Genomic DNA, 56,375 nt, shown 5'->3' on the forward strand with positions numbered 1-56,375 from the left:
AGGACACTAACACCTGAAGCTAGCGCGTCTACCAATTCCGCCACCCTCGCATGCTCAAATTGTTCGGCTGTTTTAAATGAGGCCGTCATTTTCTCAGTGGTGCGAAGGGGGGGACTTGAACCCCCACGTCCGAAGGACACTAACACCTGAAGCTAGCGCGTCTACCAATTCCGCCACCCTCGCCCGTGCTGAGGACTGCGAATTCTATAGATTTTTTACCGGTCGTCAATACGCTTTTTTTAGAAAAAACATAAAAAAACGGCCTTGCCGGCCGTTTGTATAAAAAAGTGTCAGTTTTGCCATGTTCAGGCTGTTGCCCGATAGATTTTGAAGCGGCCGTTGGCGGCCAGGGTTTCGCAGTGGCCAAAGCCCTGTTCAATCAGATCCGGGTAGGGCAAAAAGGCGTTGGCCACCAGCAGCAGGCTGCCACCGGGTTTGAGGTAACGTTTGGCGTCACGCAGCAGGGTTTCGGTGGTGTCGTAAAAGGTCTTTAAGCCGGCATGAAAGGGCGGATTGCTGATAATGCAGTCAAAGTGGCCCTGCACTTCACCAAGGCCATCGGAAGGGTATACCTTTGCCTGCAGGCCGTTTTCGGCCAGGGTCAGTCGGCTGGCTGCCAGCGCCAGGGCATTGATGTCGATCTGCTCCAGCTCTATGCCGGGATTGCGCTTGAGCAGGCTGGCGCCAATCACCCCGGCGCCGCAGCCAAAGTCCAGCACTCGACCGTGAAGGGCGCCTGCATTGTTCAGCAGCAGCCGAGTGCCCGCATCCAGGTGGTCTGCACTGAACACCCCGGGCAGGGTGCACACGGTCAGGTGTTCTTCCTCCAGTGGGTAGCGGCCGACCCAGTCGTCGGCGGCAAAGGCCGGGGCAGGGCGGCTCAGCACCGCCTGGTAGAGGCTGGCGCGACGAGCGCTGTCGACCTTGTTAACCTGTTCACACCAGGGTGCCAGCAGCTTGGGGGCCGCCTTGACGCCGCCCTTGTTGTCACCGGCAATAAATACCGGGGCGCCGGGGGGCAGCAGGGGGAGGCAGGCGGCCAGCAGATAGTGCGCCTCGGCCTTGGCCTTGGGCATCAGCAGCAGCAGGCCGGCGGCGGGGGTGGCCGTGGGCGCGGCGCCAAATTCCGGCTGTATGTCATTATGGCTGCTTAGCCACTGAAAATAGCGAAAGTCGGTGGTAAACACACGGGGGGCCGGACCGTGCGCTGCCAGCAGCCCCGGCAGATCGTCTTCCAGCAGGCCGCACACCAGCAGCGGCTGGTGGCAAAGCATGTCCAGATTGCGGCTCAGCATTTCGCTGACCGGGGTCAGGGCCTCATACATGTGGTGTTCCTGCTTTAATTGGCAAAATCCGCATTATACATGGGGAGTCCCCCCTTGACATTTGCCGGTGGTTGGCAAAAGATGCAGTTCAAGGTTCATACAGGTGTTATTCATGGTGTCCATCGTCAAACGCATACCGGCAAAACCGCTTAAACGTAAAGCGGCCCTTTTCCCTGCGTGACCGACGCCTGACTTGCCCAGACCCGTCTTTGTCAAAACCCCGGTTACGCACATGCGCCCGGGGTTTTTTAATTCAAAATTCAATCCTCTGCTCAGGAGAAGGAGTTTCCATGTTTCGCGGTTCTTTAGTTGCCCTGCTTACCCCCTTTGACGGTGACCGTCTCGACGAGGCAGCCCTGCGCCGCCTGGTTGACTGGCACATCGAGGAGGGTACTCACGGCCTTGTGCCGGTGGGCACCACCGGGGAAAGTCCTACCCTGACTCACGATGAGCACTGCCGTGTGATCGAAATCGTGGCCGAGCAGGCCGCCGGTCGAGTACCGGTCATTGCCGGCGCCGGTTCCAACAACCCGGTTGAAGCCATTGAGTACAGCATTTGTGCCCAGGAGGCCGGTGCCAATGCTACCCTGCATGTGGCCGGTTACTACAACCGCCCCAATCAGGACGGTCTGTATGCCCACTTCAAAATGCTGCACGACGCCACCGAACTGCCGATTATCGTGTACAACATTCCGCCCCGTGCCGTGGTCGACATTCAGCCCGCTACCCTGGCGCGCATGGCCGAACTGCCGCGTATTGTGGGTGTGAAGGACGCCACCGGCGATCTGAGCCGTCCCTGGGCCGAACGGCAGTTGATTAAAAAGCCCTTTGCCTGGCTGTCGGGTGAAGACGGCACCGCCGTATCCTATAACGTGGGTGGGGGGCAGGGCTGTATTTCGGTCACCGCCAATGTGGCTCCCCGACAGTGTGCCCAGTTGCAGGAGCTGACCCTGGCCGGCAAGTGGGAAGAGGCCCGCGCCCTGCAGGACCGGCTGCTGCCGCTGCACCAGGTGCTGTTTGCCGAGCCCAACCCGGCCTGTCCCAAATATGCCCTGTCCTTGCTGGGGCTGGCCAGTGAGCACTGCCGCATTCCGGTGGTCCCGCTGCAGCAAGACACCAAGGCGCGTATTCGCCGAGTGATGGAAGAGCTGGAACTGATATAAAAAATGGCCGCGCAAGCGGCCATTTTTTTTGGTCTGAACAACCCCGCTGACGTATTACTGATCGTCGCTGCCGTTGTCGTGGCCGGCGTGATCGTCCCGCTGGCCATGGTGATCATGGTGGTTGTCGTAGCGCGGGCGACGGGGCTTGTTGATGATAACGCCGGTGCGCGGCGGACGGCGGCTGGCCGGAGAAATGGTGGAAATCTTGGCCTTGTAGATCAGCTGTTGCTGGCCACGGGGATCGGACAGCAGAATGCTGTACTGGTCAAAGGCACTGATCATCCCTTCAAGTTTGATACCATTGGTAAGGAAAATGGCGCAGTGGGTCTGGTTCTTGCGCAACCAGTTCAGTGCCGCATCCTGCCCGTTACCCAATGAAAAGGCTTGTTGCAGCGATTGGGGGTTCGATGATGGGGCGGTCATGTCGGTCAGTCCTTTTTGTTATTTTTCAACCTTGATTGTGCTTAATGAACGGCCGCCTTGTCAAAGCAAAGCGCAAATTAAATGCCCGCTGTCGGCGGCATTTGCAACGATTTTCTCAAAAGGAGTCAAAGTGCCCTCTTCTGTTTCCGGCACCACCATCATGGTGCTGGCCTGCCTGATTGTCAGCATTGGCCAGTTCAGCCTCGGGCTGGTGTTTCCCATTCTGCCCGGTATCAGCCAGGCCCTGGCCGAGGATCCGGAGCGGGTGCAGTGGCTGATCTCCGCCTATCTGCTGGCCTTTGGCCCGGTGCAATTGCTCTATGGGCCGCTCAGCGATGCGCGAGGCCGGCGTCCGGTGCTGCTGGGAGGCTTGGCCTTGTCTCTGGGCGGGGTGGGATTGTGTCTGTTGCCCGGCGTCAACTTTGAATGGCTGCTGGCGGGGCGGCTGCTGCAGGGGCTGGGGGCGGGGTGTGGGGCCGTGGTGTCCCGGGCCATGTTGCGTGACAGTTTTGAAGGGCCGGCACTGCGTAATGCATTGTCGTACATGGCCATGGCGGCGGCCATTACCCCGGTAGTGGCGCCGGCGCTGGGAGGCATGCTGGGTGATCTGAGTGGTTGGCAAAGTGTGTTTGCCGCCATGCTGCTTTATATCGGCCTGCTGTGGCTGGTGCTGCTGGCGCGCTTTCGGGAGACCCATCAAGGGCCACGTCTTGAACTGCACCCTGGGCGCATTCTGGCCGGTTATGGCCGGTTGCTGACAGAGCGTCACTTTCTCGGACACGGCGGCATGCTCTGGGGCCAGTTCGCCCTGATGATGACCTCGATTTCCGTGCTGCCCTATGTGATGCAGCATCAAATCGGCATGAGTGCGGCGGAATATGGCCGCTGGGCACTGCTGCCGGCATTGGGGCTGCTGCTTGGCGGCATTATCAACAACCGTATTCAGTTCTGGGTTCGGGCTGAACAGGTGCTGCGCATCAGCCCCTTTATTCAGTTGGGGGCGGGGCTGTGGATCATGCTGATGCCTCTTGAGCCCTGGCTGATGGTGGCCGGGGTCTTTATTCAGGCGCTGGGTAACGGCATGGCCTTTCCCAATGCCATGAGCCGGCTGCTTGAGCCCTACCGTGATCTGGCCGGATCGGCGGCGGCGTTGTCGGGGGCGCTGCAGATGTTGTCGGCCAGCCTGCTGACGGCGGCACTGACCTATGCCGGAGTGGATTCCGCCTTTGCCCTGGGGGTGTGCGTGATGCTGGGAGCCTTGGTACTGAAAGGGCTGTCGGTGTTTGCGGTGGGCCGGTTCTGAGGAAAAATGCGCACATAAAAAAGCCGCGCCCTTGGGCGCGGCTTTGGAATTTTTTTGACGCAGACTCTTACAGAGGAACTACGTTCTCAGCCTGAGGACCTTTCTGGCCTTGGGCTACGGTGAACTCAACGGACTGACCTTCAGCCAGGGTCTTGAAGCCCGGAGTCTGGATGGCGCTGAAGTGTACGAATACGTCAGGGCCTTGCTCTTGCTCGATGAAACCGAAACCTTTGGCTTCATTGAAGAACTTTACTTTACCTTTAACAGTGTTAGACATACCTAAATCCTGTAAACAATCTTGCTTGAGAAATCGACTTCAAAAATACAGCCTTGACTTATGAAATACAGGACGAGGTACTACTAGGAACTTCGTAATGAACATAAATTCAGCGGTATTTTCAGAGCCGAAATCACTCTAACCGGTTACCTGATGGGGGTCAACAGGTATTTTTGTGACCGGGAGTGGGTTCATCAAAGTTTCATCCTGACGCCGAAGCGGAAAGGGGAAGGCTTGCTGTGGTGCGGCTGAAACGTCAGCGGGCCCAGGACAAATCCCCCCGGAACAGCAGCTCCAGGCGCAGGGTGATGCCGAACTCGGCATCGTAATTCTGCTCTCGGGGAAAGTGCACTTCGGGGATTACATCCACGAACAGTATTTCCCGGTGCAGGTTGCGGCGGTACTGGCTGAGCAGGTAGTAATCGTGCAGATGCGGATCGGACGCGCTGCGGCCGACGGCGACGGCGGCGTAACGGATGATGCTGCGGCTGCCGAGCAGCTGATCGAGTTCAATGCCTTCGGAGTATTCCAGGGTGTCGACCTCTTCCTGCCACTGCACATTGGTGATGAAGCGCAGGTGGTAAGTGTCGCTGAGGGGGCGGCCCAGATCCCAGCGGCTGCGTACCGAGTAACCTTCTTCATTGAACCATGAGGCCCGGTTCCAGGACTCGAGTTGCCAGGGGCTGTCGCCCAGTTGCCACAGCCGCTCACCGGTAAAACGCACATAAGGATCCAGGGGCAGCTTTACCTTGATACCGGCGCCCGCATCCAGGCGCCAGTCTGTCCGCTTGTCCCGATCGCCCAGGCGGCGCAGGCCGATCAGAAAGTCCTCGGTTCTGAAGCGATCGTCCCGGGCGGTGTTGGCGCCCTGTTCGGCCAGGGTACCCTGGCTCTCTTCCGGATCGCTTTCTATCAGTATGCGCAACCGCTCTTCGGTGGTGGGCAGATCAAGCTTCAGGCGCAGGGTGGTGTCCGAGCTGAACCTGTCCCGTTCATGCCAGAACAGCTCCTGGCTGAAACGCAGGTAAGAGCCGTTCTCTATGGTGAGGCTGTCGTCGGTGCCGAAGAAGTTGTCGATATTGCGTGCGCTGTTGTCGAGCCAGCGGGTAACGTTGTCGTGCATGGGGGTGATTTTGTCCACCGCCCAGTGGGGCAGGTCGGAGTCGTCATGTTCGTGGTTGGCGTGGGCGGGTCCCAGTGCCAGCAACAGCAGCGGCAGAATTATATGTTTCATGGCAGCATCCCTTGCCTGTTTCCCTTAATCCTAGGAAATCGAGCGGGGGAATACTATGTGTTGCCGGCTTTTCGTGAACAGGGCAGGGTGGGGCGAATACAAAAAAGCCCCGCTTATGCGAGGCTTTAAAGATGGTGCCCAGAGGCGGAATCGAACCACCGACACGGGGATTTTCAATCCCCTGCTCTACCGACTGAGCTATCTGGGCGTTGGGCTTTTGCTTTGAAAAGGCACCGAAAAATGGTGCCCAGAGGCGGAATCGAACCACCGACACGGGGATTTTCAATCCCCTGCTCTACCGACTGAGCTATCTGGGCGTTGGGCTTTTGCTTTGAAAAGGCACCGAAAATGGTGCCCAGAGGCGGAATCGAACCACCGACACGGGGATTTTCAATCCCCTGCTCTACCGACTGAGCTATCTGGGCAACGGGGCGTCATTTAAATCGATCGCCCCAGGCAAGTCAACCGCTTTTTCCCGGCCTTCAGCGTGTTCGCTCAAGGCTTGAGCAAAGCGGTGAATTAGTTGCCGGAAGGGGGGGTGTAGCCTTCAATATCGACGTTGGCGCCTTCAAACAGGTAGGCGATCATTTCCTGCTCGAGCAGCTTACGATGATCGGCGTTCATCATGTTCAGCTTTTTCTCATTGATCAGCATGGTCTGCTTCTTCTGCCACTCGGACCAGGCTTCCTTGGATATATTGTCGTAAATGCGCTTGCCGAGTTCGCCCGGATACATCTGAAAGTCCAGGCCTTCGGCTTCCTTGTTTAAACGCTGGCAAAAAATGGTTCGGCTCATCATGTCCTCTTGTGCAGTTGCGGGTAGGCGAGCAGCTTTTTGGTGGCGGCTGCCAGGCCTACCGGTGCCGGTTGACGCAAGTTATACCAAAGACGCTCATCCCCCGCCATGACCTCGGCGGGAATCTGTGGCAATTGTACCCGCCAGGGAGCAATGTCCAGGTGAAAGTGGCTGAAGGTGTGGCGAAAGCCGGGCAGGGGTTCGGGCTCGCCGGCTTCGGGAAAGCGTTTGAGCCAGCGGCGCATCTCGTCTTCGTCGGCAAACTCCGGAAAACAGTAGAGGCCGCCCCACAGGCCCTGGGGGGGACGTTGCACCAGCAGCAGTTGCTCTCCGTTTTGCAGCAGCACAAAACAGGCCCGTTTTTCCGGCTGCACGGTTTTTTTCGGTTTGGATTCGGGAAAGGCGGTGGGGGTGCCAAGCTGGTTCGCCTGGCAGTCGTCGCTGACCGGGCAGCGCTCGCAGGCGGGCTTGCTGCGAGTGCAGATGGTGGCGCCCATGTCCATCATGGCCTGGTTGTACTGGCTGACGCCCTCGCCGGGGGTCAGCTCGCTCACCTTGTCCCAGAGTGCATTCTCCACCTCTTTTTTGCCCGGCCAGCCCCGTTGGCCCAGCCAGCGGGTAAGCACCCGCTTGACGTTGCCATCGAGAATGCCGTGATGCTGCCCCAAAGACAGCGACAACACGGCGCCGGCGGTGGAACGGCCGATACCGGGCAGCCCCAGCACTTCCTCAAAGCGCTCGGGAAAACACCCGTCATAGTGATCGCGAATGACCTGGGCGGCCTTGTGCAGGTTGCGGGCCCGGGCGTAGTAACCCAGGCCGGTCCAGAGATGCAGCACCTCGTCCTGTTCGGCATCGGCCAGGCTGACCACATCGGGAAAGCGTTCCATAAAACGCTGGTAGTAAGGGATGACGGTGGTGACCTGGGTTTGCTGCAGCATGATTTCCGACACCCACACACGGTAGGGGGTCTTGTGTTGCTGCCAGGGCAGGGTCTTGCGGCCGTGGCGGTCGTACCAGGCCAGAATGCGCCGGGAAAAGGAATGGCTGTTCACTGAAGTGATAAGGTCGTTTGGCATGGGCGCATTCGACCACAAGGCCGGCCCCGGCGCAAACCATGTGTTGTTTATGGTTTGTTATTGTGATGTTTTCTGATACAAAAGAAAGGTTTTGTTGGCGCCCGCCACGCGTAGTAATTCAGAGAGACCCCTATGCAGCCGTTTTTTGCCAAGCGCTTTGCCAAGGTAGAGCCTTCCTTTATTCGAGAAATACTCAAAGTCGCCGTCAACCCGGAAGTGATCTCCTTTGCCGGCGGCCTGCCCAACCCGGCTTTTTTCCCTAACGAAGAGCTGGAAGCCGCCACCGCCAGCGTGTTGCGCGACAAGGGCAACGGCGCGCTGCAATACGCCGCCACCGAGGGCTTCGGGCCGCTGCGCGACTATATTGCCGCCCGTTACCGCGCCCAGCACGGCATGGAGGTGGATCCCAACAACATTCTGATCACCAACGGCTCCCAGCAGGCGCTGGATCTTATCGGCAAGGTGCTGGTAGACGAGGGCTCCAAACTTATCATCGAGGAGCCGGGCTACCTGGGCGCCATTCAGGCACTGTCGGTGTACCAACCCGATTTTCAGGGCGTGTCGCTGAATGATGACGGTCCCGATCTGAATGAACTCGACGCCCTGCTGGCCGAGCCCAATCACGCCCGGCTGATGTATGGGGTTACCAACTTTCAGAATCCGTCGGGTCTGAGCTACAGCCTGGAAAAGCGCAAGGCCGTGGCCGAGCGACTGGTGCGTCACAATGTACTGATGGTGGAAGACAACCCCTATGGCGAGTTGCGCTTTGAAGGCGAGCACCTGCCGCCCATCGCCAAGCTGGCGCCGGAAAATGTGGTGCTGCTGGGCTCTTTCTCCAAGGTGGTAGTGCCGTCCTTCCGTCTGGGCTGGATGGTGGTGCCCGGCTGGCTGCGCCAGAAGATCACCATCGCCAAGCAGGCGTCGGATCTGCATACTAACGGTTTCGTGCAGCAGGTGCTGCACCGCTATCTGCAGGACAACTGCCTGGACGCCCATATCGATCGCATTCGCAGTGTCTACGGCGAGCAGAAAAATGCCATGGAGCAGGCGCTGCTGCGTCACTGCCCGGGACTGGACTTTACCCGTCCGGAAGGCGGTATGTTTCTGTGGCTGCGCCTGCCCGAGCACATCAGCGCCATGGATTTGTTCAACCTGTCCATTAAGGAAAACGTGGCCTTTGTGCCCGGTCAGCCCTTCTACGTGCGCCCGGATATTCTCAATACCGCCCGCTTCAGTTACTCCGGCTCCGATGCCGCCACCATTGAAGAAGGCATTGGCCGCTTTGGCCGGGTGATCCGCCAGATCCTGTAATTCGAATACAGTCACCAAAAGGGGCCGTCAGGCCCCTTTTTTCATTTCTGCCCCGCCGGCATCAGCGGCTGCTGCTTGATGGTTTTGGTTACTATGTAGGTGTAGTAGCGCTCAATGCCGAGATCCTGCTCAAGCCAGCGGTCGATCAGGCGCTGGTACTGATCGATGTCGTCACACATGATTTTCAGCACATAATCCACGCCGCCGCCGGTGGCGTAGCAGTCGGTAACGCGGTCGCAGTCCTGCATGGCCTGCTCAAAGCGGCGCATGGCGTCGGCGCTGTGCCGGTGCAGGCTGATCTCCACCAGCACCGAGGTGCGTCCGTGCAGCAGGCCGGCGTCGATCACGGCGCCATAGCCGCGAATGATACCGGCCTGCTCCAGCCGTTTTACTCGCTCCCAGCAGGGACTGACCGAGAGGTTGATGGCCTCGGCCAGGGCCGACTTGGTAATGCGCCCCCTGCGCTGCAGGATTTGCAGTATGTGAAGGTCATAACGATCCAGCTGCATGTCCGCTTTCCGCTTTCCGCTTTCCGGTTTCAGGGCGTTCAATGTTTCACAAACAGGCGACGAGGGTAGTTGCACAGGGGCTCGGCGCCATTCTCGGTGATCACTATGCTTTCGGTGGTTTCCATACCCCAGTCTTCCAGCCACAGGCCGGGCATAAAATGAAAGGTCATGCCCGGCTTCAGCAGGGTGTTGTCGGTATTGCGCAGGCTCATGCTCTGCTCGCCCCAGTCGGGAGGGTAGCCAAGGCCGATGGGATAGCCGCAGCGGGCACCTTCCCGATCAAAGCCGTGGCGGGCCAGGGCGGCGTTGAGGGCATTGGCAACGTCGGCGCAGCGGTTGCCTGGTTGTGCCGCCGCCAGACCGGCTTCCAGGCCGGCATTGAGCGCCTCTTCGGCCCGTAGAAAGTTGTCGGTGGGCCGGCCCAGGTAAATGGTGCGTGACAAAATGCAGTGATAGCGGCGATGGCACCCGGCCAGCTCGAAAAAGGTGCCCTGATCCCGGCAAAAGGGGCGTTCGTCCCAGGTCAGGTGGGGCGCCGAGGCGTCCGGACCCGAGGGCAGCATGGGTACCATGGAAGGGTAGTCGCCAAAGTGGCCATCGTGACCCTCCATGGCTACCCGGTAGATCTCCGCCACCAGCAGATGCTTGGGCAGGCCCGGCTCTATCATTTCCAGGGCGGCGGCGTGCATTCGCTCCACAATACGGGCGGCGATGCGCATGTAGCGCAGCTCGGTATCCGACTTGACCGCCCGGCACCAGTTTACCAGGGCACTGGCGTCCACCAGCTCGGCGTCGGGCAGGTTGTCGCACAAGGCCAGCCAGGAGGAGGGGGGAAAGTAGCAGCTGTCCATTTCCAGGCCGATGCGGCCATAGGCCCAGTCCCGGGGCTTGAGCAGCTGGTTGGCCAGGTACTCCATGGCGTTCATCGGCGGGTTCATCACGTAGTAATCCGGATACCAGTGTATGTTTTCTTCCTGCAGCCAGACGGTGCGGCGGGCACCGTTGGCATCCATCTGGCGCCCGAACCATAACGGCTCACCGGCCATGGTCACCACCGCTACCTGAGGGGTGTAAAAGGACCAGCCGTCATAACCGGTCAGCCAGGCGATATTGGCCGGGTCGTGCACGATCAGGGTTTGTATGTCCTGAGTCAGCATGGCGGCCCTGACCCTTGCCAGGCGTTGCTGGTATTCCTCCAGTGAAAAGCCGGGGATCTGTGTATGCATGGCGTTCTCCCCTGTGATGGCCGAAAGGCGGCGCCCTTGGCGGTGATGGTGGGACTCACCCCAGTACAGTCCAGCCTTGCAGAGGGTGTCAACCCGGGGCCACAAGGTGGCTACAAACGGCACCTTATGCTCGATTCGAGTCCTTTCTTATCATGGCTGTTTGTGATCCTGATCACACGCGGTGCCATGCAGTTGATCATTATGGTTGCTGCCCTGTTTTTTGAATGTAAAATCCGCTCGCTTACAGAGTGACTGGTTAACATATCTACAAAAATAACAAACAACAGATACATTATTTGCTTTTTCTGAGGATGTTAAAATGAAAGGCTCTCTTTCCGCCCGCATTTTTACCGGGTTGTTTATCGGTTTGCTGATCGGCAGTGCCATTCAGTACCTGTTCAAGGATGTGTCCCTGCTTAACGACGGCGTCGTCGGCCTGGCCGAGGGCCTGGGCGGCATGTTCGTATCGCTGATTAAGCTGATGGTAGTGCCCCTGGTATACATCTCCATCGTTACCGGTATCTGCGAGCTGCGCGACATCGCCAGCTTCGGCCGCCTGGGTGGAAGAACCTTTGGTCTTTACATCATCAACACCATGCTGTCGATTGCCGCGGCCATTCTGGTGGGTGTGATCCTGCAGCCGGGCATGGGTGCAACCCTGCCCCACGGCGCCACCGGTGCGGTGGAGCTGAGCACCACCGAAACCCCGGATCTGGGTGCCATGCTGGTGAACATTGTGCCCAGCAACCCGGTACAGGCCTTTGCCTCCGGCGACATGCTGCAGATCATCTTTATGGCGATTCTGACCGGCCTGGCCATTCAGGGCCTGGGCGCCACCGCCGCCCCGGCGGCCCGTGCCTTCCGCATGGCCAACGAGGTGATGATGAAGCTGGTTGGCCTGGTAATGACCCTGGCCCCCTATGGTGTGTTTGCGCTGATGATAAGCCTGGGCGCCACCCTGGAAGCGGCTACCCTGATGTCGGTGGCCGGTTATGTGGCCATGGTGGTGATGGTGCTGGCGTTCTGGATCCTGGTGGTGTATCCGCTGGCCGTGTGGATGACCACCGGCATCAAGCCGGGCGTATTCCGCAAGGCCACCCGTGAGCAGCTGTTGTTCTCCCTGTCTACCGCCAGCTCCAACGCCACCATTCCGGTGACCATGCGTACCCTGACCGAGAAGCTGGGTGTGTCCCGGGCCATTGCCGGCTTTGGTGTGCCCCTGGGCGCCACCATCAACATGTCCGGTTCGGCCATCTACATCACCCTGGCCGCCTTCTTTGCCGCCAATATCTCCGGTACTCCCATTCCCACCGGCGATCTGCTGACCGTGGGCATTACCGTGCTGCTGATGTCGGTGGGTGTGGGCGGCGTGCCCGGCGGTGCCGTGGTCATGGCCGGTGTACTGCTGCACCAGATGGGCCTGCCGGTTGAAGCCATGGCCATTATCATGGCGGTGGATCGCATCAACGACATGTTCTGTACCTCCTCCAACGTGGTGGGCGACACCGCCGTCAACACCATAGTGGCGAAGATGGAAGGCAACCGCGACGCCCTGGACGAGGCCGAGCCGGCTCAAGGCAAGTAACAAACACCGACAGTGGTTTCGACCGTAGAAGATAAAAAACCGCCCTCGGGCGGTTTTTTTGTCAGCAGCCCTGGGCGGCGGGGTGGGGCACGGGAAACAGTCGATCGTAGGCCAGGTTGTAGAGAAAGGCGTAGCAGAGATAAAACGCCGACATGGCGATGTCCATCATAAAGGCCTCCCACAGGCTGATACCCAGGTGCCAGGCGATCATCGGCAAAAACAGGATCAGCAGGCCACCTTCAAACAGCAGGGCATGCAACACGCGAACCGGCGTGGTCTTGCGTACATCGCCTCGCAGTCTCAGCATGGCGTGATCAAACAGCAGGTTGTACACATAGTTCCAGATGGTGGCAATCAGTGAGCCCACCAGGGCCATCAGGCCCATTTCCATGAGATCGTGATTGAATACCAGGCTGGCCAATGGCGCGAAGATCACCAGGCCGATGATTTCAAAGCCCAGGGTGTGGCGAATGCGATCTTTGGTGGTGCGCATGGAAACTCCTTTCAGCAAGTGCGTGTTCGAAGCGCCATTCTATCTGCTATTGTTTACTACCAAAGTTGGTAAGTATCGGTTTTTAAGATAGATGAGTTTCTCTCTGGAGCAGTTGCAGGCCTTTGTGACCACGGTGGATACCGGCTCGTTCTCGGCCGCGGCCCGGCGCCTGGGCAAGGCCCAGTCGGTGGTGAGCACCGCCGTGGCCAACCTGGAAATCGATCTCGACAATCCGCTGTTCGCACGCAGCGGCCGCTACCCGCGGCTGACTCCGGCCGGGGAGCGGCTGCTGGCGGAGGCTCGAGTGATCCTGGAGCGCTGCGAGCACTTTCGCGGGGTAGCCAAAAGCCTGGGGGAAGGAGTGGAAAGCCGGCTGGTGCTGGCGGTGGATGAACTCTATCCGTCCGAGCAGCTGGGGGCCCTGATGGATGAATTTGCCCGCCGCTTTCCGACCGTGGAGCTGGAGCTGCTGTTTCCCTTGATGGAAGACGTCAGCCGCATGGTGTTGGAGGAGCGGGTCGATCTGGGCATTATGTGGCGCCAGGAAATTTTGCCTTCGGCGCTGAACTTTCATGCCCTGGGGCGGGTGCCGCTGAAACTGGTGTGCGCCCCCGACCATGCCCTGGCCGGCCAGCGGGTGGGCTGGGAAGAGCTCAAGCGTTACCGTCAGCTGATGGTGGCCACCCGTAATGACAGTGAAGAAAAGGTGCGGCTGCGGGTAGCGGCGGATGTCTGGTGGGTGGAAAGCCAGTGGGTTATCGTGGAGCTGGTGCAGCGCAACCTGGGCTGGGCCTTTGTGCCCGAACATGTGGTGGCGGAGGCCCTGTCCCGCGGCCTGCTGGTGTCACCGGAGCTGGAATTTGACGATCAGGACTGGCCGGTGGCGCTGGAGCTGGTGTGGCACAAGCAGCGCCCCCTGGGCAAGGCCGCCGCCTGGCTGAAGGCGGCGGCCATAGGTGCGGCTCAGTCGGTCAGTTCATAGGGCAGGGGGCGCAGTCGCAGCCGGCTGTCGGGCTGCTCCTTGATGCGGAACAGGGTATCGGCATCCAGATCCTTGTTCAGCACGGTGAGCAGCATGCACTCATTGCCCTGCCGGCATGCGCTCAGCACGGTGCCCGCCCGGCGCCAGTTGTCACCCAGCTGCATTTCCAGATCCTGGTTGACGGCCACCTCGCCCTCAACCTCGCCTTCCAGAATAAACATGGCCTTTTTGTTGGCACCTCGGTATTTGGCCCTGGCCACGGTCTCCTGACCCATATAGCAGCCCTTGTTGAAGCTGATGCCGCCAATGGCCTGCAGGTTGAGCATCTGGGGAATGTAGTCGCCCTGGTGCTCGGCACTCATGTCGGGCAGCCCGGCATGGATCATCAGCCCGCGCCATTCCTGCTCGTCGCCTCGAGGCAGGTCCGGCAATTCGGTGTCTTTGGGCAACACCAGCAGCGCATGCTCGGCGGCCACCGGAATAATGACGCCGCCCTGCCACAGGTTGCCGTCGCCGACCTGATGGTTCAGCCAGTGGGACAGGCCCTCGCCGGCCAGGCCGCAGACCTGCCAATGGTCGCTGACATCGTCGATCTCGGTTTTGGCAAAAACCGCGAATTTCTTCAGCTCGGGCAGCTGGCGCGCCACCAGCGACTGGTTCATCACCAGCAGCAGTTGCTCGCCCAGATTGGCCAGCCAGAATGAGGCCCACAGTTTGCCCTTGCTGTCGCAATGACCGCCGGCACAGGCGTCGCCGGGGCCGAGCCGGTCGACGTCGGCGGTCACCTGGCCCTGTAGGTATTTGACCCGCTCTGCTCCGGTCAGGGCGACAACGGCCCTGTCGGTCAGCGGATAGAGTTGGGGGGTAGAGGCGATGGTAAACACGAAAGCACCCTCAGTTTCAGTCCGAAATGTGACCCTCATGGTAAAGACGGCCAAGTAATTTGTCAGTATTCATTCCACCTTATACCATGAGCTTTGTTTTGTTACATGGAAGCCGACATGCTCACTAGCACCGACAAACCCCGCCTGATCTGGGCATGCCGCCGGGGCATGCTGGAGTTGGATGTGATTCTAGCCCCCTTTGTGGAGCACGAATACGACGCCCTTGATGAGCCGCAACAGGCCACCTTCCGGCGCCTGCTGGAATGCGACGACCCGGATTTGTTTGCCTGGTTTATGGGCCATGAGCGTTCAAAGGACGCCGCCCTGCAGGCCATGGTGGGCTACATTCTTGAACGCAACCAGGTTCGCAATCAACGCTGAGCCTTCGCGGCTGCAGCGGCTCTACCTGCTCGGGCTGGCCCTGCTGTTGTGGTTACCGGCGGCGTTGTTGCTCGACGCCGACCGCCTGCCCTGGTTTGCACCGGGCTGGTTGCTGGCCACGGGGCTGGCCTGGCGCCGGGCCGGTAGTTACCGCCTGGTCGGCGAATTCAATGCCGGCGTGCTTAGCCTTAATGGCCGCAGCGGTACACTTTCCCATCACAGCCGGGCCGGGCCCGGCTTTTTGCTGCTGGTGCTGGAGGGAAATCCCTGGCCGCCGCTGTGGTTGTTTCAGGATGCGGTGCCCGACGCCGTATACCGGCGCCTGGCACGGCAGCTGCTTTACGCGGGTTGACGAGGGTTGTAGTTGGCGGGGGTGAGCACCGTGGGCTGCGGATTGTCGAGCTGATTTGGATAATCCAGGGTGTAGTGCAGGCCACGGGATTCCTTGCGGTCCATGGCCGACAACACAATCAGCTCTGCCACCTGCACCAGGTTGCGCAGCTCCAGCAAATTGTTGCTGACCCTGAAGTTGGCGTAATACTCCTGAATTTCCTGCTGCAGCAGTTCAATACGGCGCTTGGCCCGCTCCAGTCGCTTGTTCGAGCGCACTATGCCGACGTAGTCCCACATAAACAGCCGCAGCTCGTGCCAGTTGTGGTGGATCACCACTTCCTCGTCGGAGTCGGTCACCTTGCTTTCATCCCACAGCGGTAGCATGGGCGGCTCCGGGGTGGTAGCCAGGCCGGCCAGCATGTCTTCCCCGGCGGCTCGGGCGAACACGATGCACTCCAGCAGCGAGTTTGACGCCATGCGGTTGGCGCCGTGCAGGCCGGTGTAGGACACCTCGCCAATGGCGTAGAGACCGTCGATGTCGGTACGGCCCTTGTGATCCACCATGACTCCGCCGCAGGTGTAGTGGGCGGCGGGCACCACCGGCATGGCCTGCCTGGTAATGTCGATGCCCACCTTGAGGCAACGTTCGTAAATGGTGGGAAAGTGCTTGATGATGAAGTCCGCCGGCTTGTGGCTGATGTCGAGATACATGCAGTCGGCGCCCAGGCGCTTCATTTCGTGGTCGATGGCGCGGGCCACTATGTCCCGGGGGGCCAGCTCGCCGCGCTGGTCAAAGTCGGGCATAAAGCGGCTGCCGTCCGGGCGCAGCAGGTGGGCGCCTTCACCGCGCAGGGCCTCGGTGAGCAGAAAGTTGTTGTCGTCCGGGTGATACAAACTGGTGGGGTGGAACTGGTTGAATTCCATATTGGCCACTCGGCAGCCGGCGCGCCAGGCCATGGCGATGCCGTCGCCGGAGCTGACGTCCGGGTTGGAAGTGTACTGGTAAACCTTGGACGCACCGCCGGTGGCCATGGCCACGAAACGGGCACGCACGGTTTCCACCCGCTCCTTGTTGCGGTTCCACACATAGGCGCCCAGCACCCGGTTGCCGGGCAGGCCGAGCTTGGCCGTGGTAATCAAATCCAGGGCGTTGACCCGTTCCAGCACATGAATGTTGGGGTGGCGTTGCACCTGCTCGATAAGAGTGGTCTGTACCGCCCGGCCGGTGGCGTCGGCGGCGTGAAAAATGCGCCTGTGGCTGTGGCCGCCCTCCCGGGTCAGGTGATAGCTGGGTTCGCCCTGTCCGGTTTCTTCGGTGTCAAAGGGCACGCCCTGGCCGATCAGCCACTGAATGGCGTCGGGCGCGTTGCGGGCGGTGAACTCGACCACGGCTTCGTCGCACAGGCCGGCACCGGCCACCAGGGTGTCGGCCACGTGGGATTCGATGCTGTCGGTTTCATCAAAGACGGCGGCAATGCCCCCCTGGGCATACAGGGTGGCACCTTCGGCGAGCGGTCCCTTGCACAGCACATGCACGCGGGCATGGCTGGCCAGTTTCAGCGCCAGGGACAGGCCGGCGGCACCGCTGCCAATGATGAGCACGTCGCAGAGGTATTCAACGGGATCTTTCATAAAGTATCATTGGCCCGAAAAAAAGAGGGGCTTCATGTTAGCGCATGCGTCCACCGTGCGCAGCCGGAATCGGCTTTTCCAAATGAGTTCAGAACTTTTTGCCGCCGTTGAAGTCCATTAAGGTACGCTTGTGACGGGCTGGTTGTCAGGCACCGGAAGAATCGGAGGGTATGCGGCTCGTATGAGCGAGAATTTGACGGATCAGCAAGTGATCGAGCGGGTTCAGCGGGGAGACAAGAATGCATACAACCTGCTGGTGAAAAAATATCAGTACAAAGTGGCGAACCTGGTGTCTCGTTACGTGTCCAACCCTGGAGACGTACCCGATGTGACCCAGGAGGCCTTTATCAAGGCCTACCGGGCATTGTCCGGCTTTCGTGGCGAGAGTGCATTTTTCACCTGGCTGTATCGCATCGCGGTCAATACCGCCAAGAATCATCTGGTATCGCAGCGACGACGCCCGCCGGGTTCGGATGTGGAGATCGACGACGCCGAGTATTACGGTGGTGGTGAGGCCCTGAAGGAGCTGGCCTCACCGGAAAGCCTGATACTGACGGAGGAAATCCGCCAGGCCGTGTTTGAAACCATAGACGGCTTGCCGGACGATCTGAAAACGGCGATCACCCTGCGGGAATTGGAAGGAATGAGCTACGAAGACATCGCGAGTGTCATGGATTGCCCGGTGGGAACCGTGCGTTCACGCATTTTTCGGGCTCGGGAAGCAATAGACAAGCGGGTCACCCCCTTGCTTCGGAGTTGAACGGGGAAGTGTTATGGCTAACAAAGAGCGAATTTCGGCACTGGTCGACGGAGAAATCCAGGATAGGGTGCTGCTGGAGCATGTCTTCAGCGACAGGGAACTGGCCGATACCTTTGGCCGCTATCACCTTTACGGCGACGTGATGCGCAATGAATTGCCCGAACGCCTGCCGCTTGATCTGAGCGACAGTATAGCGGCGGCGCTGGAGCAGGAAGCCCCGCTGACCGCCGCCAATGACAGCCATGCCGAGTCCGGTGCGGCCAGGGTGGTGCGGCCGACGTTCGGGCGTGCCCTGAGTCGCATCAAGCCGGCCCTGCGCCATGCAGGTCAGTTCGCCATTGCCGCCTCGGTATCGGCGGCGGTGATCTTCGGGGTGCAACAATACAGTCAGCCTGCAGCCACCCAGTCGCCGGTGCTGAATACCGTGCCCCTGAGCGGTGGTGCCGCGCCGGTCAGCCTGAACTATCAGGTGGATCAGCAGCAGCGGGTCAGCGAACAGCAGCTGCTGGAGCAGGAACGGCGCATTCATGCCCTGCTGATGGATCACGAGCTGCAGCAACGGCTGCGCCAGAACTGAGGTTGCTGTTTGTTGAGTACCAACGTATTGCGGGCCACCCTGGCCCTGCTGCTGGTGGCGGTCTGGCCGGCACCGGCCGCCAGTGCTGACGAAACCGGCGATACCCGGGCCCTGTTGCAGAAAATGCAGCAGGCCTATCACCAGCTCAACTTCGAGCTGACCCTGGTGGAGGCCGGGCAGGGGGAACCCGAGCCCAAGCGGCTGACCCGGGGTCAACTGGATGGGCAGCCCCTTACTCACCTTGTTCACCTCAATGGTCGCCCCCGGGAATTTGTTCAGCGCAATGATCAGACCAGTTATTTCGATCTGGGGCCGGGGGGCTATACCCTGCGTCAGTCCCGGTTGCCTGGCCTGTTCAGCCGATTGCAGCATGCCTCCCTCGATCAGTTGTTGGCCCGCTACGATGCCGTTGTGGCCGGCCGCAGCCGCGTGCTTGGGCGCGTTGCCGAGGTGGTGCGACTGGTGCCCAAAGACGAGCATTGCTATGGCTACGTATTGTGGCTGGATCAGGATACCGGTCTGTTGCTGCGTCTGGACACCCTGGATCAGCAGTCCGGCCTGATGGAGCAGGTGATGGGCGTGGCGCTGCAGGTGAGCGAAGAGCCTTCGGCGTTGCTGCGCGAACTCAGTGGCGCCCGGCTGCCACCGGCCATGTCGGTGGGCGAGCGCCAGCCCGAAGCCGAGTCCGACTCGGCCTGGCGAGTGACCTGGTTGCCGCCGGGCTTTGACATTCGCTCCCGCAATCAGCACCGTTTGCCGCTGACCGAGCAGGCGGTGGACTACCTGATGGCGTCAAACGGCGTGGTTGATGTCTCCGTCTATGTGACCGAAGCGGCAGGCGGCGAGCCCCGCCAGCAACTGGTGCGCCAGGGCGCCACTCACCTGGTCAGCCTGACCAGCCCCGCCAGAATGGAAGTGACCGTGGTGGGGGATGTGCCCGCCGATACCGCCCGCCGCATTGCCGAGTCGGTGGCCGCGGGCGAGCAGGGAGCCGCCGCGCCATGATTGAGGAAATCGCCACCGTGACCGCGGTGCATGCCGGCCGGGTCGAGGTCAGCTGTTTCAGCAAGTCGGCCTGTGGCCAGTGCCGGCAAAGCAGCAGCTGTGGCACCGGCCTGGTGTCAAAGGCATTGCCGGCCCGCAGCCATGATTTTGCGATCGCCACCGAACTGGCGTTGCGGCCCGGTCAGCAGGTACGCATTGGCATTCCCGAGCACAGCCTGATTGGCGGCGCCCTGCTGGTGTATTTGCTGCCGTTGTTGTGCCTGCTGGCGGGGGGCTCGCTGGCGGCCTGGGCCGGCCTGCCGGAAGTCGGCAGCATTCTGGGGGCACTGGCCGGTGGCGGCCTGGGCTTTGGTCTGGCCGCCAGGTGGGCCCGGCGGCGTGGCCGGTTCGATCAGCCGGTGATCCTGGGACCCCTGATCGACGTGGTTCGCGCAGAAGATTAGTGCAGGCCGGCACAGACTAAGGATTGGTCACTGTGCCGTGAATCCGGTAGAATCTCGCCTTTATTGTCGCCATTGACTACGGACGCCTTATCGCATCATGAAGCATATTCGTAATTTCTCCGTCATCGCTCACATCGACCACGGCAAATCGACCCTGTCCGATCGCCTGATCCAGGTATGCGGTGGCCTGACCGACAGGGAAATGCAGCAGCAGGTACTCGACTCCATGGATCTGGAGCGCGAGCGCGGCATTACCATCAAGGCTCAGAGTGTGACCCTGAACTACCAGGCGCAGGACGGCAACCAGTACCAGCTCAACTTCATCGACACGCCCGGGCACGTGGATTTCTCCTACGAGGTATCCCGCTCGCTGGCCGCCTGCGAAGGGGCGCTGCTGGTGGTGGATGCCGGTCAGGGGGTTGAGGCACAGACTCTGGCCAACTGTTACACCGCCCTCGACATGAACCTGGAAGTGGTGCCGGTGCTGAACAAGATCGATCTGCCCCAGGCCGAGCCGGAGCGGGTGGCGGAAGAGATCGAAGACATCGTCGGCATCGACGCCATCGATGCGGTGCGTTGCTCCGCCAAGACCGGCCTGGGCGTGGATCAGGTGCTGGAAACCATAGTGCAGAAGATTCCGTCGCCCGTGGGTGAGCCGGAAGGGCCGCTGCAGGCACTGATCATCGACTCCTGGTTTGACTCCTACCTGGGCGTGGTGTCGCTGGTACGCATCAAGCACGGCAGCCTGAAGAAGAACGACAAGATCAAGGTGATGAGCACCGGTCAGGTCTGGGGTGTGGATCGCATCGGCATCTTTACCCCCAAGCAGAAGGACACCGACGGCCTTAACTGCGGCGAAGTGGGCTGGGTGGTGTGCGGCATCAAGGACATTCACGGCGCGCCCGTGGGGGATACCCTGACCCATGCCAAACATGGTGCCGAGAAGGCGCTGCCCGGCTTCCAGAAGGTCAAGCCCCAGGTGTATGCGGGCCTGTTCCCCATCTCCAGCGACGACTACGAGGCCTTTCGTGACGCCCTCGACAAGCTGGCGCTGAACGATGCCTCGCTGTTTTACGAGCCGGAAACTTCCAACGCCCTTGGCTTTGGTTTCCGCTGTGGCTTCCTCGGCATGCTGCACATGGAGATCATTCAGGAGCGTCTGGAACGGGAATACGATCTGGATCTGATCACCACGGCACCCACTGTGGTGTACGAAGTGATCAAGACCGACGGCAGTGTCATCTATATTGACAGCCCGTCCCAGCTGCCGGCGGTGAACAACATCGAGGAAATTCACGAGCCCATCGCCGAGTGCCACATTCTGGTGCCCCAGGAATACCTGGGCAACGTCATCACCCTATGCATCGAAAAGCGTGGCGTGCAGACCAATATGGTTTACCACGGCAACCAGGTGGCGCTGACCTACGACATTCCCATGGCGGAAGTGGTGCTCGACTTCTTTGACCGGCTCAAGTCCACCAGCCGGGGCTATGCCTCGCTGGACTACGGCTTCAAGCGCTTTGAGGCCGCCGACATGGTCCGCCTCGACATCATGATCAATGGCGATCGGGTGGATGCCCTGGCGATCATTACCCACAAGGAAAATGCCCAGTTCCGGGGCCGCCAGCTGGTGGAAAAAATGCGTGAGCTGATCCCGCGGCAGATGTTCGACATCGCCATTCAGGCGGCCATCGGCAACCAGATCATCGCCCGCAGCACGGTCAAGGCCCTGCGCAAGGACGTGACCGCCAAGTGTTATGGCGGCGATGTGAGCCGTAAGAAAAAGCTGCTGGCCAAGCAGAAGGAAGGCAAGAAACGCATGAAGTCCCTGGGTCGGGTCGACATTCCTCAGGATGCCTTCCTCGCCATCCTCCATGTAGGTAAGGACAAGTAACCATGGCAAGTACCTTCGCGCTGATCCTGGTGCTGGTGACACTGGTCACCGGTATTATCTGGGCCTGTGACAAGTGGATCTGGGCGCCCCAACGGGGGCGCCGCCTGGCAGAGGCGCAAGCCAGCCACGGCAACAAGGTGGACGCGGCAGCGCTGGCAAAGGCCGCCGCCGTCCCGGGCTGGATTGAGCAGGCCAGGTCCATTTTTCCGGTGATCGCGGCGGTACTGGTGCTGCGTTCCTTTATCTATGAGCCGTTTCAGATCCCTTCCGGTTCCATGATGCCAACCCTGCTGGTGGGCGATTTTATTCTGGTGGAGAAGTTCTCCTACGGGCTGAAGGAGCCGGTGACCAACACCACCCTGATCCCCACCGGCCAGCCGGAGCGGGGTGATATCGCGGTGTTCAAATACCCGGAAAACCCGCGCATCGACTATATCAAGCGGGTGGTGGGCCTGCCTGGCGATCATATCGTCTACCGGGACAAGCAGCTCTACATTCGCCCCGCCTGCGAGGCCGGCGACTGTGGCGACTACGAGCCGGTGCCGCTCAAGTTCGAGCAAAGCGGTGAGTTCACCCAGATGGGCATTCCCCTGGCTCGCTTCAGCGAGGCCCTGACCGAGCGCGGTCATGACATTCTGCAAAATCCGCTGCTGCCGGATCGGATCTCCATGTACCACCGTCAGCCCGACACCGCCCTCAACGAGTGGGTGGTGCCCGAAGGGCACTACTTCGTGCTGGGAGACAACCGGGACAACAGCACCGACAGCCGCTTCTGGGGCTTTGTGCCCGAGGGCAACCTGGTGGGCAAGGCCGTTGCCATCTGGGTAAGTTTTGAGTTTGAACGCAACGCCGACAGTTGGCTGCCTTCCTGGGTGCCCAGCAATGTGCGTTTCAGCCGAATAGGCGCAATTCACTAATGAAAAAACTGAATAACCTGCAAAAAAAACTGGGTCATACCTTTAACGATGAGGCACTGCTGGTGCGGGCGCTGACCCACCGCAGCGCCGGCTCCCGCCACAACGAGCGGCTGGAGTTTCTTGGTGATTCCATTCTCAGCATGGTGATCGCCGACGCCCTGTTTCACCGTTTTCCCAAGGTCAACGAAGGCGACATGTCACGCATGCGCGCCACTCTGGTGCGGGAAAAAACCCTGGCCGAGCTGGCCCGGGACTTCGAGTTGGGCGAATACCTGATCCTGGGCCCCGGTGAGTTGAAAAGCGGCGGCTACCGTCGAGAGTCGATCCTGGCCGACGCGGTAGAGGCCCTGATCGGTGCCATTTATCTCGACAGCGGCATCGAGCGTATTACCCAGCTGCTGCTGAGCTGGTACGACGGCCGGCTCAACGATATTCAGCCCGGCGTGGAGCAGAAGGATCCCAAGACCCGGCTGCAGGAACTGCTGCAGGGCAAGCGCAAGCCGCTGCCCAGCTATGAAGTGGTCGACGTTATCGGCGAAGCCCACAATCAGAAATTTACCGTGCACTGCATCGTGGACGGCCTGGTCGAGCCGGTGGTGGGTGTGGGTACCAGCCGTCGCAAGGCGGAGCAGGCGGCGGCGGAGCAGGCACTGGATACCTTGTTATGACAGAACAACAGCAAACCTATTGCGGCTTTGTGGCCATTGTCGGCCGTCCCAACGTGGGCAAGTCCACCTTGCTTAACCGGCTGCTGGGGCAGAAGGTCAGCATTACCTCGAAAAAACCGCAGACCACCCGGCACCGCATCATGGGCATCGACACCGACGGCGACCATCAGGTGGTCTATGTCGACACGCCCGGCCTGCACATCGAGGAAAAGCGGGCCATCAACCGGCTGATGAACCGGGCCGCATCCAGCTCCCTGGGGGATGTGGAAATGGTGGTGTTCGTGGTCGACGGCACCCAGTGGACCAAGGACGACGACATGGTGCTGAACAAGCTGCGCCGCATGAACTGTCCCGTGGTGCTGGCGATCAACAAGATCGATAACGTGGAAAGCAAGGAAGCCCTGCTGCCGCACATGCAGTGGCTGGCGCAGCAAATGGACTTTGCCGATATCGTGCCGATCTCGGCGGAAAAGGGCACCAATGTAGACACCATCGCCAAGCTGGCGAAGTCGCGGCTCAAGCCCTCGCTGCACTATTTTCCGGAAGACTACATCACCGATCGCTCTTCCCGCTTTATGGCGGCGGAGATCATTCGCGAGAAACTGATGCGCTTTACCGGTGACGAGCTGCCCTATTCGATCACCGTGGAGATCGAGCGCTACCAGGTGGATGAAAAGGGTGTGGTGCACATCAACGGCCTGATCCTGGTGGAGCGCAGTGGCCAGAAGCGCATGGTGATCGGCAACAAGGGCGACAAACTGCGTACCATCGGCACCGAAGCTCGGCTGGATCTGGAACGGTTGCTGGAGCAAAAGGTCTATCTGGAGCTCTGGGTCAAGGTCAAGTCCGGCTGGGCCGATGACGAGCGCGCCCTGCGCAGCCTGGGCTACGGCGACGACTGAGCATGGCGCATGCCGCCTTTGTCATTCACAGCCGCCCCTATCGGGAAACCAGCCAGCTGGTGGAGGTATTCACTCGAGAGCAGGGGCGGCAGAGTCTGGTGGCCCGGGGCAGTCGCCAGCCCCGCTCACCCCTCAAGGGGCTGTTGCAGCCCTTTGTGCCCCTGCGACTGACCTTTGGTGGCAAGGGCGAACTGAAAACCCTGTATGGCGCCGAAGCCACCGCTCCGGCCCTGACCCTGACCGGTACCGCCCTCTACAGCGGCCTCTATCTCAACGAACTGATCTATTACCTGCTGGAAGCACAGACGCCCTTTGACGAGGTATTTGACGTTTACTTCGATACCCTGCGACAGCTGGGATCAGGCAGCGGGATTGAGCCAGTACTGCGGCGTTTCGAGTTTTACATGCTGAATGTACTCGGTTACGGAGTGGATTTTACTCAAGATGCCGATACCGGGGCAGCGGTGGTTCTTCAAGGCTGGTATGCTTACCTGCCCGAAGCCGGCTTTATGGCGCTGGATGGCCCCGAGCCCGGCGCCTTTCGCGGCGACTGGCTGCATGCCCTGGCCGAGCTCGAACTGAGCAGCCCCGAGGTTCTGGCGGCGGCCAAGCGCTTCAGCCGCCTGGCGCTGGCGCCCTATCTGGAAGGGCGGGTACTGAAAAGCCGGGCCCTGTTTATCAAAGGAAAGAGAGGAAGTCCCAGTGAGTGAACTGTATTTGGGTGTGAACATCGACCATATCGCCACCTTGCGCAACGCCCGCGGCACCAGCTATCCGGATCCGGTGCAGGCGGCGGCGGTGGCCGAGCAGGCGGGTGCCGACGGCATTACCGTGCATCTGCGCGAGGATCGCCGCCACATCACCGACAGGGACGTGGAGATCCTGGCGCACACCATTCAGACCAGAATGAATCTGGAGATGGCGGTCACCGACGAGATGATCGACATCGCCTGCCGCATCAAGCCGGCCTTTGTCTGCCTGGTGCCGGAAAAGCGGGAAGAAGTGACCACGGAAGGGGGCCTGGATGTGGCCGGCCAGCTCGACAAAGTGACCGATGCCGTCACCCGGCTGCGTGAGGCGGGCATCAAGGTGTCGCTGTTTATCGACGCCGACAAGGCCCAGATCGACGCGGCGGTGGCCACGGGCGCACCCTATATCGAAATTCACACCGGCCACTACGCCGATGCCCCCGACGAGGCCGAGCGCCTGGCCGAGCTCAAGCGTATTGCCGCATCGGCTTCCCATGCCCATGATCAGGGGCTCAAGGTCAACGGCGGTCACGGCCTGCACTACCACAACGTCAAGCCCATTGCCGCCATTCCCGAGATGCTGGAGCTGAACATCGGCCATGCCATCATCGCCCGGGCCGCCTTTGACGGCCTGGAAAAGGCGGTGCGCGATATGAAACGGCTGCTGCGTGAAGCCCGTCAGGGCGTCTGACCGTTCGTGAGGAGTGAGGGGACAGGAGTGTGTCTCCTCACCCCGCACCCCTCACAAAAAAGCTTTCGCTTCTTCCCTTACCTGTTCCATTCGCTCTTCCAGCTCCAGCAGCTCCGGCTCCAGGGCGTCCAGCGGCTGCTTGTCGAGCAGGGCCTGTTCCAGGCCGGCCAGCAATGACTGCAGCTGGGGCACGCCGCAGTAGACGGCGCCGCCGTGCAGTTTGTGCAACGAGGGATACAGCCCCTCGCCATTCAGCTTGCCGGTGAGGGCCGACTGCAGCATGGGGGTGAACTCGTCGAGGCTCTGCACCAGCAGGCCGAGCATTTCCCGGGCCAGTTCTTCCTTGCCCCCGGCCCGCTGCAACGCCTGCGGCCAGTCGATCTGGCCGGGGGCCGGGGGACGGCTGGCAAAGCGCTGAATAATGCGTGCCAGCACCGCCTCGTCGATGGGCTTGGCCAGGTAATCGTCCATGCCCTGGCCCAGCAACCGATCCCGCTCGCCGTCGATGGCATGGGCGGTGACGGCCACTATGGGGGTGGTGGCGTTGGGCCCCCCCTGGGCGCGAATGCCGCGGGTGGCCTGAATGCCGTCCATCACCGGCATCTGAATGTCCATAAAGATGATGTCGTAGGGCTGGGAGGTCGCGGTATCGAGCGCCTCCTGGCCATTGCGACAGGTATCCACCCGGTTGACCAGCTCGCCCAGCATGGCGCTGATCAGCTTGAGGTTGGCCGGATTGTCATCCACCGCCAGTACCCTGAGCGGCTGACGGCGGGCGGGAGGGGGCAGGGCAATGGGCACCTGTGGCTGTTCGTCGCGTCCCTGTGGATCGCTCAGCGCCAGGGCCAGTTTCTGATAGTGGGCCGGCTTGCTCAGGCAATAGGCGGCACCGGCGGCCAGCAGGGAGTCGCTCAGGGTGGGATCGGTGGAGCTCAGCAGGATCACCGTCTTGTTGTCAAAGGCCAGCTGGCGTTTGAGTTCCTGCTCCATCTGACTGGGCAGGGCGTCGGGGCCAAAACCGAGCAGGGCGATGTCTACCTGGCTGTGGGGAGAGGGCTCGTAAAGCACCTGTACGCCCCATTCCCGCAGCAGGGCGCTGGTGGCCCGGCGGCTGAAGCTGTCTTCCTCCAAATAGAGCACCGTCTTGTCGGCCAGCTCCGCCAGGGGCAGGGGCTCGGCCAGGGGCAGGGCGGCCTTGTCCAGCTCCAGGGTAAAGCTGAACACCGATCCCGAGCCCGGCTCGGAATAAAGTTCGATATCGCCCGCCATTTGATGCACCAGCTTCTGGGTGATCACCAGGCCCAGGCCGGTGCCGCCGTAGCGCCGGGAAATGCTGGAGTCGGCCTGATTAAAGGCCTGGAACAGCTGACGGCGCTGGCTTTCGGAAATACCGATGCCGGTGTCCTGCACATGAACGCACAGCCCGGAGCGCTCCGGCTGGCCGGCGGGGCGGGCATCCACCCGCACATCCACGTTGCCCTGCTCGGTAAACTTGATGGCATTGCCCACCAGGTTGTTGAGCACCTGCTGCAGTCGCAGCGGATCCCCCACCAGGCTGTCATGCACGGCGGCGTCCACCCGCAGCGACAGCTCCAGGCCCTTGTCGTGGGCACTGGGGGCGAGCAGGGTCATCACCTCCTGCAGGGTGTCGCGCAGGGAGAAGGGGATCTGCTCCATCTTCAGTTTGCCTGCCTCCAGCTTGGAGAAGTCGAGAATGTCGTTGATGATGCCGAGCAGGTTGCGCGCCGACTTTTCAATGGTTTTAAGGTAGTCGAGCTGGCTGCTGGTGAGTTTGGTTTTCTGCAGCTGGCGGGCAAAGCCGATAACGCCGTTGAGCGGCGTGCGCAGCTCATGGGACATGTTGGCCAAAAACTCGGTTTTGACCCGAGCCGCCTCCTGGGCACGTTTCTTGGCCATGTCCAGCTCGATGTTCTGAATCTCGATCTGCTCCAGGGTTTCCCGCAGATCCGAGGTGGCCTGGTCGATGTTCTGCTGCATCTCGTCGTGGTATTCCGACAGCGACTTGGCCATGGCATTGATGCCGTTCTTGAGCATTTCCAGCTCGCCGGTGAACTCGCCGCTGACGCGAGTATCGAGCCGGCCTTCCCGAATCTTGTAGACGGCGCTCACCATGTCGGTGATGGGCTGGGACACCCCCTTGATCAGGCGTACCCCGAACAGGGCGCTGAGGCAGACGCCGAGCAACACGATAAGGCCGGCAAAGAAGGTATCGCGATAGTGCAGCAGCATGGCCGAGTCGTCGGTAAGCTGCATGGCGACATAGCCGATGGGGCGGGCCGAGGATTCTTCCCACGGGGCATCGGCCTGGGGCGCATCGGTGATCACCGGGGTGCGTAGCACGATGCCGTCGTCCCCGGTCTCGACCCGAGTGAGCAGGGGAATGGGGCTGTCTTTGGCCAGCCGCAGCCGGTCGAGGTTGCGGTGATAGTTGGAGGTCACCAGCAGCCGGCCTTCGTCGTCAAACAGGGCGATGGCGCTGACCAGGGGGCTGTTGTTACGGTGAATGCTGCTGAGCAGGCGGTTAAGGGCTTCCCGGTTGCGGCTGGAAAGGGCCAGCTCGCTGGCCAGGGCCAGGGGTTCGATGACGTTGACCCCTTCCTGAATCAGGGCGTCTTCCAGCTGCTGGTAGCGATTTACGGAAAAATAGCTCGCCAGCAGAATGCCGATAACCAGGGTCGGAATGATGGTAAAGGCCAGTACCCGGGCTCGCAGGCCGTATTTGGTCATAGTAGGCTTATGTGGGACAATGCGCATTCGGTAAACAGTAGACTTATGATGACATAGCCGGTTCGAGGGCTCCACGTTTTATGGTTCAGTTCTTCAAGGTTAAAAAGCCCGCGACGCCGGCGAAAGTGCCGCTGGATGTGCAGATTCTGGAACTCAACGGCCACGGCATGGGCGTGGCCCGCCACGGCGGCAAGCCATTGTTTGTGGCCGGTGTCCTGGCCGGCGAACAGGTGCGGGTCAGGCTCACCGCCCAGAACAGCCGCTACGCCACCGCCACCCTGCTCAAGGTCCTCAAGGCCTCACCCGATCGGGTCAAGCCCTTTTGCTCCCATGTTTTCGACTGCGGCGGCTGCAACCTGCAGCATGCGCCCCTTGCCCTGCAGCGGGAACTGAAACAACGGGCGGTGCAGCAGCTGTTTGGCCGCCACGGTGTGGTCGACCTGCCCGAGCCGGAGTGGCTGCAGGGCGCCGGTGAAGGCTACCGCCGGGTGGCGCGGCTGGCCATTCGCCGCGACGGCAAGGGCGTGGCCCTGGGCTTTCGTCGCTCCCAGTCTCACGAATTGGTAGAGGTGTCCCGCTGCGGCGTGCTCAAACCGGCGCTGTCGGCCCTGGTGGAGCCGCTGCGGCAGCTGCTGAACCGGCTGCAGGGCCAGCGTCTGCTCGGGCACTTGGAGTTGTACGATGCCGAAGAAGGAGTGGCCCTGCTGCTGCGCCACAAGGACAGCCTGTCGGCAACGGATCTGGATGCGCTGCTGGCCTTTGCCCAGCAGCAAAACCTGGCGCTGTTTTTGCAGGATGATACCAAGCGACGCCCTTTACATGTTCCATTTTCGCTTTATTATCAGGTAGATAATGTAAGGGTGTCGTTTACGCCTGGGGACTTTATTCAGGTCAACGGTGCCCTTAATGAGGGCATGGTGCACCAGGCCATTGACTGGCTGGCCCCGAATCCTGGCCAGCCGGTGCTGGATCTGTTCTGTGGCGTGGGCAATTTCAGCCTGCCCCTGGCCGCCGTCGGCCATCCTGTGGTGGGCGTGGAAGGGGTCATGGAAATGGTGGAGCAGGCCAGGGGTAATGCCGAAGACAACCGGCTGACAGCGGCCCGCTTCTACCGGGCCGATCTGGCCGCCGACTTTACCGGCGAGCCCTGGGCGGCGGAAGGCTTTGACCGCGTGTTGATCGATCCGGGCCGGGCTGGTGCCGAACGGGTCATGCCCTACCTGGCAAAACTCGCACCACAGCGGCTGTTGTATGTCTCGTGCAATCCGGCCACCCTGGCCCGGGACAGTGAAGTGCTGCTGGCCGCCGGCTATCGCATCACGCGGCTGGGGTTGATCGACATGTTCCCCCACACCGCACACTGTGAGGCGATGGCCTTGTTTGAACTCAGTTAAGGGACATTTATGGTTGCCGTGCGCGATACCCATCTCAAGTCGACCTTTTGCCTGCAGGAGTGGGCCGAGGGACTGCCGCTGGACGCCAATGAGCGGACGCGGCTGAAAGCGGTTTATGAATACTGCCAGCGACTGGAGCTGTGTGAGCAGGCCTGTACCCGGTTGCTGGCCCAGGGAGTAGAAATGGTCGGCATTCTGCTGACCCTGAGCATGGACACCGACACCCTAAAATCCGCACTGCTCTATCCCTTTCATGAATACGGCGCGCTCGGCGGCGAACGGGTGCGGGAAGACTTTGGCGATGACATTGCGCGGCTGCTGCAGGGGGTGGCCGACATGGAAGCCATTCGCTCCCTGCAGCACCTGCACGGCGACAAGGACAACGAAGCCCAAGTCGACAAGGTACGGCGCATGCTGCTGGCCATGGTGGAAGACGTGCGTGCCGTGGTGATCAAGCTGGCCGAGCGCATCACCTGCCTGCGTGAGGTCAAGGGCGCCGACGAGGAAACCCGCGTGCTGGTAGCCAAGGAAATCGCCAACATCTACGCGCCCCTGGCCAACCGGCTGGGCATCGGCCAGCTCAAATGGGAGCTGGAAGACCTGTCGTTCCGTTATCTGCACCCGGACACCTACAAGCGCATTGCCCGGCTGCTGGACGAAAAACGGCTGGCGCGGGAAGCCTATATCAGCGACTTTGTTGCCAGCCTGCGCCATGCCCTGCATGAGGCCGGGGTCGAGGCCGAGGTCTATGGCCGGCCCAAGCACATCTACAGCATCTGGCGCAAAATGCAGAAGAAGAACCTCGACTTCGACGAGCTGTTCGACGTGCGCGCGGTGCGGGTGGTGACCCACCGGCTGCAGGACTGCTATGCGGCCTTGGGCATAGTGCACACCCAGTGGCGCCACATTCCGCGGGAGTTCGACGACTATGTCGCCAATCCCAAACCCAACGGCTACCAGTCCATTCATACCGTGGTGCTGGGGCCGGAAGGCAAAACCGTGGAAATTCAGATCCGCACCGAGCAGATGCACCAGGATGCCGAGCTGGGCGTGGCGGCCCACTGGAAATACAAGGAAGGCGCCGCCGGCGGCAAGCAGGGCGGCTACGAGGAAAAGATCGCCTGGCTCAGAAAACTGCTGGCCTGGCAGGAAGACATGGCCGAAAGCGGCTCCCTGGTGGACGAACTGCGCAGCCAGGTGTTTGAAGACAGGGTCTATGTGTTCACTCCCAGGGGGGACGTGGTCGACATGCCCGCCGGTGCCACCCCCCTCGACTTTGCCTACTATGTGCACAGCCAGGTCGGGCATCGTTGCATCGGTGCCAAGGTCGACGGCCGCATCGTGCCTTTTACCTACCAGCTGCAGACCGGCGATCAGGTCGAAATCATTACCCAGAAGCAACCCAACCCCAGCCGTGACTGGATGAACCCCAGCCAGGGTTTTCTGCGCACCAGCCGGGCCCGCTCCAAGGTGGCGACCTGGTTCAAGAAGCAGGACAGGGACAAGAACATTCATGCCGGTCGCGAGCTGCTCGACAAGGAGCTGGAACGGCTGGGGCTGACCTTCTCCCAGGTCGACAAAAAGGCGCTGGAGCGCTTCAACGTCACCAGCCTGGACGATCTGCTGGCGGGCCTGGGGGGCGGCGACCTGCGCATCAACCAGTTGCTCAACCACCTGCAAAGCCAGCACAACAAGCCCACCAGCGCCGAGCAGGACGAGCAGGTGCTGCGGGAGCTGGAACAAAAGGCGGCGAAAAAGCCCCAGGACAACAAGCCTCGGGGCCACATTGTGGTGCAGGGGGTGGGCAACCTGCTCACCAATACCGCCCGTTGTTGCCAGCCCATTCCCGGGGACGAGATCATCGGCTTTATTACCCAGGGGCGGGGCATTTCGATACACAGGGCCGACTGCGACCAGCTCAAGGAGCTGGCCGCCCAGCACCCGGAGCGCATGGTGGAAGCGGTGTGGGGCGAAGACAACGGCGGTGGTTACCAGCTGACCATGCGGGTGGTGGCCAATGATCGTTCCGGCCTGCTGCGCGACATCACCACCATACTGGCCAATGAAAAAATCAATGTGATGGGAGTCAACAGTCGCTCCAACCGCCGGCAGCAGACCGCCACCATCGACATGGAGCTGGAAGTCTACAATATCGATACCCTGAGCCGTACCCTGGCCCGAATCAGCCAGTTGCCGGATATTCTGGAAGCCCGGCGACTGTAGGGGCCGGCTTCACCCAGCCGGCACCGGCGCACATTTTTAAGGGAAACGCATGGAACAACATCAATATTCGCTGGCCGATCTGCTGACCATAATGGCGGCGCTCAGGGATCCGGAAAGTGGCTGCCCCTGGGATCTGAAGCAAGACTTCGCCAGCATAGTGCCGCACACCCTGGAAGAAGCCTATGAGGTGGCCGACACCATTGCCCGCCAGGCCTGGGAGGAGCTGCCCGGCGAGCTCGGTGACCTGCTGTTTCAGGTGGTGTTTTACGCCCGTCTGGGGGAAGAGCAGGCCCGCTTCAATTTTGCCGATGTGGTGCAGGCGGTCAGCGAGAAGCTGGTCAGCCGCCATCCCCATGTGTTTGGTCAGGCCCGTTTTGACGACGAGGCCGCCATCAAGGCCAACTGGGAGGCCACCAAGGCCGCAGAGCGCAAGGAGCGAGATGCCTCGGCCACCAGTGCCCTCGACGATATTCCCCTGGCGCTGCCGGCGCTAACCCGGGCCCACAAAATGCAAAAGCGCTGCGCCGCTGTGGGCTTTGACTGGCGCGAGCTGCCACCGGTGGTAGACAAGATTCGGGAAGAGCTGGACGAGGTGATGGAGGAAGTGAACCGGCCCGAGCACGATGCGGATCGCATCGCCGACGAGCTGGGGGATCTGCTGTTTGCCACCGTCAACCTGGTACGCCACCTCAAGCAGGAGCCTGAAAGTGTGTTGCGCCGTGCCAACGACAAGTTCGAGCGCCGCTTTCGTGGCGTGGAGCAGCTGCTTGCCGCCGATGGCAGGAGCAGCCGAGATTGCTCCCTGGAGGAGCTGGACGGCTACTGGAACCGGGTTAAGCGCGGCGAGGCCTGATTCCGCTCAATCTTTGGCACTGCCGGCCGATAACCGCCAGAGAGAGGAGGTGCCATGAAATATTTGCCCCTGTTGCTGTTGTGTGGCTGCCTGTCGGTCACCGCCGAGGAAGCCGTACCCGCGGCCGCTGCCACCGAGCTGCACGCGCTTCAGGCCGTGCCCCTGTACGAGGAAAGCGAGCTGATCACCCTGATCAACCACAATCGCCATCTGCAACGGGTGCGGGATCAGGACGACTGCCAGCTGGTACAGGACATTGAGGCCAGGGCCGAGGTGTTACGGCTGCCGTCCTACCAGTTTCTGTGGGGCGACATGCTGGCCTGGGGTGTGTGTGTGCCCTCGGAGCCGCGCCGGGGCATCGACATGATGTGGGCGGCGGCTCGTCAGGGCCTGCCGGCGGCGTTGGAGCAACTGGGCCGTTACTATTATGAAGGCACCCTGGTACAACAAAACCGGGGACGGGCAGCGCCCCTGATGCAGGAAGCCGCCAGCCTGGGCTTTGAAAAGGCCCAGTTCATCTGGGCTGCCTGGCTGCTGGAGGGGGCCGGCAGCCCGCTAGATTATCCTCAGGCCTACCTCTGGCTGAAACAAATCGTGACCGACGATCAGGGCAAATACCGTCGGGCCGAGCAACTGAGTGCGGGGCTCGCCAAACGCATGCCGCCGGCCCGAGTGCGGGAGCTGGAGGCCCAGTTGCTGTACTGAGCCGGGCGTCATGACATTTAATGTCAGCCGGTCCATGAATGTGTATCATGTATATATATTCGCCCCCTGAATTCGGACTCGACCATGAAGCTGACCACCTATACCGACTTTGGCCTGCGGGCCCTGATGTACCTGGCTACCCTGCCAAGGGGAGAACTTACCAGCGTGGCCAGGGTATCGGCGCTCTATGATGTGTCCCGCAACCATATGGTCAAGGTGATCAATCAGCTGGCCCGGGAAGGGTATGTGGAGGCGTTGCGGGGCAAAAACGGCGGCATTCGGCTGGCGCGCGCGCCCAGGGACATCAATGCGGGCAAGGTCATTCGGCTGCTGGAGCACAATCTCAGGGGCATTGACTGTGGCAGTCCGGCCTGCCCGCTGGTGCCGGCCTGCCGGCTGCGCGATGCCCTGGCCGAGGCCATGGAAGCCTTTTTGCAGGTGATGGAAGGCTATACCCTGGCGGATCTGGTCGATAACCGCAAGGAGCTGATGGTGATCTTCAGTACACTGGAAGCGGACCGCCGGCCCGGTGAGCCGGCCGCCTGAGCCGCAGGCTCAGGGCTGGTAGTAACTCGGTTGTACCCGTACCTGCTTGATCACGTTATTTTCTACTTCCAGAATTTCAATCGGATAGCCCGCCACCCGCAGGCCGATATTGGCCTCGGGAATGTCTTCCAGGTATTCCAGTATCAGGCCGTTAAGGGAACGGGGGCCGTCGGTGGGGAGATTCCAGTTCAGCTCCTTGTTCAGATCCCGAATGCTGGCCGAGCCTTCAATCAGGTAGGAGCCATCGTCCTGGGGCTTGATCTCGTCGCTCAGGGTAGGGCTGATGGTGGTGGTGAAGTCACCCACAATCTCTTCCAGAATGTCATCCAGGGTGATTAGGCCCTGAATATCGCCGTATTCGTCGACGATAAGACCGATGCGTTCCTTGTTGCGCTGAAACTTGAGCAGCTGTACGTTCAGGGGGGTGGCCTCGGGAATGAAATACACCTCCCGCGCCGCCCGCATCAGGCTGGGCTTACTCAGCTCTTCCCGGCCCAGCAGGCGCAGGGCGTCCCGGGCGTGAATAAAGCCCAGGGCGTCGTCGATGTTGTCCCGGTACAGCAGCACCTTGGTATGCGGGCTCTGCAACAGGCGGCGGTTGATGCTCTTCCAGTCCTGGGTGATGTCGATGCCGTAGATTTCGTTGCGCGGCACCATGATGTCGTCCACCGTCACCTTTTCCAGGTCCAGGATCGACACCAGCATGTCCTGGTGGCGCCTGGGGATCAGGGCGCCGGCCTCGTTGACGATGGTGCGCAATTCTTCCGAGCTGATGGCGGTGTCTTCCCCGCCCTGAGGATTGATACGGAACAACGCCAGCAGGCCGTTGGAAATGGCGTTGATGGCCCACACCGCCGGATAGAGCAGCACCATCAGCGGCCGCAGAATAATGGAGGCGGGAAAGGCAACCTTTTCCGGATAGAGCGCAGCCAGGGTCTTGGGGGTGACTTCCGAAAAGATCAGCACCGCCAGGGTCAGGCCTATGGTGGCCACGGCCACGCCATAGTCACCAAACAGCCGAATGGCCAGCAGGGTGGCGATGGCCGAGGCCAGAATGTTGACCAGGTTGTTGCCGATAAGGATAAGGCCAATCAGGCGATCCGGGCGCGACAGCAGCCGCTCCACCCGGGTGGCGGCCTTGTGACGGCTTTGTACCAGGTGCCGCAACCGGTAACGGTTGAGCGACATCATGCCGGTTTCGGAGCTGGAGAAAAAGGCGGAAACAAACAGCAATGCAATCAGGATGCCGGTAAGCGCACCCGTCGATATGTCGTCCAAACAGACCGTCCTGTGTAAAAAACCTGATCAATTTCTACGAGTTTGCCGAAAGCCTGTCAAGAACCGAGCAGGACTTCCCGCACGAAGCGACTGCCGAAATAGGCCAGGGTCAGCAGCAGGCTGCCGGCCACACTGGTCCAGATCACCTTGCGGCCACGCCAGCCCAGACGGTGGTGGCCCCACAGCAGCCCCACGTACACACACCAGGCAATAATGGTGAGTACCGCCTTGTGTACCTTACCCGGACCAAACATTTCCTGCAGAAAGAACAGGCCGCTGGAGATGGACAGGGTCAGCAATACCACGCCGGCAAAGATCAGCCGGAACAGGTGGCGTTCCAGGGTCATCAGCGGCGGCATGGCGGGCAGGTTGGTGAGCTTGTGTTTTTTCAGTCGGTGATCGAGAAAGCCGAGCAAAATGGCCAGCAGGCAGGCGATCACCAGCAGCGAGTAGGACATCAACCCCAGGCCGATATGCACCACCACTTCCGGACGGGTTTCCAGATACATGCTGTAATGACCCGGCAGCAGGGTATCGGCCACCAGCAACAGAAAGGCAAAGCCGTAGACCACCGGCATCAGCAGCCAGACGTTGAAGCGGGTCACCAGTAGCGACATCAGGCCGGCAATGATCAGGCTGACCAGTGAGGCCACATTCAGCATGCTCAGGTTCTGGCCCGGCACCAGAATGACGGTATCGACCAGCCAGGTGCCGTGCAACAACAGGGCGAACACCGCGGCCAGCAGGCCATAACGGCGGCCATGATTGTGCGGGTTAAACAGGTTGTGCACACAGGCAAAGGCCGCCAACAGGTAAAATGCCATCGCCAGAACAGCAAGCAATTCCATAATGAATGTCAGCCATTTATCGGAAATATAAAAGGAAAGGGCAGTATACCCTCAAGGACTCGCCCATCGCTAGCGGGGTTCGCTTAAGTTCGGCGCGCAACTTGGTTATACTGGTCGCAATTTTCGCCATTTGCGGACGCAGTTCATGTTTGAGAATCTCACCGAAAGACTGTCGCGCACGCTGAAGAACATCAGTGGTCGCGGACGCCTGACCGAAGACAACATCAAGGAAACCCTGCGCGAAGTGCGCATGGCCCTGCTCGAGGCCGACGTGGCCCTGCCGGTGGTGCGCGAGTTCGTCAACCGGGTCAAGGAGCGGGCGGTGGGCCAGGAGGTCTCCAAGTCCCTGAGCCCGGGCCAGGCCTTTATCAAGATCGTCAACGCCGAGCTGGTGGCGGTGATGGGCGAGGCCAACGAGGCCCTCGATCTGGCGGTGAGTCCGCCGGCGGTGGTGCTGATGGCGGGCCTGCAGGGTGCCGGTAAAACCACCTCGGTGGGCAAGCTGGCCAAATACCTGAAGGAGCGCCACAAGAAAAAGGTGCTGGTGGTCAGTGCCGACGTCTACCGCCCGGCGGCGATCAAGCAGCTCGAGACCCTGGCGGCGGATCTGGAGGTGGAATGCTTCCCCAGTGATGTCAGCCAGAAGCCGGTGGATATTGGCCGCAACGCGGTGGAGCACGCCCGCAAGAAATTCTTTGACGTGGTGCTGGTGGATACCGCCGGCCGCCTGCATGTCGACGAAGACATGATGGCCGAGATCCAGCAGCTGCACGCCGCCGTCGATCCGGTGGAAACCCTGTTCGTGGTCGACGCCATGACCGGTCAGGACGCCGCCAACACCGCCAAGGCCTTCAGCGAGGCGCTGCCACTTACCGGCGTCATTCTTACCAAGGCCGACGGTGACGCCCGGGGCGGTGCCGCCCTGTCGGTGCGTCATATTACCGGCAAGCCAATCAAGTTCATCGGTATGGGCGAAAAGGTCGATGCCCTCGAGCCTTTCCACCCGGACCGGGTGGCCTCACGCATTCTGGGTATGGGCGACGTGTTGTCGCTGATCGATCAGATGGAACGCTCGGTGGACAAGGACAAGGCCGCCGAGATGGCCCAGAAGCTCAAGAAGGGCAAGGGCTTTGATCTGGAAGACTTCCGTGACCAGCTGGTGCAGATGCGCAGCATGGGCGGTATGATGAGCCTGATGGACAAGCTGCCGGGCATGAATCAGCTGCCCGACAACGTCAAGGATCAGGTCAACGACAAGCTCACCGTGCGCATGGAAGCCATCATCAATTCTATGACGCCCAAGGAGCGTCGCCATCCCGAGTTGATCAAGGGCAGTCGCAAGCGCCGTATCGCCCTGGGCTCCGGCACCGAGGTGCAGGAAGTGAACAAGCTGCTCAAGCAGTTCACCCAGATGCAGAAAATGATGAAGAAAATGTCCGGCAAGGGCGGCATGCGCAAGATGATGAGCCAGATGCAGGGCATGATGGGGCCGGGCGGCATGGGCGGCGGCGGCCGTCGCGGCCCGTTCTGAGCCACCACGAATTTGTCGCCGGCCTGGCCGGTGGCAAACACGGGTCGCGCACCCCTTTTGGTTGCATTCTCACCTGATCGGAGTACAATTGCGCGGCTTATTTTAAGCCGGGGTTCGCATTGTTCGCGAACCTTGTTTGTTTCAAGTGAATAGAGGACGGTATGGTAACCATTCGTTTACAACGTGGTGGCGCGAAAAAGCGTCCGTTCTACCAAGTAGTAGTTGCTGACAGCCGCTACGCTCGCGATGGTCGTTTCATCGAGAAAGTAGGCTTCTTCAACCCGATCGCCGCTGGTCAGGCAGAAAAACTGCGTCTGGACCTGGAGCGCATCAACCACTGGGTAGCCCAGGGTGCAAGCCTTTCCGAGCGCGTGGCCAAACTGGTCAAAGACGCTTCCAAAGCCGCTGCCTGAGCCGGCCGGGCGAGGAGTGTAAGGTGAGTGAACCTGTCATAGTAGGCCGCCTGGGCGCCGTTTACGGCATCAAGGGCTGGTTGAAAGTCAACTCCTTTACCGAACAGCCCGATGGCATTTTCGATTATCAGCCCTGGCTGGTAAGAGATGGCAAAGGCTGGCGTGAAATTCAGGTTTCTGGATGGAAGCGCCACAACAAGAGCCTGATTTGCAAACTGGCCGATATCGACCAGCGCGAACAGGCCCAGGCACTGACCGGTGCCGACATCGCAGTCAGCGCCGAGGCTCTGCCCTCGCTGCCGGCGGATGAATTTTACTGGCGCGATCTGGTCGGTTGTCGTGTGAGCAACACTCGGGGTTACGACTTCGGTGTGGTGTCTCAGCTGATGGAAACCGGCTCCAACGACGTGCTGGTGGTCAAAGCCAATGCCAACGATGCATTTGGTCAACGGGAACGGTTGATTCCGTTTCTGGAGCAACAGGTGATCAAGTCCGTGAACATTCAGGACAGGATCATTGAAGTAGAGTGGGATCCGGATTTTTAATCCCGGTAGCCCTGCACGGAGAGAATCATGTGGATAGGGGTCGTCAGCCTCTTCCCGGAGATGTTCCGGGCAGTCAGTGACTACGGGGTCACCGGTAGGGCCGTGAAAGAAGGCCTGCTGACATTTGAAAGCTGGAATCCACGGGATTTCACCCGGGACAAACACCGCACTGTCGACGACAGACCCTACGGGGGCGGACCGGGCATGCTGATGATGGTGCAACCATTGCGCGACGCCATAGCGGCGGCGCGGGCAGCGGCGGGCGAGGGCGCCAAGGTGATTTACCTTTCCCCCCAGGGCCGCAAGCTGGATCAGCAGGGTGTATGCGAACTGGCACAACAGGAAAAATTGATCCTGGTGGCCGGACGTTATGAAGGTGTGGACGAGCGCGTCATTGAAGCCGATATCGACGAAGAATGGTCGGTGGGCGACTACGTGCTCAGTGGCGGCGAATTGCCGGCCATGGTGCTGATTGATGCGGTGGCCCGTCTGGTGCCCGGCGTATTGGGTGACATGGCCAGTGCGGAGCAGGATTCCTTCAGTGAAGGTTTGCTGGATCATCCTCACTACACGCGTCCCGAGCAACTGGAGGGAATGGCCGTTCCCAACGTGTTGCTCAGTGGCAACCACGCAGACATAGCGCGCTGGAGAATGCAGCAGTCATTGGGCCGTACCTGGTCGAGAAGGCCGGAACTGCTTCACAACCTAGCTCTGACTGACGAGCAAGAACAGCTTCTTGCCCAATTTGTCCGCGAACAGCAGGACAAGCAGTAGAGTTTTCAGTTTACCCTAGGTAAGGAAATATCATGAGCAACATCATCAAGCAGCTTGAAGAAGAACAACTGCGTAGCGACATTCCCGACTTTGGTCCGGGTGACACCGTGCGCGTACAGGTACGTGTAGTTGAAGGCGGCAAAGAGCGTCTTCAGGCTTACGAAGGCGTAGTAATCGCCAAGCGTAACCGCGGTCTGCACTCTTCTTTCACCGTACGTAAAATCTCCAGCGGTGAAGGCGTTGAGCGTACCTTCCAGACTCACAGCCCGCTGATCGGCAGCGTGGAAGTGAAGCGTCGTGGCGCCGTGCGTCGCGCCAAGCTTTACTACCTGCGCGACCGCTCCGGCAAGTCTGCTCGTATCAAAGAGCGTCTCGCCACCAAATAAGCCGAACCGGCTGTCGACAAAGGCCCGCATTTGCGGGCCTTTTTGTTTTTTTAACCAGTCCTCGTTTCCTGCATTTGATGCTGCCTCTGGTTTCCTTTCCGCCAACCTTTGCCTTTTGCTTTAGGGCGGAGTGGAGTAAGGTATTTCAATTATTGCTAATGTAAAAAAGGATTTATTATGCCGATCACCGTGTGGGGGCTGGCCATTTCCCAGGCGTTGCTGGCGTCGGGCAATATTCTGCTGGTGTCGGTGTCGGCGCTGATCGGTCAGCAGCTGGCCGAACAGGCCTGGCAGATCACCCTGCCGGTGGCCTGCCAGTTTGCCGGCCTGATTGCCGCCACCCTGCCGGCGGCGCATTTGATGCAGCGGCTGGGGCGCAAGGCGGGCTTTGTGCTGGGCAACCTGTTTGGCCTGCTCGGCGCCTGGGTGGCGCTGCAGGGACTGCTGGCGACCAGCCTGGGGCTGTTTGCCGCCGGCACCTTTCTTACCGGGATCGCCATCGGGGTAGGTCAGCAATACCGTTTTGCGGCGCTGGAAGCCTGCGACAGCGGCCAGCATGCCCGGGCCATCAGCCTGGTGATGGCCGGCGGTATACTGGCGGCGGTAATCGGTCCCAACCTGGCGGTATGGTCTCAAGGCTGGCACGACGCCAGTGCCTATGCCGGCGCCTTTTATGGCCTGCTCGGCCTCTATGTGGTGGCGCTGCTGCTGATCCTGCTGCTGCCGCTGCCGGCGGCGACCCCGTTACAACCCGGCGCACGGGTGCGCTCCTATGGTGAATTGTTTCGTCAGCCGCTGCTGCTGGCGGCGGTGGCCTCGGGCATGATTGGCTATGGCATTATGGTGTTGCTGATGACCGCCACGCCCCTGGCGATGGACGGACACCATCATGACTTTCCCGCCACCGCCATGGTCATCCAGTGGCATGTGCTGGGCATGTTTGTGCCGTCCTTTTTTACCGGCCGGCTGATTCGCCGCTTCGGCACCCGCAACGTGATCCTCTGGGGCTGCGGGGCGCTGCTGCTGAGTGTGGCGGTAAACCTGTCCGGCACCGGCTTCTGGCACTACTGGTGGGGACTGCTGTGGCTGGGCGTGGGCTGGAACTTCACCTTTATCGGCGCCACCCACCTGCTGACCTTTAGTTATCGGCCGGCAGAAAAGGCCCGGGTGCAGGGTATCAACGAATTTCTGGTATTCAGCGCCGCCGCCCTTGGCAGCCTGTTTGCCGGCCAGGGGGTAGTGCTGCTGGGCTGGAGTGGCCTGAACCTGTTCGCCGTGCCCTGGATCTTGCTGGTCCTCATGCTGATCTGGCGACTCAATACCCGGGAGCCGGTGGCTGCGTAGGTTGTCAATGAGCGCAGCGAATTGCAACATTTCATCGCTCCCTTTATGTTGCGATTCGCTTTGCTCATCAGCAAGCTACCCCTCACCTATCACGGGCTCAAAGCATAAAATGCCGGGCCAGCAGGGCAGAGGTAAAGCCGGTTTTCAGGTAAAAGCCGCGAGGGCGGGTTTGAATGCGGCTGCCATCGGGGCCGATGGCGTCGGTCAGGGCGCGGCCGTTGGCGGCCTTGGGGCGCAGCTGCAGCGTCTGGCCGTGACGGGCGGTGATCTCCTGCACTCGGCCGAGGCTTATCAGCTCCATGATCTCTTCCCAGTCCTGACGCAGCAGCCATTCTTCTTCTTCACTTGGTGTCCACAGCAGCGGCTGGCCTATCAGGCGATCGCCGGGGGGGGTGTTCCGATCGCCGATTACCGGTACCCACAGCACGCGGGACAACTTGTTGCGCACATTGCTGGTTGCCCAGGTCAGGCCGGCAATATCGAGCAGGGGGGCCACACACACAAAGGTGGTTTCCAGTGGACGGGCGCTGGCGTCCAGCGGAATGGTCTTGAGCTCTACGCCCAGCTCGGGAAAATCCTGCTCGGGCTTGGAGCCGGCATGGGCCCCCAGGCTCAGTTCCAGCAACTGACCTATCCAGCCCTTGTCCCGGCGCAGGTTGCCCGGCACCGACAGGCCAAGCTCGGTTGCCAGGGCGGCCAGGGGCTGGCCGGCCAGTTGCCGGGCGCGGTTCAGCAGGGTAGCGACGCTGTCGGGGCGGGAAATGGGGGTGTTCAAAATTTCATCACCTTTTTCGTGGCGGGCCGGCGCCCGAGGGAATGGGGCGGTCGACGATCATATACCCGTTTTACTCAACTATGAACATGCCGTTGCACAAGCTTATCCACAGAAAAACTGGATAACTGCCCGTCCCTCGTCAAAAACTGCCCTTCCTTGCGTGGGAAAGAAAAAGGCGAGGATTTTTAGTGGAGTCTGCCATGCAAATCTTTCTTCGCTTTGTGGATAACCTTGCGATGATGGATTCTTGAGCTCGCGAACTTATCAACATCAAAACAGGGGCGTTTCGACCTGATCAAAGATCCAGTTCGATCCTGTGTTATGTTTTTAATGTACTGTTTATTAATGTTTTTTTGTTTTTATTTTGATGCTGATCACAGAAGGTATGGCATTGGATGAAAAGTGAGATCGACAGCTATACCGACTTTATCACAGTATTATCCACATGATCTGGGGGAAACAGTGAGGCGTCCGGGCTTTTTTTGTTTATAACTATTGACAAAAACTTGAGTTATTCAGTGAGAAACCCCTGCGCCGCCGCAGGCTTGATTTGCCGGAAATGGGGTAATATGGAACAATCGTGAACATGTGAGATTTTTTGTCTGGTGATTGCGTGATAGATGGTGACGGTTTTCGTCCCAATGTAGGCATAGTGATCTGCAATCGCAAAGGCCAGGTGTTATGGGCCAGGCGCTACGGGCAGCACTCCTGGCAATTTCCCCAGGGGGGGCTGGACGAGGGGGAGACTCCCGAGCAGGCTATGTACCGGGAGTTGTACGAGGAAATCGGGCTGCGTCCCGAAAACGTCACCCTGCTGGCGGTTACCCGGCACTGGCTCAAGTACAAGCTGCCCAAGCGGCTGGTACGCTGGGACAGCAACCCGGTGTGCATTGGTCAGAAGCAGAAATGGTTTCTGCTGCGATTGGACTCGGATCATGAATCACACATCGAATTCGGCTGCCACGGGCACCCGGAGTTTGATGACTGGCGCTGGGTCAGCTATTGGTATCCGGTGCGCCAGGTGGTGTCTTTTAAACGGGAAGTATATCGACGGGTGTTGCGGGAGTTTGCTCCCATCGTCATGGCGGAACAGGGGCGGCATCGTGCCGAACAGGGCCGTCAGCGAACGGAGCAGGGGCGTCGCAGACGTTACCGGTAGTTTCAGGGAGTGCGGCAGTGTTAAGGGAACTGAGAGAAATCGTCCAGCGGGTTACCGCCAGCTCCGATCTGAATGAGGCCATGTCGGAGCTGGCGCAACAGACCCGGCAAGTCATGCGTGTGGACTGCTGCTCCATTTATTTGCGCCGTGGCGACGATCCCGGTTATCTGCTGGCCGCCACCGACGGCCTGGCCCCCGAAGCGGTAGGCCGGGCACGTATTCCTCTGGGCGAGGGTATCGTCGGCCTGATTGGTGAAAAGGAAGAGCTGATCAACCTTGCCGACGCCCAGCATCACCCCAGCTTTAAATATCTGCCCGAAGCTCACGAAGACGCCTTTCGCTCCTTTCTGGGCGCCCCCATCATTCACCAGCGCAAGACCCTGGGGGTGCTGGTGGTTCAGCAAAAACAGGTGCGCCTGTTTGAAGAAGGGGAAGAATCCTTTCTGGTGACCCTGGCGGCCCAGCTGGCAACGGTGATCGCCCATGCCGAAGCCAGGGGTAACCTCAGCTCCCGCAACTGGCACGGCATGCTCAGGGGCCTGGCCGGCTCGCCCGGGGTGGCCATTGGCAAGGCCTGGGTTTGGCGTCCTCGAGTGGAACTGGAGCGGGTACGGGTGCGTCGCACCGAGGACACGCCAGTGCAGCATCAGCGCCTCGACAAGGTGCTGCAGCAGGTTGAAGCCGAGCTGGACGGCATGGCCCTGCGTTTCAAGGAGTCGCCGGCGGGCGAGTCGATGGCGGTGTTTGAGGTGTACCAGTACATTCTCAAGGATCCGGTGTTTATCGGCCTGATTCGGGAAGAGATCGAACACGGCTGGACCGCCGGCAGTGCGGTCAAACGGGTCTGTGAAAAACAGATCGCCCAGTTTGCCAACATGGCCGATCCTTACCTGCGCGAACGCGCCGCCGACATACGGGATCTGGGCCAGCGCCTGCTGACCCGGTTGATCCATGAAGACGACGGGGCCTTGTCCCTGTCCGAGCCCATTATTCTGGTGGCCGACGAAATCAGCGCCACCCTGATCGCCGAGATCCCCCGCAGCAAGCTCAAGGCCATTGTCTCGGCCAGGGGCTCCATCAACTCACACGCCGCCATTCTGGCCAAGGCCATGGGCATTCCGGCGGTGATGGGCATCGATCATTCCTTTGAGCTGCTGGAAAACCGCCAGCTGGTGGTGGACGGCTACACCGGCGAGCTGCTGGTGGAGCCGGCGCCGTCGGTGCTGAAGGAATATCGCCGGGTCATCGCCGAAGAGGCTCAGATGGATGAGCTGTTCGCCACCGTGCGCAAGGAGCAGTCTCGAACCCTGGATGGCGTCCAGGTGTCCTTGCTGCTCAATGCCGGTCTCAGCGCCGACGCCGACGTGGCCATGAACGATGCCGCCGACGGCGTCGGCCTGTTCCGTACCGAAATTCCTTTCATGATGCGGGATCGCTTTCCGTCCGAGCAGGAGCAGGTGCACAGCTACCGCCGCGTGCTGACCAGCTACGTGGGCAAGCCGGTGTGTATGCGCACCCTGGACGTCGGCGGCGACAAGCAGTTGCCTTATTTTCCCATCGTCGAGGAAAACCCCTTTCTCGGCTGGCGCGGCATTCGCCTGACCCTGGATCACCCGGAGATCTTTCTGGTACAGCTCAAGGCCATGCTTCGGGCCAGCATTGGCCTCGACAACCTGTCGATCATGCTGCCCATGGTCGGCAGCCTGGAGGAGGTGAGGGTGGCGCGGCGGCTGCTGGATCGTGCCTGGCGTGAGGTGTCGGCAGAAACCGCCGACGAGCAGGGTATTATTCGCTACCCCAGCCTGGGGGTGATGATAGAAGTGCCTTCGCTGCTGTATCAGCTGACCGAGCTGGCACCCCTGGTGGACTTCTGGTCGGTGGGTACCAATGATCTTACTCAGTATCTGCTGGCGGTGGATCGCAACAATGGCCGGGTGGCCGATATCTATGATTCCCTGCACCCGGCGGTGCTGCGGGCCCTGCAGCAGATCATCGATGCGGCACGCCAGCACGCCCGCCCGGTATCCATCTGTGGCGAGCTGGCGGGGGATCCCATCGGCGTACTGGTGCTGATGGCCATGGGCTATCGCCGCTTCAGCATGAACAACAGCAATATCATGCGCATCAAGTACATCGTGCGGCAGTCCCGGGCCGACGAGTTGCAGAAATTGCTGCAGGAAGCCCTCAGTCACCGCCATGTCGGTGCTTTTAAAGGCATCTTCGGCCGTTACCTGGAAGAGCGCGGCCTCGGCGGCCTGCTGCGGGCGGGGCTGTAGTAAAATTCCTGCTTGGTCAGCACCTGCCGACGCCATGCCGGCGGGCCACCTGCGCTCCATCTGAGCTGTGTTTTCTTTAAAGCGCGGACGGCTCGCCCCGCAAAGCAGCAATGTTCGTTCATTAACCCCGTGCGGGGATCTTCATTCGAGCAGGAAAGCCACCGTCATTTGCCTTACAATACCCGCTTTCCATTTTTCGGGGTAAGCGCATGTCTGATTCTCACTGGGTGTTTCCCGGCTTTGATCCCATTGCCGTGCAGCTGGGGCCGCTGGCGGTGCACTGGTACGGGCTGATGTATCTGCTGGGTTTTGTGTTTGCCTGGTGGCTGGGCAATCGCCGGGCGGCACAACCGGGCTCCGGCTGGACCAATGATCAGGTCTCCGATGTGCTGTTCTACGGTTTCCTCGGGGTTATTGTCGGTGGTCGGCTCGGCTATGTACTGTTCTACCAGTTCGACACCTTTCTTGCCGATCCGCTTTACCTCATCAAGATTTGGTCCGGCGGCATGTCGTTTCACGGCGGCCTGCTGGGTGTGCTCACCGCCTTCTGGTTGTTTGGCCGCAAGCACAACAAGACCTTCTTTGCGGTCGCCGACTTTATTGCGCCGCTTATTCCCTTTGGCTTGGGCGCCGGGCGTCTTGGCAACTTCATTAACGGCGAGCTCTGGGGCCGAGTGACCGATGTACCCTGGGGCGTGATTTTTCCCGCCGCCGGCGCCTTGCCCCGGCATCCGTCCCAGCTGTATCAATTCGCCCTGGAAGGGGTGCTGCTGCTGCTGATTCTCAACTGGGCCTGGCGCGTCCGGCCGCCCCGGGGCGTGATCTCCGGGTTGTTTCTGCTGTGCTACGGCCTGTTCCGCTTTGTGGTGGAATTTGTACGCCAGCCGGATGCCCAGCTGGGTCTTTACCTGGACCTGTTCAGCATGGGCCAGCTGTTGTCGTTGCCGATGATGATCGGCGGCGCCTTGATGTTATGGGCGGCCTGTCGTCGTCCCCATTGGTTTGGTAACGGAGCAAAGACCGCATGAAAGCCTATCTCGAGCTGATGCAACACATTCTTGATCACGGTGAGCACAAGGAAGACAGGACCGGCACCGGTACCCTGTCGGTGTTCGGCTACCAGATGCGCTTTAACCTGGCGGACGGCTTTCCGCTGGTCACCACCAAGAAATGCCACCTCAGATCCATCATTCACGAGCTGCTGTGGTTTCTGAACGGCGACACCAATATCGCCTACCTCAAGGATAACGGTGTCAGCATCTGGGACGAGTGGGCCAGTGACGATGGCGATCTGGGGCCAGTTTACGGCAAGCAGTGGCGCAGCTGGGAAGCGGCCGATGGTCGGGTGATCGATCAGATCAGCCAGGCCCTGGAGACCATTAAAACCAACCCGGACAGCCGACGCATTATCGTGTCGGCCTGGAACGTGGGTGAAATCGACCAAATGGCACTGGCGCCCTGCCATGCCCTGTTTCAGTTCTACGTGGCCAATGGCCGGTTGTCCTGCCAGCTCTATCAGCGCAGCTGTGATGTTTTCCTTGGCCTGCCCTTCAATATTGCCAGTTACGCCCTGCTCACCATGATGATGGCTCAGCAGGCGGGCTTGGCGCCTGGGGACTTCGTCTGGACCGGCGGCGATGTGCACCTGTACAGCAATCACCTGGAGCAGGCCCGGCTGCAACTGGGGCGTGAACCGAAAGCCTTGCCCACCATGCGGCTGGCACGCCGCCCGAACTCCCTGTTTGAGTATGTATATGAGGATTTTATTCTGGAAGACTACCATCCTCACCCCCATATCAAGGCACCGGTGGCCATTTGACAGCTGTTTGTTTGTAAATCAAGCTCTACTTTAGACTAACATTTTATTTTCATCGGTATTAGTGAGTCATTCTGCGCTTTAATTCGATTTTCCCGAGGTGTTGATCAGAAACAACCGATTATTACCTCTGTAACAAGCTGATTACACTCGGGCTGTTCTTTGAGAAGGAGCTCGATTATGTCGCATGTGCTTAAACGCTTTCTGGCCATGGAATCGGCCGGCGGAATACTGCTGATTATCGCCGCCCTGATCGCCATGCTGATGGCCAATACCGGTTTGTCCGGTATGTATCAGGAATTCCTTAATATGCGCATTCAGTTGCGCATCAGTGATCTCAACCTCGACAAGCCGCTGCTGCTGTGGGTCAACGACGGCATGATGGCGGTGTTCTTTTTGCTGGTGGGTCTGGAGGTCAAGCGCGAGATGGTGGAAGGCGCGCTCTCCACCCGCGAAAAGGCTATGTTTCCGGCCCTGGCCGCCATCGGTGGTATGGTGTTTCCGGCGCTGTGGTTTATGCTGCTAAACCTGGGGGAGCCCGCCAACCAGAGCGGCTGGGCCATTCCCGCCGCGACCGATATCGCCTTTGCCCTGGGGGTGATGGCGCTGTTGGGCAAGCGGGTGCCTCTTACCCTGAAGGTCTTTCTGCTGGCGCTGGCGATCATTGACGATCTGGGGGCCATCATCATTATCGCCCTGTTCTACAACCACGGTGTTGATGTGACCGCCATGGCGGTGGGCGCACTGGGCATCGCCGGTCTGGTCTGGCTGAACCGGGCCCGAGTGTGCAACCTGGTGCCCTACCTGCTGCTGGGCTGGATCATCTGGGTCGCCGTGCTCAAGTCCGGCGTGCACGCCACCCTGGCCGGGGTGATTCTTGGCTTCCTTATCCCCCTTTATGGCCACCGCTTTTCGCCCTCCAAGCAGCTGGAGCACTTCCTTCATCCTTGGTGTGCCTTTGTGATATTGCCGTTGTTTGCCTTTGTGAACGCCGGCGTGTCGCTGGAAGGACTGTCCCTGGCGGACCTGACCTCGGCGCTGCCCCTTGGCGTGATGGTGGGATTGCTGGTGGGTAAACCCATGGGCATCTTCCTGGTGAGCTGGCTGTCGGTGCGGCTGGGTTATGCCCAATTGCCGGCGGGAGTGTGTTTTCGTCAGGTCTTTGCGGTATCCGTGTTGTGTGGCATCGGTTTTACTATGTCGATCTTCATTTCGTCGCTGGCCTTTGCGGATCAGGTCCAGTTGGCCAATCTGTCGCGGCTGGGCATTCTGATGGGCTCTACCGTGGCGGCGGTGGCCGGTTATGTCATGCTGAGGCGGGTACTGCCGCAAAAGGAGTCACAACGGCGTAAGGTATCGGTACATACCCAGCTGGTGTAAGCCATGCGCCTGTTCGAAGCAACCGGCCGGGTATAAAATCCCGGCCGGTTTCTTTATGATGGGGCATTGAATCCGCGGAGACGGCAGCTTGTCACACCTGAACTACAACCATCTCTATTATTTCTGGATGACCCAGAAAAAGGGCTCGGTCACCAAGGCCGCCGAGGCCCTGTACCTGACCCCCCAGACCGTGACCGGACAGATCCGCCAGCTGGAAGAGCGCCTGGGCGGCAAGCTGTTCAAGCGCAAGGGGCGCCAGCTGGAAGCCAGTGAGCTGGGACAGCTGGTGTTTCAGTATGCGGATCGCATGTTCAGCCTGTCTTACGAGATGCTGGATATCGTCAACTACCGCAAGGAAGATCACCTGGTGTTTGAGGTGGGCATTGCCGACGCGCTGTCAAAGCGGTTGGCGAGCCGAGTGTTGTTGTCGGTGATCCCCAACGACGGCTCCATCCACCTGCGCTGCTACGAGTCGACCCACGAAATGCTGCTGGAGCAGCTCAGCCAGCACAAGCTCGACATGATACTGTCCGATTGCCCGGTGGACTCGGCCCAGCACGCGGGCCTGTTGTCGAAAAAGCTGGGGGAATGTGACATGGGCTTCTACTGCCGCGAGCCGCTGCCGGTCAAACCCTTTCCCGCCTGCCTGGAAGAACGCAAACTGCTGATCCCGGGCCGGCGCACCGCCATGGGCCGCCAGCTGCGTCACTGGCTGGAGGTGCAGGGGCTGAAACCCCAGATCCTGGGAGAGTTCGACGATGCCGCCCTGATGAAGGCCTTTGGCTTTTTTAACCAGGGAATCTTTGTGGCCCCTGCCATTTACCGGGACGCCATACTGCAGCATCAGCCGGTGATTGAAATCGGCCGCGCCCCCGAGCTGAAAGAGGAATATTACGTGATCTTCGCCGAGCGCATGATCCAGCATCCGGCGGTGAAACGCTTGTGCGAGAGTGACTTTAGCTCGCTGTTCTCCGGCCTCGACGACTTTTCGGCGGTGACGCCACCCGCGACCTTTGACGATGAATTCAGCTGAGAACGCCAGTGTGAACGCAAGCAACGACATGAACATCGAAGGAATGGAGGCCAACGCCGCTCGGGCGGTCAAGCTGCTCAAGGCGCTGGCCAATGAACGCCGGCTGTTTATTCTGTGCCACCTGCTCGACCAGGAGCTGTCGGTGGGGGAGATGAACCGGTTTCTGGGGCTGAGCCAGTCGGCCCTGTCTCAGCACCTGGCGATTTTGCGCAACGACGGGCTGGTGAGCACCCGTAAAGAAGCCCAGACCGTGTATTACTCGCTTAAAAGTGATGAAGTGCGGGAGATGATCGCCCTGCTGCACCGGCTGTACTGCCGGTGAGGAGCTAGGAGTCAGGGGGGAGGAACAGTTCGCCTCACTCCTGATGCCTATCCCCTCACTGAAAAACGGGCAACAAAAAACCGGCACAAAGCCGGTTTTTTCGATGCCAGAGTAAAGCGCTTACAGGGCTTTGATCTGAGCGTTCAGACGGCTCTTGTGACGAGCAGCCTTGTTTTTGTGGATCAGGCCTTTGGTGGCCATGCGATCCAGCATCGGCTGGGCAGCGTCAAACGCTTTCTGAGCGTTGGCTTTGTCGCCGGTGGCGATGGCAGCAATTACTTTTTTCACGTAAGTGCGAACCATGGAACGACGGCTGGCGTTGTGCTTGCGACGCTTCTCAGCCTGAATCGCGCGTTTCTTAGCAGACTTGATGTTAGCCAAGGTATAACTCCTGAATCTGTCTTAGCGAGTGCTCATAAAAGGCCGAGGACTATGCCCTTTTCACCGCTGATTGTCAATTGATTTGTGCAAATAAACACCGCCCTGTGGCGTGGCACAGGGCAGGGGGTTAAACTGTCCGCCGAATTCTAGCAGTATTCACCTGCGTTCAGCAATTTCTTACCGTGAGGTTTTCATTTTGAGCAAGGCGCTGTTGCGGTCGGGCATGATAGTCTCAGCCATGACCCTGGTTTCCCGCGTGCTGGGGCTGGTCCGGGACGTGGTGATCGCCAATCTGATGGGGGCGGGAGCTTCGGCCGACGTGTTCTTTTTCGCCAATCGCATTCCCAACTTTCTGCGCCGGCTGTTTGCCGAAGGGGCCTTTAACCAGGCCTTTGTGCCGGTGATGACCGAATACAAGCAGACCCGCAGTTTCAAGGACACACAGGATCTGCTGGCGGCGGTGTCGGGCACCCTTGGCCTGATTGTGACGGTCGTGACCCTGGTGGGCATACTGGGTTCGGGGGTGGTGACCGCCCTGTTTGGCGCCGGCTGGTTTATGGAATGGCTGCAGGGTGGCCCCGAGGCCCAGAAGTTCGAGCTGGCGTCCCTGCTGCTCAAGATCACCTTTCCCTACCTGTGGTTTATCAGCTTTACCGCCATGGCCGGGGCCATTCTCAACACCTTTGGCAAGTTTGCGGTATCGTCCTTTACCCCGGTTTTTCTCAACGTGTGCATCATTCTCGCCGCCTGGTGGCTGTCGCCCCGGCTGGCCCAGCCGGAAATCGGCCTGGCGGTGGGCGTGTTTGCCGGCGGTCTGGTGCAGTTTCTGTTTCAGTTTCCGTTTCTGGCCAGACTCAAGCTGCTGGTGCGCCCGCGCTGGGCCTGGCACCACCCCGGGGTGGTGAAAATCCGCACCCTGATGCTGCCGGCGCTGTTCGGGGTATCGGTGAGTCAGGTCAACCTGCTGTTTGACACCATGCTGGCGTCCTTTCTCGCCACCGGCTCCATCAGCTATCTCTATTACTCGGATCGGCTGCTGGAGTTTCCCCTCGGGCTGTTTGGCATCGCCATCGCCACCGTGATCTTGCCGGCGCTGTCGAGCCGCCATGTGGACGACGCCAGAGACGGCTTTGCCGCCACCATGGACTGGGGCGTGCGCATGGTGTTGCTGATGGGGTTTCCCGCCATGCTGGGGTTGATCGTGCTGAGCGAACCCATGCTGCGGGTGCTGTTTATGCGCGGCGAGTTCGGCATGGAGGAAGTGACCGCGGCGGGCAAAAGCCTGGTGGCCTATGGCCTGGGACTACAGGCCTTTATGCTGATCAAGGTGCTGGCGCCGGGTTATTACGCCCGCCAGGACACCCGCACTCCGGTGCGCTTTGGCATTATCGCCATGGTCGCCAACATGGTGTTCAACGCCCTGCTGATCTTTCCGCTGGGTTATGTGGGCCTGGCGCTGGCCACGGCCCTGTCGGGGGTGCTCAACGCCGGCCTGCTGGGCTGGGGGCTGCACAGGCGCTCGGTATACAGCCCAAGTCGCACCACCCTGATCTTTATGCTGCAGGTGGCGCTGGCCGGGGCCGGCATGGCGGCGCTGCTGGGGTGGCTGTCGCCGTCGCTGAAAGTCTGGGCGGCCTGGAGCCTGGCGCAAAGCAGTCTGCATCTGCTCGGCTATATCGGCGCCGGCGCCCTCTGTTATGGCGCCCTGCTGCTGCTGCTGGGGGCCCGGCCCCGGCACTTTCGGGTGGTTGAGTAAGTGACCCGGCAGCGGCTTCGATCGCACCGCCGGCCATCAAGGGCTGATCCCGGGGGCCGGCTGAGTTATAATCCGCCGATTTGCAGGGGCCGGCAGCGGAACTTATGGAGCTAATTCGCGGCATTCACAACATCAAACCGTGGCATCGCGGCTGCGTGCTGTCCATCGGTAACTTCGATGGCGTGCACCTGGGGCATCAGGCGGTGCTGCGTGGTCTGGTAGAGCAGGCGCGCCGGCTGGGCGTGCCGGCCTGTGTCATGGTGTTTGAGCCCCAGCCCCAGGAGCTGTTTGCCGGCAAGGATGCGCCGGCCCGGCTGACTCGGTTGCGGGAAAAATATGCCCGGCTGGCCGAACTTGGCATCGACCGCCTGTTGTGTGTGCGCTTTACCGCCGGCTTTGCCGCCCAGAGCCCGGACGACTTTATACGCGGCTTGCTGGTTAACCGGCTGGGGGTGCGCTTTCTGGTGGTGGGCGACGACTTTCGCTTTGGACGCAACCGGGGCGGCGACTTTAAATTACTGACCCAGGCCGGGCGGGCCTTTGACTTCGAGGTGGTCAGCACTCAAAGCTGGCGCATGGAAAACCGCCGGGTCAGCAGCACCCTGATTCGTCAGGCGCTGGCCGACGATCGCCTGGATGAGGCGGCGCGCATGCTGGGCCGGCCTTTCAGCCTGTGTGGCCGAGTGGCCCACGGCGCCAAGCTGGGCCGCACTATCGGCTTTCCCACCGCCAATGTGGCGCTCAAGCGCCGGGTGATTCCGGTATCGGGGGTGTACGCGGTGCGGCTGAGCGTGGAGGGGCGAGATTATGCCGGGGTGGCCAATGTCGGCCACAAGCCCACGGTGAACGGCACGCGGGCCCTGCTGGAAGTGCACCTGTTTGACTTTGCCGGCGATCTCTACGGTAAACAGGTGGACGTGGCGCTGTGCCACAAGCTGCGAAATGAACAAAAATTCGCTTCCTTTGCGCTGTTGAAGGAGCAGATTCAACGCGATGCCGTCAGGGCCAGACAATGGTTCGGGCTGGCGGTATCAGAACCGAACGGAATGTAGGATCCATGAGCGACTATAAACACACCCTGAATTTGCCCGAAACGGAGTTTCCCATGCGCGGTAACCTGGCCCAACGCGAGCCGGGCATGCTGCAGCGCTGGATTGATGAAGATCTCTACGGCGCCGTGCGTCGCGCCAAGGCCGGCAAGAAGCCCTTTATTCTTCACGACGGTCCTCCGTACGCCAACGGCAACATTCACATTGGTCACTCGGTCAACAAGATCCTGAAAGACATCATCGTCAAATCCAAGGGCCTGTTGGGTTACGATTCTCCCTACATTCCCGGCTGGGACTGCCATGGCCTGCCCATTGAACTCAAGGTGGAAGGCAAGGTTGGCAAGCCCGGCGTCAAGGTGTCCGCCGCCGAGTTCCGCGAGGCCTGTCGTGCCTACGCCAAGGAGCAGGTGGAAGGCCAGAAGGCCGACTTTATTCGCCTGGGCGTGCTCGGCGACTGGGATAACCCCTACCTGACCATGAACTTCGACACCGAGGCCAACATCATTCGTGCCCTCGGCAAGATCATCGACAAGGGCCATCTGCACAAGGGCTCCAAGCCGGTGCACTGGTGTACCGACTGTGGCTCGGCGCTGGCCGAGGCCGAAGTCGAGTACGAAGACAAGCGTTCGCCGGCCATCGATGTGCGCTTTCAGGCCGTTGACGAGGCCGCCGTAGCCGCCAGTTTTGACTGTGCCGAGGGCCATACCGGCAAGGGCCCGCTGTCCGTGGTGATCTGGACCACTACCCCCTGGACCCTTCCCGCCAACCGGGCGGTGGCGTTGCACGCCGAGCTTAACTATGCCCTGGTGCAGGTGGAAGGCGACAACCCCGAGCGCCTGATCCTGGCCGCGGATCTGGTCAAGGACGTCATGGATCGTGCCGGCATCACCCAGTACCACAACCTGGGTTATTGCCAGGGTGCAGGCCTTGAACTGAAGCGTTTTCAGCATCCCTTCTACGACTTCGACGTGCCGGCGATCCTGGGTGATCACGTCACCACCGACTCCGGTACCGGCGCCGTGCATACCGCCCCCGGCCACGGCCAGGAAGACTTTGCGGTCGGCCAGCACTACGGCCTGGAAGTGGCCAATCCGGTCGGCGGCAACGGCGTTTACCTGCCCGACACCGAGCTGTTCGCCGGTCAGCACGTGTTCAAGGCCAACGACGCCGTGGTGGAAGTGCTCAAGGAGCGTGGCGCCCTGCTGCACCACGAAGCCTACACTCACTCCTACCCGCACTGCTGGCGGCACAAGACCCCCATCATTTTCCGGGCCACGCCCCAGTGGTTTATCAGCATGGATCAGGCCGGCCTGCGCGGCCAGGCGCTGTCCGAAATTCAACAGGTACAGTGGGTGCCGGAATGGGGTCAGAACCGTATTGAGTCCATGGTGGAGAATCGCCCGGACTGGTGTATCTCCCGTCAGCGTACCTGGGGCGTGCCCATTGCCCTGTTTGTGCATAAAGACACTCAGGAGCTGCACCCCCGCGCCACCGAGCTGATGGAAGAAGTGGCCAAGCGTGTTGAACAGGCCGGCATTCAGGCCTGGTGGGATCTGGACCCCGCCGAGCTGCTGGGCGAAGAAGCCGATCAGTACGACAAGGTGCTCGACACCCTGGACGTGTGGTTCGACTCCGGCTCCACCCACGCCTCGGTGGTGGACGTGCGTCCCGAATTCCAGGGCCACCCCGCCGACATGTATCTGGAAGGCTCGGATCAGCACCGAGGCTGGTTTATGTCGTCGCTGATGATCTCCACCGCCATGAAGGGTCATGCCCCTTACCGCCAGGTGCTGACCCACGGCTTTACCGTGGACGGCCAGGGCCGCAAGATGTCCAAGTCCATCGGCAACGTGGTCAGCCCTCAGGAAGTGATGAACAAGCTGGGTGCCGACATTCTGCGCCTGTGGGTGGCCAGCACCGACTACTCCGGTGAGATGACGGTGTCCGACGAGATCCTCAAGCGCAGCGCCGACGCCTACCGTCGTATTCGCAATACCGCTCGTTTCCTGCTGGCCAACCTAAACGGTTTCAATCCGGAAACCGACATGGTGGCCCCTGAAGACATGGTGGTGATCGACCGTTGGGCCGTGGGCCGCGCCCAGGCCATTCAGCAGGAAATCACCCAGGCCTATGACGAGTACAACTTCCATCAGGTGACCCAAAAACTGATGCAGTTCTGCTCCATCGAGATGGGCTCCTTCTACCTGGACGTGATCAAGGACCGCCAGTACACCGCCAAGGCCGACAGCCAGGCGCGTCGTTCCTGCCAGACCGCCCTCTATCACATTGCGGAAGCCCTGGTACGCTGGATGGCGCCGATCATGAGCTTTACCGCCGACGAGATCTGGGCACTGCTGCCCGGCCAGCGTGAGCGTTTTGTGTTTACCGAAGAGTTTTACGACGGCCTGTTTGGCCTGGCCGAGGGCGAGCAGCTGAGCGATGCCTACTGGGCCGAGTTGCTCAGAGTACGTCAGGCGGTGAACAAGGCGCTGGAAAGCGCCCGGAGCAACAAGGTGATTGGCGGCGCGCTGGAAGCCGACATCACCCTGTATGCCGACGACGCCCTGGCCGGAAAACTGGCGCAACTGGGTGACGAACTGCGCTTTGTGATGCTGACCTCAAAGGTCACCATAGCGCCGCTTTCCGACGCCGCGGACGCCGCCGATACCGAGCTGGCCGGCCTCAAGGTGGGCGTGGCCAGAAGCGAGGCCGAGAAGTGTGGTCGCTGCTGGCACCATGTGGACGATGTGGGCACCATTGAAGGCCATGACGGTATTTGCGGCCGTTGCGTCTCCAACGTGGCCGGAGACGGCGAAGTTCGCCGGTTTGCCTGATGCGGGCCGTGCTGAATACCGGCCTGCGCTGGTGGTGGCTGGCGCTGGTGGCCATTGGCCTGGATCAGCTGAGCAAATGGCTGACCGTGGCCTACCTGGACTACGGCTACCCGGGGGTGGAGATCGCCCCCTTCTTTAACCTGGTGCACGTCTACAATCCGGGGGCGGCGTTCAGCTTTCTGGCCGATCAGGGAGGCTGGCAACGCTGGTTTTTCGCCGCCCTGGCGGTTGCCGTGACCGTGCTGCTCAGTGTGTGGATGTACAAGGCGCCGCGCACCGCGCGCTGGTTGCCGGTGGCTTATGCGCTGATCATCGGCGGGGCCATCGGCAACGTGATTGACCGAATCTTGCTGGGCCATGTGGTCGATTTTCTCGACTTCTACGTGGGCAACTGGCACTGGCCGGCGTTCAACCTGGCCGACAGCTTCATTTTCGTCGGTGCCGCCATGATCATCATAGACAGCT

At 60.6% G+C, this 56,375-nt stretch carries 55 protein-coding genes and 4 tRNA genes (1 of these 59 running past the window's edge); 39 read left to right on the forward strand and 20 right to left on the reverse strand.

Going from position 1 to position 56,375, the window contains the following annotated elements:
* Positions 1-97 precede the first annotated feature (97 nt).
* Positions 98-183, reverse strand: a tRNA-Leu gene (locus OJHNALOF_RS09710).
* Positions 184-305: 122 nt separating this feature from the next.
* The gene (rsmC, locus tag OJHNALOF_RS09715) at positions 306-1,325 is read right to left on the reverse strand and encodes a 16S rRNA (guanine(1207)-N(2))-methyltransferase RsmC (protein ID WP_165661925.1); all 1,020 of its coding nucleotides are present in this window, start codon (positions 1,323-1,325) and stop codon (positions 306-308) included.
* Between the two features lie 290 nt (positions 1,326-1,615).
* Here rsmC and dapA point away from each other — a divergent pair, with 290 nt between their 5' ends.
* Positions 1,616-2,488 carry a 4-hydroxy-tetrahydrodipicolinate synthase gene (dapA, locus tag OJHNALOF_RS09720; RefSeq protein WP_094201382.1) on the forward strand — a complete coding sequence of 291 codons (873 nt, stop codon included), beginning with the start codon at positions 1,616-1,618 and terminating at the stop codon, positions 2,486-2,488.
* 54 nt (positions 2,489-2,542) lie between these two features.
* Here dapA and hfq read toward each other — a convergent pair whose 3' ends face one another.
* A complete protein-coding gene (gene hfq, locus OJHNALOF_RS09725) occupies positions 2,543-2,911 on the reverse strand; it encodes an RNA chaperone Hfq (RefSeq protein ID WP_094201381.1) in 369 nt (122 codons plus the stop codon).
* Between the two features lie 130 nt (positions 2,912-3,041).
* Here hfq and OJHNALOF_RS09730 point away from each other — a divergent pair, with 130 nt between their 5' ends.
* Positions 3,042-4,214 carry an MFS transporter gene (locus OJHNALOF_RS09730; RefSeq protein WP_165661926.1) on the forward strand — a complete coding sequence of 391 codons (1,173 nt, stop codon included), beginning with the start codon at positions 3,042-3,044 and terminating at the stop codon, positions 4,212-4,214.
* Positions 4,215-4,281: 67 nt separating this feature from the next.
* Here the strand turns inward: OJHNALOF_RS09730 and OJHNALOF_RS09735 are convergent, their stop codons facing one another.
* From OJHNALOF_RS09735 to mutY, 7 genes are all read right to left on the reverse strand, one after another.
* Entirely contained in the window at positions 4,282-4,491 is a 210-nt protein-coding gene (locus OJHNALOF_RS09735) for a cold-shock protein (protein WP_014291396.1), read from the reverse strand.
* A 256-nt stretch (positions 4,492-4,747) separates the two neighbouring features.
* Positions 4,748-5,725: a hypothetical protein gene (locus OJHNALOF_RS09740; RefSeq protein ID WP_165661927.1), complete on the reverse strand. Its 978-nt coding sequence runs from the start codon at positions 5,723-5,725 to the stop codon at positions 4,748-4,750.
* Between the two features lie 132 nt (positions 5,726-5,857).
* Positions 5,858-5,933, reverse strand: a tRNA-Phe gene (locus OJHNALOF_RS09745).
* 33 nt (positions 5,934-5,966) lie between these two features.
* A tRNA-Phe gene (locus tag OJHNALOF_RS09750) sits at positions 5,967-6,042 on the reverse strand.
* Positions 6,043-6,074: 32 nt separating this feature from the next.
* Positions 6,075-6,150, reverse strand: a tRNA-Phe gene (locus tag OJHNALOF_RS09755).
* 94 nt (positions 6,151-6,244) lie between these two features.
* Complete coding sequence (locus OJHNALOF_RS09760) at positions 6,245-6,520, reverse strand: oxidative damage protection protein (protein WP_094201378.1); 276 nt, start codon at positions 6,518-6,520, stop codon at positions 6,245-6,247.
* Positions 6,520-7,584: an A/G-specific adenine glycosylase gene (mutY, locus tag OJHNALOF_RS09765; RefSeq protein ID WP_370462316.1), complete on the reverse strand. Its 1,065-nt coding sequence runs from the start codon at positions 7,582-7,584 to the stop codon at positions 6,520-6,522. The genes OJHNALOF_RS09760 and mutY overlap by 1 nt, the downstream gene beginning before the upstream one ends.
* 147 nt (positions 7,585-7,731) lie before the next feature.
* Here mutY and OJHNALOF_RS09770 point away from each other — a divergent pair, with 147 nt between their 5' ends.
* Positions 7,732-8,910 (forward strand): PLP-dependent aminotransferase family protein, encoded by a 1,179-nt coding sequence (locus tag OJHNALOF_RS09770; RefSeq protein WP_165661929.1) that lies wholly within the window; start codon positions 7,732-7,734, stop codon positions 8,908-8,910.
* A 41-nt stretch (positions 8,911-8,951) separates the two neighbouring features.
* Here the strand turns inward: OJHNALOF_RS09770 and OJHNALOF_RS09775 are convergent, their stop codons facing one another.
* Positions 8,952-9,419 (reverse strand): Lrp/AsnC family transcriptional regulator, encoded by a 468-nt coding sequence (locus OJHNALOF_RS09775; protein ID WP_094201376.1) that lies wholly within the window; start codon positions 9,417-9,419, stop codon positions 8,952-8,954.
* A 38-nt stretch (positions 9,420-9,457) separates the two neighbouring features.
* A complete protein-coding gene (locus OJHNALOF_RS09780) occupies positions 9,458-10,645 on the reverse strand; it encodes a M24 family metallopeptidase (RefSeq protein ID WP_094201375.1) in 1,188 nt (395 codons plus the stop codon).
* A 319-nt stretch (positions 10,646-10,964) separates the two neighbouring features.
* Here OJHNALOF_RS09780 and OJHNALOF_RS09785 point away from each other — a divergent pair, with 319 nt between their 5' ends.
* Complete coding sequence (locus OJHNALOF_RS09785; RefSeq protein WP_094201373.1) at positions 10,965-12,230, forward strand: dicarboxylate/amino acid:cation symporter; 1,266 nt, start codon at positions 10,965-10,967, stop codon at positions 12,228-12,230.
* Positions 12,231-12,291: 61 nt separating this feature from the next.
* On the opposite strand, the gene OJHNALOF_RS09790 is transcribed toward OJHNALOF_RS09785, so the two are convergent.
* On the reverse strand, positions 12,292-12,723 hold the full coding sequence (locus OJHNALOF_RS09790; RefSeq protein ID WP_094201372.1) for a PACE efflux transporter: 432 nt from the start codon (positions 12,721-12,723) through the stop codon (positions 12,292-12,294).
* A 91-nt stretch (positions 12,724-12,814) separates the two neighbouring features.
* Between OJHNALOF_RS09790 and OJHNALOF_RS09795 the strand changes: the two genes are divergently transcribed.
* Positions 12,815-13,705, forward strand: a complete 891-nt coding sequence (locus tag OJHNALOF_RS09795; RefSeq protein ID WP_094201371.1) for a LysR family transcriptional regulator — start codon at positions 12,815-12,817, stop codon at positions 13,703-13,705.
* Here OJHNALOF_RS09795 and OJHNALOF_RS09800 read toward each other — a convergent pair.
* Entirely contained in the window at positions 13,687-14,589 is a 903-nt protein-coding gene (locus OJHNALOF_RS09800) for a folate-binding protein YgfZ (protein ID WP_370462314.1), read from the reverse strand. The two genes, OJHNALOF_RS09795 and OJHNALOF_RS09800, sit on opposite strands and share 19 nt — an antisense overlap.
* Before the next feature lie 117 nt (positions 14,590-14,706).
* Here OJHNALOF_RS09800 and OJHNALOF_RS09805 point away from each other — a divergent pair, with 117 nt between their 5' ends.
* Both OJHNALOF_RS09805 and OJHNALOF_RS09810 read left to right on the forward strand, forming a co-directional pair.
* Positions 14,707-14,970, forward strand: a complete 264-nt coding sequence (locus OJHNALOF_RS09805; RefSeq protein ID WP_094201480.1) for a succinate dehydrogenase assembly factor 2 — start codon at positions 14,707-14,709, stop codon at positions 14,968-14,970.
* Positions 14,939-15,322 carry a protein YgfX gene (locus OJHNALOF_RS09810; RefSeq protein WP_165661931.1) on the forward strand — a complete coding sequence of 128 codons (384 nt, stop codon included), beginning with the start codon at positions 14,939-14,941 and terminating at the stop codon, positions 15,320-15,322. The genes OJHNALOF_RS09805 and OJHNALOF_RS09810 overlap by 32 nt, the downstream gene beginning before the upstream one ends.
* Here OJHNALOF_RS09810 and nadB read toward each other — a convergent pair.
* Complete coding sequence (gene nadB, locus OJHNALOF_RS09815) at positions 15,310-16,935, reverse strand: L-aspartate oxidase (protein WP_094201368.1); 1,626 nt, start codon at positions 16,933-16,935, stop codon at positions 15,310-15,312. The two genes, OJHNALOF_RS09810 and nadB, sit on opposite strands and share 13 nt — an antisense overlap.
* 181 nt (positions 16,936-17,116) lie before the next feature.
* On the opposite strand from nadB, the gene rpoE reads away from it, so the two are divergent.
* The 10 genes from rpoE (at position 17,117) to pdxJ (ending at position 25,541) form a co-directional block, all read left to right on the forward strand.
* Positions 17,117-17,695, forward strand: a complete 579-nt coding sequence (rpoE, locus tag OJHNALOF_RS09820; RefSeq protein WP_094201367.1) for an RNA polymerase sigma factor RpoE — start codon at positions 17,117-17,119, stop codon at positions 17,693-17,695.
* Between the two features lie 13 nt (positions 17,696-17,708).
* Positions 17,709-18,272 (forward strand): sigma-E factor negative regulatory protein, encoded by a 564-nt coding sequence (locus OJHNALOF_RS09825; RefSeq protein ID WP_094201366.1) that lies wholly within the window; start codon positions 17,709-17,711, stop codon positions 18,270-18,272.
* Positions 18,273-18,284: 12 nt separating this feature from the next.
* Complete coding sequence (locus OJHNALOF_RS09830) at positions 18,285-19,277, forward strand: MucB/RseB C-terminal domain-containing protein (RefSeq protein ID WP_240919697.1); 993 nt, start codon at positions 18,285-18,287, stop codon at positions 19,275-19,277.
* A complete protein-coding gene (locus OJHNALOF_RS09835) occupies positions 19,274-19,720 on the forward strand; it encodes a SoxR reducing system RseC family protein (RefSeq protein WP_094201365.1) in 447 nt (148 codons plus the stop codon). Before OJHNALOF_RS09830 ends, OJHNALOF_RS09835 begins: the two co-directional genes overlap by 4 nt.
* A gap of 97 nt (positions 19,721-19,817) precedes the next feature.
* The gene (lepA, locus tag OJHNALOF_RS09840; RefSeq protein WP_165661932.1) at positions 19,818-21,614 is read left to right on the forward strand and encodes a translation elongation factor 4; all 1,797 of its coding nucleotides are present in this window, start codon (positions 19,818-19,820) and stop codon (positions 21,612-21,614) included.
* Positions 21,615-21,616: 2 nt separating this feature from the next.
* Positions 21,617-22,531 carry a signal peptidase I gene (gene lepB / locus OJHNALOF_RS09845; RefSeq protein ID WP_165661933.1) on the forward strand — a complete coding sequence of 305 codons (915 nt, stop codon included), beginning with the start codon at positions 21,617-21,619 and terminating at the stop codon, positions 22,529-22,531.
* Positions 22,531-23,199: a ribonuclease III gene (gene rnc, locus OJHNALOF_RS09850; protein ID WP_165661934.1), complete on the forward strand. Its 669-nt coding sequence runs from the start codon at positions 22,531-22,533 to the stop codon at positions 23,197-23,199. Before lepB ends, rnc begins: the two co-directional genes overlap by 1 nt.
* Positions 23,196-24,101, forward strand: a complete 906-nt coding sequence (gene era, locus OJHNALOF_RS09855) for a GTPase Era (protein ID WP_094201361.1) — start codon at positions 23,196-23,198, stop codon at positions 24,099-24,101. Before rnc ends, era begins: the two co-directional genes overlap by 4 nt.
* Positions 24,102-24,103: 2 nt before the next feature.
* Positions 24,104-24,811, forward strand: a complete 708-nt coding sequence (gene recO, locus OJHNALOF_RS09860) for a DNA repair protein RecO (RefSeq protein ID WP_094201360.1) — start codon at positions 24,104-24,106, stop codon at positions 24,809-24,811.
* On the forward strand, positions 24,804-25,541 hold the full coding sequence (pdxJ, locus tag OJHNALOF_RS09865; protein WP_094201359.1) for a pyridoxine 5'-phosphate synthase: 738 nt from the start codon (positions 24,804-24,806) through the stop codon (positions 25,539-25,541). The genes recO and pdxJ overlap by 8 nt, the downstream gene beginning before the upstream one ends.
* A gap of 51 nt (positions 25,542-25,592) precedes the next feature.
* Here the strand turns inward: pdxJ and barA are convergent, their stop codons facing one another.
* A complete protein-coding gene (gene barA / locus OJHNALOF_RS09870; protein ID WP_165661935.1) occupies positions 25,593-28,289 on the reverse strand; it encodes a two-component sensor histidine kinase BarA in 2,697 nt (898 codons plus the stop codon).
* Between the two features lie 80 nt (positions 28,290-28,369).
* Between barA and rlmD the strand changes: the two genes are divergently transcribed.
* From rlmD to OJHNALOF_RS09895, 5 genes are all read left to right on the forward strand, one after another.
* Positions 28,370-29,683 carry a 23S rRNA (uracil(1939)-C(5))-methyltransferase RlmD gene (gene rlmD, locus OJHNALOF_RS09875; protein ID WP_165661936.1) on the forward strand — a complete coding sequence of 438 codons (1,314 nt, stop codon included), beginning with the start codon at positions 28,370-28,372 and terminating at the stop codon, positions 29,681-29,683.
* Positions 29,684-29,692: 9 nt separating this feature from the next.
* Positions 29,693-31,906 carry a GTP diphosphokinase gene (relA, locus tag OJHNALOF_RS09880; RefSeq protein ID WP_165661937.1) on the forward strand — a complete coding sequence of 738 codons (2,214 nt, stop codon included), beginning with the start codon at positions 29,693-29,695 and terminating at the stop codon, positions 31,904-31,906.
* Positions 31,907-31,955: 49 nt separating this feature from the next.
* On the forward strand, positions 31,956-32,759 hold the full coding sequence (mazG, locus tag OJHNALOF_RS09885; protein WP_094201355.1) for a nucleoside triphosphate pyrophosphohydrolase: 804 nt from the start codon (positions 31,956-31,958) through the stop codon (positions 32,757-32,759).
* A gap of 54 nt (positions 32,760-32,813) precedes the next feature.
* Positions 32,814-33,464 (forward strand): tetratricopeptide repeat protein, encoded by a 651-nt coding sequence (locus OJHNALOF_RS09890; RefSeq protein ID WP_094201354.1) that lies wholly within the window; start codon positions 32,814-32,816, stop codon positions 33,462-33,464.
* Between the two features lie 84 nt (positions 33,465-33,548).
* A complete protein-coding gene (locus tag OJHNALOF_RS09895) occupies positions 33,549-34,010 on the forward strand; it encodes an Rrf2 family transcriptional regulator (protein ID WP_094201353.1) in 462 nt (153 codons plus the stop codon).
* A gap of 9 nt (positions 34,011-34,019) precedes the next feature.
* On the opposite strand, the gene OJHNALOF_RS09900 is transcribed toward OJHNALOF_RS09895, so the two are convergent.
* Both OJHNALOF_RS09900 and OJHNALOF_RS09905 read right to left on the reverse strand, forming a co-directional pair.
* Positions 34,020-35,288 (reverse strand): HlyC/CorC family transporter, encoded by a 1,269-nt coding sequence (locus OJHNALOF_RS09900; RefSeq protein ID WP_094201352.1) that lies wholly within the window; start codon positions 35,286-35,288, stop codon positions 34,020-34,022.
* Positions 35,289-35,344: 56 nt separating this feature from the next.
* On the reverse strand, positions 35,345-36,136 hold the full coding sequence (locus tag OJHNALOF_RS09905; RefSeq protein ID WP_206063657.1) for an inner membrane protein YpjD: 792 nt from the start codon (positions 36,134-36,136) through the stop codon (positions 35,345-35,347).
* Positions 36,137-36,281: 145 nt separating this feature from the next.
* Here OJHNALOF_RS09905 and ffh point away from each other — a divergent pair, with 145 nt between their 5' ends.
* The 6 genes from ffh (at position 36,282) to OJHNALOF_RS09935 (ending at position 41,129) form a co-directional block, all read left to right on the forward strand.
* The gene (gene ffh / locus OJHNALOF_RS09910; protein ID WP_165661938.1) at positions 36,282-37,667 is read left to right on the forward strand and encodes a signal recognition particle protein; all 1,386 of its coding nucleotides are present in this window, start codon (positions 36,282-36,284) and stop codon (positions 37,665-37,667) included.
* A 161-nt stretch (positions 37,668-37,828) separates the two neighbouring features.
* Positions 37,829-38,080, forward strand: coding sequence for a 30S ribosomal protein S16 (gene rpsP / locus OJHNALOF_RS09915; protein ID WP_094201349.1), 252 nt, complete (start codon positions 37,829-37,831; stop codon positions 38,078-38,080).
* A 23-nt stretch (positions 38,081-38,103) separates the two neighbouring features.
* Entirely contained in the window at positions 38,104-38,625 is a 522-nt protein-coding gene (rimM, locus tag OJHNALOF_RS09920) for a ribosome maturation factor RimM (protein WP_094201348.1), read from the forward strand.
* Between the two features lie 27 nt (positions 38,626-38,652).
* Complete coding sequence (gene trmD, locus OJHNALOF_RS09925; RefSeq protein ID WP_094201347.1) at positions 38,653-39,399, forward strand: tRNA (guanosine(37)-N1)-methyltransferase TrmD; 747 nt, start codon at positions 38,653-38,655, stop codon at positions 39,397-39,399.
* Between the two features lie 32 nt (positions 39,400-39,431).
* On the forward strand, positions 39,432-39,785 hold the full coding sequence (rplS, locus tag OJHNALOF_RS09930) for a 50S ribosomal protein L19 (protein ID WP_094201346.1): 354 nt from the start codon (positions 39,432-39,434) through the stop codon (positions 39,783-39,785).
* A gap of 177 nt (positions 39,786-39,962) precedes the next feature.
* On the forward strand, positions 39,963-41,129 hold the full coding sequence (locus tag OJHNALOF_RS09935) for an MFS transporter (RefSeq protein ID WP_165661939.1): 1,167 nt from the start codon (positions 39,963-39,965) through the stop codon (positions 41,127-41,129).
* 97 nt (positions 41,130-41,226) lie between these two features.
* Here OJHNALOF_RS09935 and mutH read toward each other — a convergent pair whose 3' ends face one another.
* Positions 41,227-41,904 (reverse strand): DNA mismatch repair endonuclease MutH, encoded by a 678-nt coding sequence (mutH, locus tag OJHNALOF_RS09940; protein ID WP_165661940.1) that lies wholly within the window; start codon positions 41,902-41,904, stop codon positions 41,227-41,229.
* A gap of 613 nt (positions 41,905-42,517) precedes the next feature.
* Here mutH and rppH point away from each other — a divergent pair.
* The 7 genes from rppH (at position 42,518) to OJHNALOF_RS09975 (ending at position 49,890) form a co-directional block, all read left to right on the forward strand.
* Positions 42,518-43,063, forward strand: a complete 546-nt coding sequence (rppH, locus tag OJHNALOF_RS09945) for an RNA pyrophosphohydrolase (protein ID WP_094201343.1) — start codon at positions 42,518-42,520, stop codon at positions 43,061-43,063.
* A 17-nt stretch (positions 43,064-43,080) separates the two neighbouring features.
* Complete coding sequence (gene ptsP / locus OJHNALOF_RS09950; RefSeq protein ID WP_094201342.1) at positions 43,081-45,339, forward strand: phosphoenolpyruvate--protein phosphotransferase; 2,259 nt, start codon at positions 43,081-43,083, stop codon at positions 45,337-45,339.
* 209 nt (positions 45,340-45,548) lie between these two features.
* On the forward strand, positions 45,549-46,367 hold the full coding sequence (gene lgt, locus OJHNALOF_RS09955; RefSeq protein WP_165661941.1) for a prolipoprotein diacylglyceryl transferase: 819 nt from the start codon (positions 45,549-45,551) through the stop codon (positions 46,365-46,367).
* Positions 46,364-47,158, forward strand: coding sequence for a thymidylate synthase (gene thyA, locus OJHNALOF_RS09960; protein WP_094201340.1), 795 nt, complete (start codon positions 46,364-46,366; stop codon positions 47,156-47,158). Before lgt ends, thyA begins: the two co-directional genes overlap by 4 nt.
* A 177-nt stretch (positions 47,159-47,335) precedes the next feature.
* Entirely contained in the window at positions 47,336-48,535 is a 1,200-nt protein-coding gene (nhaA, locus tag OJHNALOF_RS09965; RefSeq protein WP_094201339.1) for a Na+/H+ antiporter NhaA, read from the forward strand.
* Positions 48,536-48,623: 88 nt separating this feature from the next.
* Positions 48,624-49,568: a transcriptional activator NhaR gene (nhaR, locus tag OJHNALOF_RS09970; RefSeq protein ID WP_165661942.1), complete on the forward strand. Its 945-nt coding sequence runs from the start codon at positions 48,624-48,626 to the stop codon at positions 49,566-49,568.
* Between the two features lie 28 nt (positions 49,569-49,596).
* Positions 49,597-49,890, forward strand: a complete 294-nt coding sequence (locus OJHNALOF_RS09975; RefSeq protein ID WP_094201337.1) for a metalloregulator ArsR/SmtB family transcription factor — start codon at positions 49,597-49,599, stop codon at positions 49,888-49,890.
* Between the two features lie 120 nt (positions 49,891-50,010).
* Here OJHNALOF_RS09975 and rpsT read toward each other — a convergent pair whose 3' ends face one another.
* Positions 50,011-50,271, reverse strand: a complete 261-nt coding sequence (rpsT, locus tag OJHNALOF_RS09980) for a 30S ribosomal protein S20 (RefSeq protein ID WP_094201336.1) — start codon at positions 50,269-50,271, stop codon at positions 50,011-50,013.
* A 196-nt stretch (positions 50,272-50,467) separates the two neighbouring features.
* Here rpsT and murJ point away from each other — a divergent pair, with 196 nt between their 5' ends.
* The 4 genes from murJ to lspA all read left to right on the forward strand — a co-directional run.
* On the forward strand, positions 50,468-52,027 hold the full coding sequence (gene murJ, locus OJHNALOF_RS09985) for a murein biosynthesis integral membrane protein MurJ (protein WP_165661943.1): 1,560 nt from the start codon (positions 50,468-50,470) through the stop codon (positions 52,025-52,027).
* A 104-nt stretch (positions 52,028-52,131) separates the two neighbouring features.
* Positions 52,132-53,079: a bifunctional riboflavin kinase/FAD synthetase gene (gene ribF, locus OJHNALOF_RS09990; protein WP_094201334.1), complete on the forward strand. Its 948-nt coding sequence runs from the start codon at positions 52,132-52,134 to the stop codon at positions 53,077-53,079.
* Between the two features lie 5 nt (positions 53,080-53,084).
* Positions 53,085-55,910: an isoleucine--tRNA ligase gene (gene ileS / locus OJHNALOF_RS09995; RefSeq protein WP_165661944.1), complete on the forward strand. Its 2,826-nt coding sequence runs from the start codon at positions 53,085-53,087 to the stop codon at positions 55,908-55,910.
* Positions 55,910-56,375 carry the 5' portion of a signal peptidase II gene (gene lspA, locus OJHNALOF_RS10000; protein ID WP_094201332.1) on the forward strand. It continues 23 nt past the right edge of the window, so 466 of the gene's 489 nt are visible here — the first part of the coding sequence; it begins with the start codon at positions 55,910-55,912; the stop codon falls past the right edge of the window. Before ileS ends, lspA begins: the two co-directional genes overlap by 1 nt.

This window comes from Oceanimonas sp. MB9 (genome assembly GCF_011319775.1).
GTDB lineage: Bacteria > Pseudomonadota > Gammaproteobacteria > Enterobacterales > Aeromonadaceae > Oceanimonas > Oceanimonas doudoroffii.

Coding starts and splice junctions, on each gene's coding strand:
- OJHNALOF_RS09790 (WP_094201372.1), bottom strand. CDS start 12,723: ATGCGCACCACCAAAGATCGCATTCGCCACACCCTGGGCTTTGAAATC.
- ileS (WP_165661944.1), top strand. CDS start 53,085: ATGAGCGACTATAAACACACCCTGAATTTGCCCGAAACGGAGTTTCCC.
- relA (WP_165661937.1), top strand. CDS start 29,693: ATGGTTGCCGTGCGCGATACCCATCTCAAGTCGACCTTTTGCCTGCAG.
- OJHNALOF_RS09770 (WP_165661929.1), top strand. CDS start 7,732: ATGCAGCCGTTTTTTGCCAAGCGCTTTGCCAAGGTAGAGCCTTCCTTT.
- mazG (WP_094201355.1), top strand. CDS start 31,956: ATGGAACAACATCAATATTCGCTGGCCGATCTGCTGACCATAATGGCG.
- nadB (WP_094201368.1), bottom strand. CDS start 16,935: ATGAAAGATCCCGTTGAATACCTCTGCGACGTGCTCATCATTGGCAGC.
- trmD (WP_094201347.1), top strand. CDS start 38,653: ATGTGGATAGGGGTCGTCAGCCTCTTCCCGGAGATGTTCCGGGCAGTC.
- OJHNALOF_RS09795 (WP_094201371.1), top strand. CDS start 12,815: ATGAGTTTCTCTCTGGAGCAGTTGCAGGCCTTTGTGACCACGGTGGAT.
- hfq (WP_094201381.1), bottom strand. CDS start 2,911: ATGACCGCCCCATCATCGAACCCCCAATCGCTGCAACAAGCCTTTTCA.
- rnc (WP_165661934.1), top strand. CDS start 22,531: ATGAAAAAACTGAATAACCTGCAAAAAAAACTGGGTCATACCTTTAAC.
- thyA (WP_094201340.1), top strand. CDS start 46,364: ATGAAAGCCTATCTCGAGCTGATGCAACACATTCTTGATCACGGTGAG.
- rplS (WP_094201346.1), top strand. CDS start 39,432: ATGAGCAACATCATCAAGCAGCTTGAAGAAGAACAACTGCGTAGCGAC.
- ffh (WP_165661938.1), top strand. CDS start 36,282: ATGTTTGAGAATCTCACCGAAAGACTGTCGCGCACGCTGAAGAACATC.
- era (WP_094201361.1), top strand. CDS start 23,196: ATGACAGAACAACAGCAAACCTATTGCGGCTTTGTGGCCATTGTCGGC.
- OJHNALOF_RS09895 (WP_094201353.1), top strand. CDS start 33,549: ATGAAGCTGACCACCTATACCGACTTTGGCCTGCGGGCCCTGATGTAC.
- OJHNALOF_RS09735 (WP_014291396.1), bottom strand. CDS start 4,491: ATGTCTAACACTGTTAAAGGTAAAGTAAAGTTCTTCAATGAAGCCAAA.
- rpsP (WP_094201349.1), top strand. CDS start 37,829: ATGGTAACCATTCGTTTACAACGTGGTGGCGCGAAAAAGCGTCCGTTC.
- lgt (WP_165661941.1), top strand. CDS start 45,549: ATGTCTGATTCTCACTGGGTGTTTCCCGGCTTTGATCCCATTGCCGTG.
- OJHNALOF_RS09975 (WP_094201337.1), top strand. CDS start 49,597: ATGAACATCGAAGGAATGGAGGCCAACGCCGCTCGGGCGGTCAAGCTG.
- OJHNALOF_RS09740 (WP_165661927.1), bottom strand. CDS start 5,725: ATGAAACATATAATTCTGCCGCTGCTGTTGCTGGCACTGGGACCCGCC.
- OJHNALOF_RS09835 (WP_094201365.1), top strand. CDS start 19,274: ATGATTGAGGAAATCGCCACCGTGACCGCGGTGCATGCCGGCCGGGTC.
- dapA (WP_094201382.1), top strand. CDS start 1,616: ATGTTTCGCGGTTCTTTAGTTGCCCTGCTTACCCCCTTTGACGGTGAC.
- ribF (WP_094201334.1), top strand. CDS start 52,132: ATGGAGCTAATTCGCGGCATTCACAACATCAAACCGTGGCATCGCGGC.
- rlmD (WP_165661936.1), top strand. CDS start 28,370: ATGGTTCAGTTCTTCAAGGTTAAAAAGCCCGCGACGCCGGCGAAAGTG.
- OJHNALOF_RS09780 (WP_094201375.1), bottom strand. CDS start 10,645: ATGCATACACAGATCCCCGGCTTTTCACTGGAGGAATACCAGCAACGC.
- OJHNALOF_RS09785 (WP_094201373.1), top strand. CDS start 10,965: ATGAAAGGCTCTCTTTCCGCCCGCATTTTTACCGGGTTGTTTATCGGT.
- OJHNALOF_RS09775 (WP_094201376.1), bottom strand. CDS start 9,419: ATGCAGCTGGATCGTTATGACCTTCACATACTGCAAATCCTGCAGCGC.
- rpoE (WP_094201367.1), top strand. CDS start 17,117: ATGAGCGAGAATTTGACGGATCAGCAAGTGATCGAGCGGGTTCAGCGG.
- OJHNALOF_RS09805 (WP_094201480.1), top strand. CDS start 14,707: ATGCTCACTAGCACCGACAAACCCCGCCTGATCTGGGCATGCCGCCGG.
- OJHNALOF_RS09890 (WP_094201354.1), top strand. CDS start 32,814: ATGAAATATTTGCCCCTGTTGCTGTTGTGTGGCTGCCTGTCGGTCACC.
- lepA (WP_165661932.1), top strand. CDS start 19,818: ATGAAGCATATTCGTAATTTCTCCGTCATCGCTCACATCGACCACGGC.
- rsmC (WP_165661925.1), bottom strand. CDS start 1,325: ATGTATGAGGCCCTGACCCCGGTCAGCGAAATGCTGAGCCGCAATCTG.
- nhaA (WP_094201339.1), top strand. CDS start 47,336: ATGTCGCATGTGCTTAAACGCTTTCTGGCCATGGAATCGGCCGGCGGA.
- barA (WP_165661935.1), bottom strand. CDS start 28,289: ATGACCAAATACGGCCTGCGAGCCCGGGTACTGGCCTTTACCATCATT.
- OJHNALOF_RS09825 (WP_094201366.1), top strand. CDS start 17,709: ATGGCTAACAAAGAGCGAATTTCGGCACTGGTCGACGGAGAAATCCAG.
- recO (WP_094201360.1), top strand. CDS start 24,104: ATGGCGCATGCCGCCTTTGTCATTCACAGCCGCCCCTATCGGGAAACC.
- OJHNALOF_RS09935 (WP_165661939.1), top strand. CDS start 39,963: ATGCCGATCACCGTGTGGGGGCTGGCCATTTCCCAGGCGTTGCTGGCG.
- OJHNALOF_RS09760 (WP_094201378.1), bottom strand. CDS start 6,520: ATGAGCCGAACCATTTTTTGCCAGCGTTTAAACAAGGAAGCCGAAGGC.
- lepB (WP_165661933.1), top strand. CDS start 21,617: ATGGCAAGTACCTTCGCGCTGATCCTGGTGCTGGTGACACTGGTCACC.
- OJHNALOF_RS09905 (WP_206063657.1), bottom strand. CDS start 36,136: ATGGAATTGCTTGCTGTTCTGGCGATGGCATTTTACCTGTTGGCGGCC.